Source organism: Solimonas flava DSM 18980, from assembly GCF_000426685.1.
Classification (GTDB): Bacteria; Pseudomonadota; Gammaproteobacteria; order Nevskiales; family Nevskiaceae; genus Solimonas; species Solimonas flava.
The window spans coordinates 1-47,555 of record NZ_AUFV01000020.1; the positions used below are offsets into that span (position 1 = coordinate 1).

Genomic DNA, 47,555 nt, shown 5'->3' on the forward strand with positions numbered 1-47,555 from the left:
CTCAAGGCCACGGTCGCCAAGAAGCTCGCCGAAGACAAGGCTTCCCTCGCCGAAGGCGAGAAAGCCGCCGCCAAACAGGCCGGCGGCGACGCGCTGGTCGCCACCGGCCTGAACTACATCGGCTACGGGCAGTACGACAAAGGCATCGCCCTGATGCAGCAGGGCATCGCCAAGGGCGGCCTGAAGAAGGCGGACGACGCCCGACTGCACCTGGGCTACGCGCAGGTGCTGGCCGGCAAGAATGCCGACGCGCAGGCCACGCTCAAGAGCGTCGGCGGCAGCGACGGCAGCGCTGAGCTCGCCCGGCTGTGGGCGATGCTGAAGACAGCTCGCTGACGGAACGACGGCAAGGGCCGGCAGGTCCGGCCGCGACAGGAAACACGCGACAGAAAACAAAGGGCCGCCGCAGGGCGGCCTTTTTTGTGGGACACGTGACACGAGCTGGAGCGTGATCAGCGTGCTCGCATCTACGACACAAATGCGCTGATCCGCCCGCGGCGTCTCGGTTGCGCGGCTCTTCATTGGCGTGCGTCGACACCCGATCGTACGGCGCATTGATGCGCATTGCGTCGAGTCTGCAGCCGTGCCGGACGGGCGCGGGAAAAACACCCAATTGCGGCTTCTATTCTTGACGGAGTTTGGGAGGCAAGACTAGGCTGAAAATGTTGTTATCAGTGCTCGGCTTCGTAAGCGTGGGTGATCTTGCGAGGCGCAACGACCGAGCCAAAGAAATTGGTTACCGCCATTCACTTGGGAGTGAATAGAATGAATAAGACGTCGACGCGAACGCGTTCGGAGCGGTTCTTCGCGCTGAGCGCCATCGCTGCCACCGTTGCGAGCAGCTTTTCGATGATCGCGCATGCGCAGAGCACGGCTACGCCTCCGCCGGCTCAGACGGATGAAATCGAGACCATCGTGGTCACCGGTTCGAACATCCGTCGTACCGACAAGGAAACCGCCTCGCCGGTCGAAGTCCTCTCGCGTGATGCGATCGAGGCAACCGGCAAGCAGAACATCGGCGAGATCCTGCAGACGCTGACCGCCAACAACCAGGGCTCGATTCCGGGCTCGTTCACGTCGGGCTTCGCCGGCGGTTCGGCGGCGGTCTCGCTGCGTGGCCTCGGCGTCAACTCGACGCTGGTTCTGATCGACGGTCGCCGCGTTGCTCCTTACGGCCTCGCTGACGACGGTCAGCGCAGCTTCGTCGACCTCAACACCATCCCGCTCGAAGCCGTCGAACGCGTCGAAGTGCTGAAGGACGGCGCTTCGGCCATTTACGGTTCGGACGCCATCGCCGGCGTCGTCAACATCATCCTGCGCAAGGATTACGAAGGCGCCTCGATCGGCGGCAATCTCGGCACGTCCTACAAGGACGACGGCGACGTCAAGCGTCTCTACGGCAGCTACGGCATTGGCAATGCGGCGACGGATGGCTACAACGCCTTCATCACCGCCGAGGCTTCGCGCCAGGACCGCATCGCGAACACGGATCGCGACGGCTATCTCGCGACGAACAATCTGCTCGACTACGGCTGGTACGACAATCGTCGTGGTGGTAGCCCTTACGGCTGGGCTGGCGCAACGGGTAGTCTTGTAAACCCGTACGGTGCCGCGCGGCTTGTCGGTGCAACGTCGACGCAGCGCCGCAACGTCACGGCGTGCCCGGAAACCAGTCCGGCTTCCGGCGACGGAGAAGGGTTGGAGCCCGTCTGTCTCTGGGATCCGATCGCCTATTCCAGCATTCAGCCGAAGGTCGATCGTGCCAATATCCTGAGCGGCGGCACGCTGCGTATCACGGACTCGATTCGTGCCACGGCTTCGCTCGGTTATTTCTACTCACAAACGGAAGGTATGACCACGCCTTCGAGCGTGACGCGCGGCGGCACGTACAACGCGAACTCGGGTTCGTACTTCAATCCGTCGGTGTCGATGCGTCTGCCGGCGGGCCATCCGGACAATCCGTTCGGCAACGAAGGGCCGGTACTGCTGAGCTATTCGACGAATGATTTCGGCGGTCGCCGCGAGGAAGTGACCAATGATGCCTATCGTGCCGTGCTCGGTCTTGACGGTGCGTTCTTCGACACCTCGTGGACGTGGAACACGGGCTTCACCTACAGCCGTGTCGAAACCAAGCGCGAGCTCAACGGCTATATCCTCGGCTCGGTGATGCAAGACGCGCTGAACCGTCCGCTGAATCCGTTCCGCATCAACAATCCGTCGCTGAACTCGCAATCGGACTACGACGCGATCTCGCCGACGCTGAACGTCACGGCAAAGAACACGCTGATGGCGTTCGACGGCAGCGTCAACGGCTCGCTGTTCTCGTTGCCGGGTGGCGACGTCATGATGGCAGTCGGCGGCGAATGGCGTAAGGAGAAGTACGACGCGCCGGCTGTCCCGGGTACCGAGACGGGTGACGTCAACGGACTCGGCTACTCGGCGTTTGCGGACGACCGCAAGATCTATGCCGCTTACACCGAAATCGTGGTCCCGGTCGTCAAGATGCTCGAGCTCGACGCGGCGGTCCGTTACGACCACTACGATGAGTACGGCAGCTCGACGAATCCGAAGTTCGGCTTCAAGTTCAAGCCGATCGATCAGGTCGCGCTGCGCGGTACATACGCGGAAGGCTTCCGCGCACCGGGCCCCGCTGAGGGTGGTGATGCAGCGACCTTTGGATACACCGGTATCGCGCTGATCACTGCCGGCAATCCGGATATCAAGCCGGAAACCTCGAAGAGCTATACGCTGGGTCTCGTCGTCGAGCCGATCAAGAACATGAGCGCCACGATCGACTACTACCTGATCAAGCGCGAGAATGAAATCGTCGGGGCTGACCAGGGGTCGGTGCAAGCAGGCGTTCCGCTGCAGGGCGAACCGGGTACCAGTGTGCCGGGTGCACTTCCCAATTCGCTCGTCGTTTACGGCCCCGAGGAATCTGCCGACCCGAACACTGGCCTCGCGAAAGTGACGGCTGTCTATGCGCCGTACATCAACGCCAACAAGACGAAGACTGACGGTCTGGAAGCCAATATCCAGCAGAGCCTGCGTCTGGCCGACATCGGCAAGATCAAGCTCAACGCCGGCTGGACGCATGTGTTCAACTTCGAGCGCGACTTTGGCGGCGGCGATGTGCGTGAGTATGCGGGCACGCACGGTCCGTACGCGCTGAGCTCGGCGAGCGGTACGCCGTCGGATCGGGGCACATTCTCGGTTTCGTTCGAGCGCGCCAACTGGACGGTTACGGCACAGGTAAACTACGTCAGCGGCATGGATCTGATCGATTTCAAGGGGCAGTCACTTAATCAGGAAACGGACGAAAACGGTAATCCGATTCCGGTTTGGTACAACGACTCGACGGGCAACGAGTATTCCCTGCCGAACGGTCCGTCGAAGTTGGCCTGCGATGCCTACACGCCCGACGGCAAGCAGTTCAGCGGTGACTGCCGTCTGCCTTCGTTTACGACCTGGGATCTGTTCGGCAAGATGGATGTGACCAACCACTGGACGATCACCGGCTCGATCCAGAACCTGTTCAACAAGGAAGCGCCGTTCGATCCGTACACCTACGGCGGCACGAACTACAACCCGGCCTTCCACCAGGCCGGTGCGGTCGGTCGCTTCTTCACGGCGGGTCTGAAGTACACGTTCTAAACCGCGGCACGCGGTTGACGTGAATGGCCTGGCCCCGAAAGGGGCCAGGCTTTTTTGTTGGATAATGTTTTCGGCCAGCGCCTTCGCCCCAAAGGATCGCGGTAAAACGCACAACGCATGAACGAACGAAAGACCATCGCGACGTACGATGGGCGCATCCTCCTGGCCTTTGCCATCGTCTACATCGTCTGGGGCTCCACATATCTGGCGATCCGCATCGGCGTGCACGAGGCGCCGCCGATTCTGTTCGCGGGCCTGCGTTTCCTGATCGCGGCGCCGCTGATGCTGGCGTACGCGGCCTGGCGCGGGATGCGCTGGCCGACCTCGCGGCGCGATTGGTGGGTGATCTCGGTGACGTCGCTGATGATGCTGGTCGGGGCGAACGGCATGGTCACCTGGGCCGAGCAGTGGGTGCAGTCGAATCAGGCGGCCTTGATCGTGGCGACCTCGGCGCTGTGGATGGCGGGCTTCGGCACGCTCGGCGCGAGCGGCGAGCCGCTCGGGCGTGCGACGCTGGCCGGACTGGTCGTCGGCTTTCTCGGTGTCGCGGTGCTGGTCGGTGACGGTTTGCGGCTCGAGGCGGCGCCGTGGCCGGCCTATCTGATGCTGATCCTGTCGCCGATCCTCTGGGCCGGCGGCTCGATCTTCGCGCGGCGTTATCCGCTCACTTGCGCGCCACTGATGACGGCGGCGCTGCAGATCCTGATCGCCGGCGTGGTGCAGACCGGCCTCGGTCTCGCGCTCGGCGAAGCCGAAGCGTGGCACTGGACGCCGAACGTCATCGGCGCCGTGCTGTATCTCGCGGTGTTCGGCTCCTGCGTCGCGTTCGGCGCGTACTACTGGCTCGTGCATCAGGTGACGCCGGCCCAACTCGGCACCTACGCGTACGTCAATCCGGCGGTCGCGGTGGTGCTCGGCTGGCTGTTGCTCGGTGAACGGCTGAGCACGATGCAGCTCGGCGGCACGCTGATCATCCTGTTGTCGGTCGTCGCCGTGACGCTGGCGTCGCGGCGACCGCGCAAGGCCTGATCGATGCGGCGCCGCACGCCTCGGAGGCTCGCGGCTGCGCTGATGCTGGCCATGCTGGCCCTGCCGGTGCAGGCGGAGCCGGTGCTGCGCATCGGCAACGGTCCGGAACCGGAATCGCTGGACCCGCAGCGCATGTCCAGCGTCAGCGCGCTGAACATCGCGCGCGATCTGTACGAAGGGCTGACGCGCATCGGCCCGGATGGCCGGGCGCTGCCGGCGGCAGCGCAGGGCTGGCAAGTCGGTGACGGAGGGCGGCGCTACACCTTCCAGCTGCGCCCGGGCCTGCGCTGGTCGAACGGCGAGCCGCTGACGGCGGAGGACTTCGCCGCCGGCCTGCGCCGTCTGGTTGATCCGCGCACCGGCGCGCCGTTCGCGCAGCTGCTGTCGTGCATCGTCAACGCGCAGGCGATCAGCGAGGGCCGCGCGCGTCCCGAACAGCTCGCCGTCTGGGCGCTGGGGCCCTCGCAGGTGCAGATCCTGTTGCGCGCGCCGACGCCTTACCTGCCGAGCCTGCTTGCGCATCCGGCGAGCTTTCCCACCTACCGGCCGGCGCTCGCGCGCTATGGACGCGAGTTCGCGCGGCCGGGCCGGCTGGTCGGCAATGGCGCGTTCCGCCTCGATCAGTGGGTCGTGCAGGGGCAGATCGAGCTGGTCCGCAATCCGCACTACTGGGACGACGACCGCACCGCGCTCGATCGCGTCCGTTATGTGCCGAGCGACGATGTTGCCGCCGAGCTCAAGCGCTATCGTGCCGGTGAGCTCGACGTGAGCTCCGAGATTCCGCTCGTGCAGGCGCCGCAGCTGCGCGCGCGGCTCGGTGACGAGCTGCATGTCGCGACCTATCTCGGCAGCTATTTCTACGGCTTCAACATGGAGCGTGCGCCGCTGGCGGCGCAGCCCGGGCTGCGCCGCGCGCTGGCGATGGTCATCGACCGCGAACTGATCGTCGCCAAGGTCATGAATGGCCTGGCGCGGCCCGCTTACGGCTGGGTGCCGCCCGGCGTTTCGGGTTACGCGCCGCAGTCAGTCGACTGGGCAGCCTGGCCGATGGCGCGCCGCCTCGCAGAGGCGCGCCGCCTCTATGCCGCCGCCGGCTATACGCCGGCGCATCCGTTGCGTGTCGAGCTGCGCTACAACACGCACGATGATCACAAGCGCATCGCGACGGTCGTCGCCGCCATGTGGAAGCAGACGCTCGGCGTCGAGGCGACGCTGATCCACGAGGAGAACAAGGTCTTTCTTGCCAAGCGGCGCCTGCGGCGCGAAACGCAGATCTTCCGTGCCGCCTGGATCGGCGACTACGACGATGCGAGCAGCTTCCTCGACGTACTGGCGGGCGACAACGGCCGCAACGATACCGGCTGGCGCGATCCGCAGTACGACGCGCTGCTGGCGGCCGCGGCCACGGAGGCTGATCCGGCGCGGCGTGCCGGCCTGCTCGCCGAGGCCGAGCGCCGGGCGCTCGACGCACTGCCGGTGATCCCGATCTACTGGTACGTGTCCAAGCATCTGGTGAAGCCGTATGTGCGCGGCTGGCGCGATAATCTGCTCGACTACCACTACGGCAAGGACCTGAGCCTCGCGCCCGGATGATCGCGTTCGCGCTACGACGCCTGCTGTCGGCGGTGCCGACGCTTTTCGTGCTGGTCACGCTGGCGTTCTTCCTGATGCGCGCCGCACCGGGCGGTCCGTTCGACGGCGAGCGCACGCTGCCGCCGCAGATCGAGGCAGCGCTGGCCGCCGAATACCACCTCGACGAGCCGCTATGGCGCCAGTACCTGCGCTATCTCGGCGGTCTGGCGCGCGGCGATCTCGGCCCTTCGTTCCAGTACGAGGGCTATCGCGTCGGCGAGCTGATCGCGGCTGCGCTGCCGGCTTCGCTGAGTCTCGGCGCCGGTGCGCTGCTGCTCGCGCTCGTCGCCGGCGGCGCGATCGGCATCGTCTGCGCGCGACGTCCGGACGGCGCTCTCGATCGCGTGCTCGGCACGCTCGCGCTGCTGGGCGTGTCGGTGCCGAACTATGTGGTCGCGCCGTTGCTGGTGTTGCTGTTCGCGATCGGGCTGGGCTGGCTGCCGGCCGGCGGCTGGCGACCGGGCACGCTCGCCGACATGCTATTGCCGACGGTTGCGCTGGCCTTGCCGCAGATCGCCTACGTCGCGCGCCTGCTGCGCGGCAGCCTGATCGAAGCGCTGGCCGCGCCGTATGTGCGCACTGCGCGCGCCAAGGGCCTGCCGGAACGCACGATCGTGTTCCGTCATGCACTGCGTCCGGCGCTGCTGCCGGTGATCTCGCATCTCGGTCCGGCGGCGGCAGGCCTCATCACCGGCTCGGTCGTCGTCGAGCAGGTCTTCAACATTCCCGGCCTCGGACGCTACTTCGTGCAGGCGGCGCTCAACCGCGACTACACGCTCGTGCTCGGCGTGGTGCTGCTCTACGGCACGCTGATCGTCGCGCTCAACTTCGTCGTCGATCTGCTCTACGGCGCGCTTGATCCGCGCCTGCGGCCGGCATGAACGGCGCGCGCATCCTGCTCGCGGATCGGCGGCTGCTCGCGGCCGCGCTGGCGCTGGCCGTGGTGCTGGTGCTGGTGCTGGTCGGCCCGTGGTTCAGTCCGTACGCCTGCGACGAGATCGACTTTGCCGGCGATTGGTCGGCGCCGCCGTCGGCCAGCGGCGCGCACTGGTTCGGCACCGACAGCCTCGGCCGCGACCTGTTCGTGCGCACGCTCTGCGGCGGCCGCCTGTCGCTGCTCGTCGGCCTGGTCTCGACGCTGGTCTCGCTGGCGGTCGGCGTCGCCTGGGGCGCGCTCGCCGGCTACCGCGGCGGCCGTCTCGATCAGACGATGATGCGCGTCGTCGACGTGCTCTATGCACTGCCGTTCATGTTCTTCGTGATCGTGCTGATGGTGTTGTTCAGTCGCCATCTGCTGCTGATCTTCATCGCCATCGGTGCCGTCAACTGGCTCGACATGGCGCGCGTCGCGCGTGGCCAGACGCTGGCGCTGCGCCAGCGCGAGTTCGTCGCCGCGGCGCGCCTGTCCGGGCTCGACGATTTGCAGATCGTGCGCCGGCACATCGTGCCGAACCTCGCCGGCCTGGTCGTCATCTATGCGGCGCTGACGCTGCCGCAGGTGATCCTGATCGAATCGTTCCTGAGCTTCCTCGGACTCGGCGTGCAGGAACCGGCGACCAGCTGGGGCGCGCTCGTCAACGACGGCGCGCGCGAGATGGAGAGCGCGCCGTGGTCGCTGCTGTTCCCGGCCGGATTTCTGACGACGACCTTGCTGCTGCTCAACGTCATCGCCGAGCGCCTGCGCGCGGCGCTCGAGCGGCCCGGACGCTGAGGCGCTGACGATGCTCGAAGTGCGCGAATTGTGTGTCGCCGACCGGCACGGGCGCCCGATCGTCGAGGCGCTGTCGTTCTCGCTGCCCCCGGCCGGCAGCCTCGCGATCGTCGGCGAATCCGGCTCCGGCAAGACGCAGGCCGCGCTGTCGCTGCTCGGTTTGCAGGACCCGGCCCTGCGCGTCGGCGGCAGCGTGCGCTTCGACGGCGCCGAACTGCTCGGCGCGCCGGCCTCGCGCCTGCGCGCGCTGCGCGGCGCGCGCATCGGCTTTGTTTTCCAGGACCCTTCGACCAGCCTGAATCCGTACCTCAGCGTCGGCCTGCAGATCGCCGAAACGATCGAAGCGCATCGCGGCCTGGCCCGCGCGGCGGCGCTCGCCGAAGCGCGACGCCTGCTCGAAGCCGTACGCATCGGCGATGCGGCGCGACGCCTCGCGCAATATCCGCACGAGCTGTCCGGCGGCATGCGCCAGCGCGTGATGATCGCGATCGCGCTGGCCGGCCGGCCGCAGCTGCTGATCGCCGACGAACCGACCACGGCGCTCGATGTCACCGTGCAGCAGCAGCTGATCGGCCTGCTCGCCGAATTGCGCCAGACGTTCTCGCTGGCGCTGCTGCTGATCACGCACGATCTCGGTCTGGTCGCCGAGCTTTGCGAGCGCACGCTGGTGCTCTATGCCGGGCAGATGATGGAGGAGGGCCAGACCTCAGTCTTGCTGTCTGCGGCCACGCATCCGTATACGCGCGCCCTGCTGCGCGCGCGGCCGCATCTCGATGACGATCCGGACCAGCCGCTGCGCACGATTCCCGGCGCATTGCCGGCGCGCGGCGAAGCCCGGCGCGGCTGCGTGTTCGCGCCGCGTTGCGCGCATGCGCAGGCACTGTGCCGGACCGCGCCGCCGCCGATCACGCGGATGCGCGACGGCCTGCGGCGCTGCCATTTCGGCGTCGAGGAAATCGGCGTTTTCGCCGCGCATCCGCAGTAATCCGGAAATCCCTTGCGCGCGCAAGGTTTTTGCCGATAATCGCGGCAACGGCAGCCACTTCAAGCGGAACACCGCGCGGCGCCGAAACGGTCGACTCGAATCGGCCGGCACTGCCCAAGTGCGAAAAATGGGGGAGAAGCCATGCGACAGCGTTACGCGTTTGCGTCCGCGGTGATGGCCGCGGGCATGGTGTTGCGGGCGGGCACGGCGGAGGCGATCAGCTTCAGCCTGCCCTGGGACGAGGCGACGCAGATCGAAGGCGTGCTGAACACGACGGTGACGGCCGGCGTGGCGGTGCGCATGCAGGAGCGCTCGGACAAGCTGGTCGGCAAGGCCAACAACGATCCGGGCGTCTGCGGACGTATCGACAGCGGCGGCCAGCCACGCATCCACTACCAGTCGTGTCAGGGCCTGTTCCGGCAGCAGACCTTTCCGGCCGAGCGGCTGGCGGCGGCACGCGGTCAGTACTCGATCAATTCCGACGACGGCAACCTCAACTACGATCGCTACGACGTCGTGCAGGCGCCGTTCAAGATCACCCAGGACCTGACGCTCACGCTCGGCGACTGGGGTCTGTTCGCGAAAGGGCTGTACTTCTACGACGCGGTCAACAACGACTTTCGCGAGTACCACCCGAATCGCATCACGGCCGACAACTATCTGGATGTCGGCTTCGTCTCCAAGCCGGGCAGCGAACTGCTGCCGATCCCCTTGCCGCTACCGGTCGCGACGCTGATCGTGCGCAACGATTCGCGCCCGTGTCCGGCGTATCGCAATCCGGACGGCGGGCCCTGCGGCATCGTCTACGGCCCCGGCGGCGTCGTGCGCAACCGGCGCGGCGACGGCGAGACGCTGCGCCAGATCGGCAGCGATCTGCAACTGCTCGACGCCTATGTCTACGGCAGCCTGCCGCTGCCGTTCGATCGGGAACTGACCGTCAAGCTCGGCCGCCAGACGCTGAACTGGGGCGAGTCGACGCTGCTGGTGTTCGACTCGATCAATTCCATCAATCCGGTCAACACCAACAACTTCTTTCGCGTCGGCTATCAGGTCGAGGAAGTTTTCACGCCGGTCGGCATGCTGTTCGCGTCGCTGGAGCCGTTCGAGAACGCGACGCTCGAAGCCTTCTATCAGTACGAATGGCAGCCGCTCGAAGCGCCGGCGCCGGGTTCGTATCTGTCGTTTCTCGACGTCGGCACGAACAACGCGATCCGCAATGCCAGCGTCAGCTTCGGTGGCGCCGCCGAGGATCCGCAGGGCCTGGGCCTGCTGCTCGACAATCCGCTGTCCGGCATCACCAATACCTCGACGACGATCGAGCGGCTCAGCGACCGGCGGCCCGACAACGGCGGCCAGTACGGCGTGGCGCTCAAGTATTTCGCCGAATGGCTCGGCAGCGGCACCGAACTGGGCTTCTATTTCGAGAACTACCACGCGCGCAATCCGTACGTGAGCTTCTACGCCGTCGAGGAGTCGTGCTCCAAGCACACCGCCAGCACCCTGGAATTTCTCGCCGCCTGTTCGGATGTGCCGTTGCTGCATGCGTTGCTTCAGCCGAACGATCCGGAAGGCGCGAGCAGCGATGCCGTTGGCTTCGACAGCGCCAAGCTGCAGGTCGAGTATCCGGAGAACATCAGGATGTTCGGCCTGTCGTTCAACACCACGCTCGGCGACTGGTCGCTGCAGGGCGAGCTCGCGTACCGGCCGAATGCGCCGATGCAGGTCGATCTGGAGGATCTGGCGTTCGCCGCGTTCGGTCCGACGCTGAGCAACTGCCATCTGCCGAACGCCGGCTGCGTCGGCACCGGCAACGGTCTCGGCCTGGTCACCGGCGCCTTGCCGCCGGCGCTGCAGCAGGCGGTCGGCGACCTCGTCAGCCTGCTCGGCCTCGACAGCGTCGACGCGCTCGGCGGCATCGGCATCTACGAGGACCCCAGTGCGTGCTCGCTGATCCTGAGCGCGGATACCTGCATCTATCGCGGCAGCGATTTTGTGCGCGCCGACGGCCGCTCCGGCGGCTTCAACGACACCTACGATCTGCTCGTCGGCCACATGCCGGGTTCGGGCCGCGCGTTCCCGTCGTTCATCATTCCGTACCGCGGCACGACCATCGGTACCAATCCGGGCTCGGACCCGGGCCGGCCGTACCAGCACCGCAACCCGGGCTACATCCGCGGCTGGGAGAAGTTCGACACCTACGAATTCAATCTCGGCGGCACTTACGTGATGGGTGCGACCGACCGCTTCAATGTGTTCGGAGCCGATCAGGTCATCACGCTGCTCGAAGCCGGTGCGACCTGGGTGCCGGGCCTGCCGAGCCTCGATCGCCTGCAACTTGAGGCGCCGGGCACCTACACGCATGCGAGCGCCGGCGCCGACGGCTCCGGCGCGGACGGCTCGCGCCAGGCCTGCTCGACGAACATCGCCTGCAGCGTCGGCCCCGACGGCCTGCGTTTCAATCCGCACCAGCAGAATCGCCGCTACTTCCCGGACAAGCTGTCCTGGGGTTACGTGCTGATCTCGCAGATCAAGTACGAGTCGGTGCTGCCGAACATCTCGCTGATGCCGATGATCGTCTGGAAGCACGACGTGCAGGGCACCGCGCCGGGCCTGGCCGCGAACTTCATCGAAGGCCGCAAGCAGGCCGACGTCAGCGTCGAGGCGCGCTACCAGGCGAGCCTGTCGCTCAATCTCGGCTACACCTGGTTCTTCGGCGGCGGCGAGGCCAACCTCTATCGCGACCGCGACGTCGCGCGCGTGTTCCTGAAGTATCAGTTCTGAGGCGGCGGGCTCAGGCGATCGGCGCGCCGTCCGGCGGCGCACCGCCGTCGGCGTCCGGGCTCAGCAGATGCACGCGCCCGTCCGGCGCCAGCGCGCCGAGCACGAGGAACTGGCTCTTGAAGCCGGCGATGCGCTTTTCGCCGAGATTGATCGCGCCGACCACGCGGCGGCCGATCAGCTGCGCGGCCGGGTAGTGCGTCACCTGCGCGCTGGTCTCGAGTACGCCGACCACCGGGCCGAAGTCGACGCGCAGCCGGTAGGCCGGCTTGCGTGCCTGCGGGAACGGCTCCGCCGCCAGCACCGTGCCGACGCGCAGGTCGACGGCGAGAAAGCCGTCGACGCCGCAGACGTCCTTGCGCGGCAGCTTGTCCGGGGCGTACGGCAGGGCCGCGCCGTCGATCACATGCTGGACCATCGTTGCGCGATCCTCGAAGAAGCGTCACGCGTGCAGGCGGGAGTGCCGCTGCGCGCGATCATGGGGTCTGCGGCGTCGGCACGGCGACGCGCCATTCGCGCAGCGCGTGCGTCGAGCCTTCCTGGACCTGCTTGAGGGCGTCGTAGACGCGCGCCGGCAGGCCGGTGTCGGTGAAGCGGATCGCGCGTTCGCCGTCGCCGATCTCGCTGACGCTGACCAGGCGCGCGGCGGTGCCGACGCCGAACGCGGCGCCGAGCTGGCCGGCCATCTGCGCGGCGGCGAGCTCGTCGAGGCTGATCTTCTGCTCCGAGACGCGCAGGCCTTCGGCGCGCAGCAGGCGCAGCACGCTGTCGCGCGTGATGCCGGCGAGAATGGTGCCGTCGAGCGGCGGCGTCAGCACTTCGTCGCCGATCTGCACGAAGACGTTCATCGTGCCGGCTTCGGCGAGTTCGCGTCGCGTGAGCGCGTCGAGCCAGATCACGTCGTCGTAGCCGTTCTCCTTGGCGCGCTGCAGGCCGGCGAGGCCGGCCGCGTAATTGCCGCCGGTCTTGGCCGCGCCGAGGCCGCCGGGGGCGGCGCGCGTCAGCTCATGTTCGGCCCACAGGCGCAGGCGCTTCGGTGCCGGGTCGGCGCTCGGCGTGACGGCGACCGCGAGGCGGTGGCGCGTCGCCGGCCGGAAGCCCAGCGCTTCCTCTTCCGCATACAGCGTCGGGCGCAGGTACAGCGCGCCGCGGCCGTGCGGCGGCACGTAGCGTGCGTGCACCTGCACCGCGAGCTGGCACAGCGTCATGAACAGATCTTCCGGCGGTTCCGGCATCACCACGCGGCGCGCGCTCAGTTGCAGGCGGCGCGCATGGTCGCGCGGACGGAAGAGATGAATCTGGCCGCGCGGATCGCGGTAGGCCTTGAGGCCTTCGAACACCGACAGGCCGTACTGCAGGCCGCCGCTGGCGACCGGCACCGGCAGCGCGTTGCGCACGCTGACGGTCGGCGCGTGCCAGTGGCCGTCCTCGCCATGCTGCGCATGCACGAGATAGGGGCCGAGCACGCGGCCGAAGCCGAGTGCTTCCGGTTCCGGCCAGTCGGCCGGCAGGGGTGCTTCGTAAAGCCCGGTCGGGGGCGTGTGCATCGTCATCGCTCCATCGTTCATTGCAAAAGCTTAACCAAGCGCCTCGATATTGGCGCTGCCCGGCGTCACCATCGGCAGCACCATTTCCTCGGCCGCGATCGGCGCGCGGATCAGCATCGGGCCCGGCTGCGCGAAGGCCTCGCGCAAGGCCTGTGCCGGATCGCGCACGAAGCCGAGATCCAGCGCCGGCACGCCGAAACCCTCGGCGATCGCGCAGCAGGACGGCGGCTGCCGGTACAGCGAGCCGCTGTAGCGCGCGTCGTAGAACAGATTCTGCTGCTGGCGCACGAGGCCCAGCGCGCTGTTGTCCATCACCACGATCTTCACGTTGGCCTGGGTCTCGGCCAGCGTCGCCAGCTCCTGCACGGTCATCAGCAGCGAGCCGTCGCCGGAGAAACAGACCGCGCCGGCGCGCGGAAGTGCCAGCGCCGCGCCGATCGCCGACGGCAGGCCGAAACCCATCGTGCCGAGGCCGCCGGACGTCAGCCAGCGATCGCCGCGCGCGAACGGATAGGCCTGCGCGACCCACATCTGGTGCTGGCCGACGTCGGTGGTGATCGCCGTCTCCGGGTCGATCAGCGCCGCGATCGTGGCGATCAGTCCATACGGGCGGCGCGGATCGTCGCGCCCGGGCTGGGCCAGCGGGAACTCGCGGCGCAGCGTGCCGACGCGCGCCAGCCAGTCGGCGCGCAGCTGCGGGCGCACGGCGTCGAGCAGCGCGCGCAGCGCGGCGCCGGCATCGGCCTCGATCGCCAGTTCCGGGCGGCGCAGCTTGCCCAGTTCGCGGCGATCGGCGTCGATATGAATGACCTGCGCGTTCGGGGCGAAGCGGTCGAGACGGCCGGTGGCGCGGTCGTCGAAGCGCGCGCCGATCGCGATCAGCAGATCGCATTCGTCGAGCACGAGATTGGTGTAGCGCGCGCCGTGCATGCCGAGCATGCCGAGCGCCAGCGGATGGTCCGGCGGCAGCGTGCCGAGCGCCATCAGCGTGGTCGTCGTCGGCAGGCCGGCGCGTTCGGCGAAGGCCTGCGCGAGCCCTTGCGCGCGCGCCTGCGTGACGCCGCCGCCGAGGTAGAGGACGGGGCGCTGCGCGCGCTCGATCAGCCGCGCCGCCTGGGCGATCGCGGCGGCGTCCGGGGCCGGTGCGCGCTGCGGCGGCGCGGCGTCCGGAACGCGCTCGATGCGCAGGCGCTCGGTCTGCACATCCTTGGGCACGTCGAGCAGCACCGGGCCGGGGCGGCCGCTCTCGGCGATGCGGAACGCTTCCGGCAGCAGATCGAGCAGGTCTTCCGCCGAGCGCGCCTGGAACTGCGCCTTGGTGATCGATTCGACGATGTGGCCGGTGCGCACTTCCTGGAACGCATCGGTGCCGATCAGCGCGCGTGGCACCTGGCCGGCGATGCAGACCAGCGGCACCGAGTCGGCCTTGGCGTCGGCGATCGCCGTCACCGTATTGGTCACGCCGGGGCCGGAGGTCGCCAGGCAGACGCCGGCGCGGCCGGTGACGCGGGCGATACCCTGCGCCATGAACGCGGCGCCCTGCTCGTGGCGCGCGAGGATATGCGTCAGCCGCGAATCGGCGAGCGCGCGGTACAGCGGCAGCAGCGCGCCGCCGGGAATGCCGGCGACGAGCGCCGCGCTCGGGCCGACCGCGTCGATGCGTCGCTCGAGGAAGCGGGTGATCAGTTCTGCGCCATTGATGTCCATAGTCGGTTCCGGGAAAGGTGGAACCCCTGGGGCGATGGACCGGCGGATGAGACCCTCAAAACAGAAAACCCCCGCCGGTCGTATGCGCCGGCGGGGGTTTTGTTTCGTGCAGCAGCCCCTACGGCGCGTCGTTAACGACGACCGCTACGAGTACGAGGGCAATCTGCTTGAACGGGTTCATTAGATGTGACTGAGCTTGAAGCGCGCGCAGTCTAGCCGCGTGCCTGAAGCTTGCGCAAGCGGCGGACGCTCATGCCGTGCCTTTCTGGATGAACTCGATCTTGTAGCCGTCCGGGTCCTCGACGAAGGCGATGACGGTCTTGCCATGCTTCATCGGGCCGGCTTCGCGCGTGACCTTGCCGCCGCGCTGCCGGACCCGTTCGCAGGCCTGGGCGGCGTCGTCGACTTCGAGCGCGATGTGGCCGAAGGCGCTGCCGAGTTCGTAGCGATCGACGCCCCAGTTGTAGGTCAGCTCGATGACGGCGCCGTCGGCTTCGTCCTGGTAGCCGACGAAGGCGAGCGTGAACTGGCCGTCCGGATAGTCTGCGCGGCGCAGCACCTTCATGCCGAGCACGTCGCGGTAGAACTGGATCGAGCGATCGAGATCGCCGACCCGGAGCATGGTGTGAAGGATGCGCACGGGGGACTCCTGCAGAAAAAGCGGCGGCGCGCAAGGTGCCAGCGCGCCGCTGCCGATGCAAGCCGCCGCGCGGCGCTCAGAACGAAAAGAGCGCGAAGCCGCGCCGCGCGCGCGTCTTGGGCGAGGCCGCGCCCGGCTCGACGTCGATCGCGTCGATGCCGAGCGTGCGCTCCAGCGCGTCGAGCCGCGCGAACTGCGCGCACAGCGGCCGCGCCTTGGCTTCGAGCGCGTCGGCCTTCGGCTGGATGCGGCGCTCGACGATGCGCTCGGTGGCGTCGGCGCGCGCCTCGATCCGGCTCGGATTGACCAGCGCGGTGAATACCATCGAGGCAATGTTGCCCGTCATGTCGGCGGCGAGGTCTTCGGCCAGCGCGTCGATTTCGGCGTCGAGGCCTTCGTCATCGGCGTCGCCACCGAGGCTGCCGCGCAGCAGTTCGCGGCCGTTATAGCGCGCATGAATGTGCTCGCTGAGCGTGGTCATGCGTTTTTCGTACTGGCGCAGGTCGTGGCGGTCGCCGCCGAGCGCCGCGAACGATACGGTCACTGCCTCCAGACCCAGCATCGCGCCGTCGATCGCGATCTCGCTGACCGCCGGCACCATGCGCTGCAGGCCGCGGCGATAGTCGTCGGCGGTACGGTGCTGGGTGGCGTCGAGCTGCAGTTCGCGGCCGTCGCGAAACACGCGGTCGCCTTCGAGGCGGTAGCGCGCGTCGTCGCCGCGCAGTTCGACGGCGTCGCCGTCGAGGCGGATATCGGCGCGCAACTCGCAGCGGCAGCCGTCGTCGGCGGCACGGGCGGCGCCCGGCCATGCGAGGACGGCGGCGAGCAGGGCGAGCGGGGCAAGGGCGAGCGGCTGAGACATGGTCGGAACTCCCGTTTCTGGCGTTTGTGCCGGGGAGTGGAGCAAGCCCTTTGCCAGTTGCTCAGCCTTTATCGATCAATGACTTGTGAATATTTCCGGAGATGGGCGTGGCGAATCTGGCGAATCTCGTGCGTAAATCCGCCAGATCTTGGCGTCATCGAACTTCCATCGGCCCCGAGCCGGGCAGGCGCGAGACCAGGTCGGCGCCGCACAGCTTCGACGGGGTGTAGGCGCCGCCGGCAGGGCGGTGCTGCGTGAGGAAATCGACCACCGCGAGCGCGCCGGTGATCGTCAGCGCGTAGCCGTTGGCGACCTTGATGCGCGCCGTCCGCGTCTGGCCGGCGGCATTGCGCGCCTCGCCCCAGACGCAGGTCGCCAGCGTTTCGCGCTGCTGCGCGGTCGGCCCCTTCACGGTCTTGCCGATGCGGTTCTTCAGGAAGCGCTGCACCGGCGGCAGGCCGAGGAACCAGCGGAAGTAGTTGGCGCGCCGGGCGTTGGCGATCATCGCCGGCGAGCCCGGGATGAAGACCTCGATATTCGGGATGCCGGTGCTGAAATAGGCGGTGCAGACGTCGCCCCAGGGGATCGTCATCGCCAGCTTTTCGCCATCGCCGAAGTCGATGCGGCGCACGTGATAGGCGAGCGGTACGGCGCGGATGATGCCGTTCTCGCGCACCTTGCCGCCCTGCGCGAGGCCCTCGACCGAGGTCTTGGCGGTGCCCGGCGAGAAGCCGGAGCGCGAGTCGAAGCCGAGCGCCAGATGCGTGGCGTCGGGCAGCGCGGCCTTGAGGCTGGCGGCGACGCAGTCGGTCGGGATCACGTCGAAGCCGACGCCCGGGCAGACGACGACACCGGCCGCCGCGGCACGTTCGTGCTGGCGATGCGCATGCTCGAACACGGAAATCTCGCCGGTGATGTCGAGGTAGTGCGCCTTGGCCTGCAGGCAGGCCTCGAGCATCGGCGCGCTGGTCGCCGAGAACGGGCCGGCGCAGTGCAGGACCAGCTCGACGCCATCGAGGCCGCGGGCGAGCGCGGCCGCGTCATCGAGGCCGAACACGCGGTGTTCGAGCTGCAGCTCGGCGCCGAGCGCCGCGAGCTTGTCGGCGCTGCGGCCGGCCAGGATCGGCCGGATGCCGCGCCGGACCGCTTCGCGTGCGATCAGCTCGCCGGTGTAGCCGTTGGCACCGTAGATCATCCACTTCATTGCTGCTGCTCCTGGCGGATTCGTGGGTTCAGCCCATTTTAGCGACGAGCGCCAGCGGCAGATGCCGCATCGCGAAGCCTAACGGCATCCACGGCCAGCGGGGGACGCAGGCGCTCTGCGGCTCGCGGTCAATGGCGTCGGCGAGCAGCCGGCAGCCGGTCTCGGTGTCGATCATGAACGGCGTCTTTTTCACCTTCTCGTTGATCTCCGAGCGGATGTAGCCCGGGTAGATCGTGCTGACCCGGATCGGCTTGCCGATCAGGTCGGCGCGGATGCCCTCGGCGAGGGCGGCGACGCCGGCCTTGGTCGCGGCGTAGGTCGTCAGATTGCGCGGCATGCCGCGCATGGCGCTCATCGATGAGATCACGACCAGATGGCCGGCGTTCTGTGCGCGGAAGATCTCGAGCGCCGCCTCGCACTGCGCGAGCGCGGCGACGAAGTTGGTTTCGGCGGTCTTGCGGTTGGCGTGGAAGTAGCCGGTGCCGAGCGGCTGGCCCTTGCCGAGGCCGGCGTTGACGATGATGCGGTCGAGCCGGCCGAACTCGTCGCGAAAGCTGCGGAACACTTCGAACACCTGGCCGTAGTCGAGCACGTCGAGCGCGCGCACGGCGATGCGCAGCTTCGGGTGGCGCGCGGTCAGCTCCGCCTTCAGCTCGTCGAGCCGTTCGGTGCGGCGCGCGCACAGCGCGAGGTCGTGTCCGCGCGCCGCGAATTCGCGAGCCATGCCGCGGCCGAGGCCGGAGCTGGCGCCGGTGATGAGGATGGTCTGCCGCGTCGGATGTCTGCTCATGTGGATTTTCCGGAAGATCGTTGACGCGAGCCGCCGGCGACGGCGGCTGGGGTCAACGGACGACGGGGGCTCGGGGCGGTGGGGTCATCGGCCGGGAGTCAGCGGTACGAAATCAGGCGGCTGTCGTGCTCGAAGTGGGCGTGCTCGTTGAAGCTGGACAGATACAGGCCGCGCTCGCCGTAGATCAGCTTGGTGACGGCGGCGTTGGCGAGTGTCCAGTTCAGCTGCGCGGCGTGCAGGTCGGTCAGCGCCAGCCGCTCGCGCACGACCGCCGTGATCGGGCCGCCCGAGGTGAAGACCAGCGCCGTCTTCGAACGGCCCAGCGTCTCGCGCAGGCGCTGCACGCCGGTCTCGACGCGATCGCAGAAGCCGCGCCAGGTCTCCGCATAGTCGGCGTCATGCTCGCCGCAGATCCAGCGCTTCATGCTCTCGGCGAAGATGTCCTGGAACGCGCGGCGCGGGTTCGGCGTCGCGGCCAGCTCGGCCATCATCAGGGCCTTGTCGCGAAAGCGCGGACGATAGGCCTCGATCATCATTTCGTGGTCGTACTCGTTCCACGCCGGGTCTTCCTGCCACTGCGCCGTGAGCTGCATCGCCGCCAGGCAGCCTTGCGCGGTCTGGCGGTGACGGCGCAGTTCGCCGCAGACGACGAGGTCCGGTGTCACGCCGCGCACCGCGAGCGCGCGGCCGAGCACGCCGGCCTGTTCGGTGCCGAGCGTCGAGAGCTGGTCGTAATCGCCGGCGCCGAACGAGGCCTGGCCGTGGCGGATGAGATAGATCGTGCCCATGCGGAGCTCAGCGGCGTGACTGGCGCATCAGCCGCCGGCTGCGCCAGATCAGGTAGTTGGCGAGCAGCCAGAACTGCTTGAAGGCCGGATTGCGCGTCTGCTTGTGGTGATAGCGGTAGTAGATCTGCTGGATGATCACCGCCAGCCGGAACAGACCGTAGACCTCGTAGAACGTCCAGTTCTGCGGCTTGAGACCGGTCCTGGCGCAGTAGTAGTCGACGATCTCGCGGCGCGTCATCATGCCCGGCAGGTGCGAGGGCTGACGGCGCATGCTCTTGATGAAGCGGTCGTCGTCGGCCTGCGACCAGTACGCGAGCGTGGTGCCGAGTTCCATCAGCGGATCGCCCAGCGTCGCCATCTCCCAGTCGAGCACGCCGATCACGCGCGTCGGGTCGTTCGGGTCGAAGACCAGATTGTCGAGACGCCAGTCGTTGTGGATCACACAGGTGGCGACGTCGTCCGGCGTGTTGGCTTTGAGCCAGCGCATGACGTCGGCGCCGCGCATCACGTTCCAGGTACGCGCCTTCTCCCAGCGGTCGCACCAGCCGTCGATCTGACGCCGGCAGTAGCCGCTGCCCTTGCCGAGTTTGTCGAGGCCGGCGGCTTTCCAGTCGACGCGGTGCAGCTCGATCAGCTTGTCGAACACGTTCTCGCACAGGCGGCGCGTCTGCTCGGGCGTCAGCGTCACGCCCGCCGGCAGGTTCTTGCGCGGAATCATGCCGACGATGCGATCCATCACGTAGAACTCGCAGCCGATCACCGTTTCGTCGCGGCACAGGCCGACCATATTGGCGACCGCCGGATAGACCGGCTTGAGCGCCTTCTGCACCGCGTACTCGCGATTCATGTCGTGCGCCGACTTGGCTTTGGTGCCCGACGGCGGACGGCGCAGGATCAGGTCGCGGTTCTCGTACTCGAGGCGGTAGGTCCAGTTCGATGCGCCGCCGGCGTACTGCGTGACCTTGGGCGTGCCGTGCAGCTCGACGCCCTGCGCCTGCAGCCAGGCGGTGACGGCGGCGGCGTCGAGTTCCTCGCCTTGGCGGACTTGGCCGCCACGGTCGATGCGGGCGGATTCGGAAGCAGCAGTCATGGTCTGTCGATGAACACGTCGATCAAGGGGTTGACGGTATCCGGACATTCACATCCGGCCAAGCGCGCGGCGCGCGTCGGGCCGGCCAGCGCCGTTGCGCGGGCGCGGGCCAGCGGAGATACGCGGTTCTCGCGATTCTCGCGGACGGCGACGACGCGGCGGTTCGGCGCGTGGTGTCGCGCCTGCGCCGCCCGTCTCGTGCCGTCCGTCGGCCGTCCCGCACAGGACAGCAGCGAGCCCGGCGCCGCACCCTGCCGGCACCCGCGCGCTTGCCCCGTCCGGGGGCCTGTTTCAGCGGGCAGCGTCGCCACGCGCCGCGGCCTTGCCCATCATTTTCTTCGTCGCGCGCTGCATCAGGCTGGCGTAGACCGTGTACGGCAGCAGGCGCTTGAGCCGCCAGATGCGCGCCTCGCGCTTGTGCGTGAGGATGTGGAAATCGCCGCGCGCGACACCGGCGTAGACGAGCTCGGCGATATCGTCGGCGCTGTGCCGCGCCTGCGTCACCAGCTTGCTCATCATGCGGTTCGAGTCGCCGTCGGCGGCACGCGCCGACTCGGCCAGGTTGGTGCGGAAGAACGCCGGGCAGACCACCGAGACCTGGATGCGATCGCGCGCGAGCTCGACTTTCAGCGTCTCCGACAGCGCAACGACTGCCGCTTTGGTGGCGTTGTACGCCGACATCAGCGGCGGATGGATCAGGCCGGCCATCGACGCGGTGTTGACGATGTGGCCGCCGCCCTGCGCGGCGAGCAGCGGCGCGAAGACCTTGCAGCCGCGCACGACGCCGAGCAGGTTGATGTCGATGATCCACTGCCAGTCGGCGATCGGCAGCTCGCCGATCGCGCCGCTGGCAGCGACGCCGGCGTTGTTGAAGACCAGATCGACGCCGCCCCAGTTCTGTTGCAGCCACTGCGCGGCGGCGGCCAGGTCCGCTTCCTCGCGCACGTCGCAGCGCAGGTAGTGCGCGCGCCCGCCGCGTGCCTGCAGCGCCTGCACGGTTTCGGCGCCGCGGGCGTCGTTCAGGTCGGCGATGCAGACCGAGGCGCCGGCGCGCGCGTAGCGTTCGGCCAGCGCGCGGCCGAGCCCGGACGCGCCGCCGGTGATGAAGACGCGCGACGCGCTCATGCGCGGATGCCGCGCTCGGCCATCAGCTTGGCGTATTTGCCGAGTTCGACGCGGGCGATCATGCCGCGGTGCACGGCGTCCGGACCGTCGGCCAGGCGCATCACGCGGGCATTGGCGAACATCGCCGCGAGCGGGAAGTCGTTCGACAGGCCGGCGCCGCCGTGCATCTGGATCGCTTCGTCGACGACCTGCTGCAGGACGTTGGGCGCCACCACCTTGATCGCGGAAATCTCGGTCAGCGCGGCGAGCGCGCCGACCTTGTCGATCTTCCAGGCCGCGTACAGCGTCAGCAGACGTGCCTGGTCGATCGCGATGCGCAGCTCGGCGATGCGCTCGCGATTGGCGCCGAGGTTGATGAGCGGCTTGCCGAAGGCGACGCGCGTCAGACCGCGCTCGATCATCAGCTCCAGCGCGCGCTCGGCGGCGCCGATACAGCGCATGCAGTGGTGGATACGGCCCGGCCCGAGGCGGCCCTGCGCGATCTCGAAGCCCTTGCCGATGCCCTTGATGAGATTTTCCTTCGGCACGCGCACGTTCTCGAAGTGCACTTCGCCGTGGCCGTAGGGCTCATCGTACTCGCCGAACACGGTCAGCATGCGCTGGATCTTGACGCCGGGGGCGTCGAGCGGCACCAGCACCATGCTGTGCTGCTGGTGGCGGTTCGCCTTCGGATCGGACAGGCCCATGAAGATGGCGACCTTGCAGTCCGGATGGCCGATGCCGGTCGACCACCACTTCTTGCCGTTGATGACGACCTCGTCGCCGTCGAGCACGGCGGTCGCCTGCATGTTGGTGGCGTCGCTCGACGCCACGTCCGGCTCGGTCATGCAGAACGCCGAGCGGATCTCGGCGGCCAGCAGCGGCTTCAGCCAGCGTTCCTTCTGCTCCGGGCTGCCGTACTTCCACAGCACTTCCATGTTGCCGGTGTCCGGCGCGTTGCAGTTGAACACCTCGGGCGCGATGAAGCTGCGGCCCATTTCCTCGGCCAGCGGCGCGTACTCGACGTGCGACAGGCCGGCGCCGAGTTCGGCGTCGGGCAGAAACAGATTCCAGAGGCCGGCGGCGCGCGCCTGGGCCTTCAGCGCGGCGACCTGCGGCGACACCGTCCATTTCTGCCAGTCGCCGCTGCTGCGCGCGGTTTGCTGTTCGTGCAGCAGGGCCGTCTCGACGGGCGCGACCTGCTCGCGCATGAACTGGCGGACGCGTTCGATGAGGTCCTGTGCGCGGGGACTGTGCGCGAATTCCATGGCCGTTTCTCCTCCGGGAGATGGTTTGATGCGCACACCTTACGACGCGCCGGATCATTCGATCCACTAATATTCCTGAATCATTTTTCATTCATATGGCGAATGAATGAGCCGCATCGACCTCAACCTGTTCCGCGTTTTCGACGCCGTCTACCGGGCCGGCAGCCTGACGCAGGCGGCCGCGCAGCTGCATCTCACGCAGCCGGCGATCAGCAATGCGCTGGCGCGCCTGCGCGCGCAGTTCGGCGACCCGCTGTTCGTGCGCGACGGGCGCCGCATCGCGCCGACCCCGCGCGCCCGTGCGGCGGCGCCGGAGATCGCGGCTGCTTTGCAGACGCTGCGGCAGACGCTGTCGGCCCCACAGGTGTTCGAGGCGGCGTCAGCGTCGCGCCGCTTCGTGATCGGCATGCGCGATCTGCTCGAGTTCGCGCTGCTGCCGCGGCTGACGCAGGAACTGTTGCGCGACGCGCCGAAGCTGCAGTTGCAGAGTGCGCGCATCGAGCGGCGCAAGATCGAGCGCGAGCTCGCGGCCGGCGCACTGGATCTGTCGATCGACGTGCCGATGCCGGTCGGCGAGGGCATCGTCCAGGAGGCGCTGTTCGAGGAGCATCTGTGCGTGGCGATGCGGCGCGATCACCCGCTGGCGAAGCGTACGTTGGGCATCCGGCAGTGGCTCGGTGCGCGGCACGTGGTGGTGTCGTCGCGGCGCATCGGCCAGGTACTGGAGGATGGCGTGCTGCAGCGCGAGGGTCTGCGCCGCGATATCGCGCTGCGCTGCCAGCATTACTACGCGGCCTGCCATGTCGTGGCCAGCAGCGATCTGCTGCTCGTCCTGCCGCGCTACTACGGCGAATGGTTCACGGCGCACCTGCCATTGAAGCTGGTGCCGCTGCCGCTGGCCATGCCGAGCCTGCAGGTCATGCTCTACTGGCCGCGCAACGCCGAGCACGACCCCGGCCATGCCTGGCTGCGCGAGCGCATTCGCGCGCTCACGGCCCGCGGGGCGCCGCGTCCCTGAGAGGGCGGTGCCGCGCGATCAGTCGAAGCTGATGGTGGTCGTGCTGCCGGCGGCGACCGTGGCGTTCACGGTGTCGAGAAAGCCGAGACTGTCGGAGGTGTTCGGGGCGTCGTTGGCCGCCTTGCAGGTCCACGCCACGGTGTAGCTGCCGGCCGGCAGATTGCGGATCTCGAACAGGTACTCGCTGTTCGAGGAATCGTAGTCGAGCGGCGACGAGGCGAGGGGCTGGTCGCTGTGCGCATTGCTGCCATCGTCGTAGTAATCGGTGGGCGTGACGCCGGAGCCGCTGTAGACGTAGACGGCGACACCGCTGCCGGCCGAACTGCCGCAGCTGCCGCCGGTCACGGAGCTTTCGGGGATCGAGCCGCTGATCGTGCCGCCGTTGCCGCTCTTGACGGCGCGGATGACGGGCGTGAATTCATACCCGGTGCCGGCGCTGTTCTTCACCAGAGAGAACGGCAGTTCGAGCGTCGTGATGATCCGGGCCGAATCGCCGCTCGACGTGCCGCTGTCGGACAGCGACAGGCTGATGCTCGCGTAGCTGGCCTGGCTCGACAGCGAGATCGGCAGCTGCGCGCCGCTGCTCAGCTGGACGTACGCGTCGGTGGTGTCGAATACCGGCCGGATGCCGACGAAATCGCCCGACAGATTGTTTTCGTTGATCAGTTCGAGCTGGCCTTCGTAGCGGTCGTCGTCGTTGAAGCTTTCCGAACGGCTGTACGGCGTCACGTCGAACGGGTTGTCGATGCCGGTGCCGTATTCGTCGACGCTGCCGTCGTCGGATTCCAGGTCCACGTCGGTGATGTTGAGTACCACTTTGCTGACGCCGCTGGGCGCGGCGACGGCCAGGTCGACGCTGAGCTGGGATTCGCAGCCGGCGAGCAGGATGGTGCCGAGAAGCACGGAAACGGGCGGAAGCTGACGATGAGCGGGCATGGCGTGCGCGGCATGAAATCGATGACGACACGGTAGACGCTGCGCCCATATCCAGGGGTTTCGGCCGGTACTGGATTTGTTTCGAAGTGTATCGGCCTGGAACAGCCCGTGGCCGGCGCTGTCAGACTGCGAGGGAGCCTGCCGGAAGTTGCGCGCGTGAACAAAGCCAAAGTGTTGCTGGTCGACGACGACGTCCGCCTGCGCCAGATGATGGCGGAGTATCTGCTGCGCCACGGGATCGAGTCCGAGGGCGTCTCGACCGCCGCGGCTGCCGTGCGGGCGCTGGCGCGCACGCGTTTCGATCTGCTCGTGCTCGATCTGATGCTGCCGGACGACGACGGTATCGCGCTGTGCCGGCGGCTGCGCTCGGCCGCGACGCCGATTCCGATCATCATCCTGTCGGCCAAGGGCGACGATGTCGATCGCATCGTCGGTCTTGAGGTCGGCGCCGACGATTACCTGGCGAAGCCCTGCAACCTGCGCGAGCTGGTCGCGCGCATCTTCACGGTGCTGCGCCGCATCGGCCAGTCGCCACGCGCCGACGCCGTGTCCACGCCCAAGCAGGTCGGCATCGGTGAATTCGAGCTCGACTTGTGGTCGCGCACGCTGACCCGACACGGCGACGCGGTGCACATCACCACGCGCGAGTACCAGCTGCTCGAGGCCCTGGTCCTGCACGCGCGCCGCGTGCTCAACCGCGACGAGCTGATGACCTTGACCAACGGACGCCCGAGCGACTCGCTGTCGCGCTCGATCGACATCCTGATCTCGCGTCTGCGTCAGGTGCTCGAACCGGATCCGTCGTCGCCGCGCTACATCCAGACGGTGTGGGGCCGCGGCTACATGTTCGTGCCCGACCAGCCGGCATGAGCCTGCGCTGGTGGCTGGGCCTGCTGGTGGCCGCGGCGGTGATCGCGGTGCCCACGATCAACGTGGTTCTGCTGCATTTCTTCCCGCCGCCGGTACCGGAGTTCCGGCTCGCGGATTGTCCGCCGGGGCTGGTCGAATCCGGGCGTGCGTCGCCCTGGGCCTGCGCGCACGCCCGCGACGGCGGCCAAGGCGCGGCGGGGCCGGGCGCCGCGCCGGACGCACCTGATGCAGAACCGGCGCCTCCGGCGCCGGGCGAACGGCCGCCGCCGCGCTTCGCGGGCGAAGGCGGCGACCCTGCGCTGCGCATGCCGCCGCGGGAACCGCGCGCAAGCGTCGGTTTCGGTGCGCCGCTGGTGATGGCGACGCGCGACAGCTTCGGGCCGAGGGGCGGGGCGTTCGAAGCGGTCGGCCGGCATTTCCTGTGGATCAATCTGGTCAGCCTCGGCATCGTCGTGGTGCTGGCGATGCTGGCGTTCTCGCTGATTGTGCGCTGGCCGCTGCGCGGCCTGCTGCTGGCCATCGAGGACGTCGAGCACGGCGGCATCCCGGCGGCCGGCGGCATGATGGCCATGCCCCGCGAGCTGCGCCAGATCGGCACCGCGCTGCATCGCCTGGCTCGGCAGCTGCAAGGCGGCAACCAGGAGCGCGAAACCATGCTGGCCGGCATGTCGCACGATCTGCGCTCGCCGCTCGCCCGTATCCAGGCGGCGATCGAACTGCGCGCCCGTCCGGACGAGGACTGGACGCCGGTGCTGCGCGACGTCCACGAGATCGACCACATCATCGGCCAGTGCATCGACTACGTCCGCGACGGGCAGGACGAGCCGAGCGTGCCGCTGTCGCTCGATGAGCTGGTGCGCGCGGTGATCCGACCGGAATCCGATCAGGACGTCGAGCTGGCGCTGGCGGCGCCGGAACGGCTGCCGCTGCGCCGGCAGTCGATGATGCGGGCGGTACGGAACCTAATCGACAATGCGCGGGTCCATGGTTCTGCGCCGATCCGCGTCCGTACCTTCCGCGAGGAGGGGGATGCGGTTCTGAGCGTCGAGGACGAGGGGGCAGGCATCGATCCGCAGCAATGGGAGCGCCTGCTCAAGCCGTTCGCCCAAGGCGCCCGGGCCCGCAGTCCGGGTGGTGCCGGGCTGGGGTTGGCGATTGTCCAGCGGGTGGCCGCGCAGCATGGCGGCCGTCTGGTAATGCGGGTGGTGAGTCCGGGGACGCCGTTCGCGGTCCAGTTGCGTCTCCCGGCGGATTCGGTAGGGTAGTGCGCCTTTTTCTAGGGAGTCGGCGCTGGTGATACAGTCCGACACAAAGCCATTCACAACGCTGAGCGAGCGGCGCTCATGATATGTTAGCCGCCGTCCGCTCGGCCCCCAGTCTCTTTGCGAGGAGCATCATGCGTTTCAGTCGTGTCAGCCCGACGTTCCCGTCCGTCACCCGTAAGTCTTTGTCCAAGCCGGCCCTGCTCAAGCCGGCCCTCGCCGCGACGGTGGCCGTGCTGCTCGCCGCCTGCGGCGGCGGCGGCGGTGGCAACAAGAAGAATCTCGAGGAAGCCTATACCGTTGTCGGTCAGGCGGACTTCAAGACCGGCACCGCGGCCAGCCCGAGTGCCTCGACGCTGCGCAGCCCGCAGAGCAATGTCGCGACCAACGGCACCAAGTTCGCCGTCGCCGACGCCTCGAACAACCGCATCCTGATCTGGAACTCGATCCCGTCGAGCAACGGCGCCGCGGCTTCGGTGGTGCTCGGTCAGGCCGACTTCTCGACGCGCACGGCCGCGACCACGCAGGCCGGTCTGAACTCGCCGCAGTCGGTGTTCATCAGCAACGAGGACAAGCTCGTGGTCGCCGACCAGGGCAACCACCGCGTGCTGATCTGGAACTCGATCCCGACCGCCAGCAACACGCCGGCGGACGTCGTCGTCGGTCAGGACAGCTTCACCGCCAAGCAGGTTGACCTCGATGGCGTCGACGGCAAGCCGTCGGCGCGCGGCCTGGACGGCCCGTACGATGCGATCGTGACGGCGGACGGCAAGCTGATCGTCGCCGATACCAACAACAATCGCGTGCTGATCTGGAATACGCTTCCGACCAGCAACGGTCAGGCTGCGAACATCGTGCTGGGCCAGGTCGATTTCACCTCGGACGACGACGACGACGAAGCCGACGCGATGAACGTGCCGCGCGGTCTGTGGAGCGACGGCGCCAAGCTGATGGTGGCCGACAGCGGCAACAACCGTGTCCTCTACTGGCCGAATCTGCCGCAGACGAGCACGGTGAAGGCCAGCTACGTCGTCGGCCAGACCGATTTCTCGCGCAACACCGCGGGTACTTCGGCTTCGTCACTGCGCAACCCGGTTTCGGTATCGTCGGACGGCGCCGGCTTCTATGTCGCCGATGCCGGCAACAACCGTGTGCTGCGCTACGATTCGCTGCCGAGTTCGAAAGGCATGAACGCGGACTTCGTTTACGGTCAGGACAACGACAGCTTCGCGGCGTCGACGGCCAATGACGAGAACCAGGACGGCAAGCGCGACGACAATCCGTCGGCCAAGACCCTCAGCGGTCCGACCGGCGCCTTCGTCTACGACAACAATCTGTACGTCACCGACAGCAGCAACAACCGCGTCCTGTTCTTCAACCCGTTTGCCACCCCATGATGGCAAGTCGTTTCAGCCGCGGCGCCTGTCTGGGCGCCGCGGTTTTTTTGCTGGCAGCTTGCAAGAACTCGAATCCGGTCGGTGAGGGTACGGGGCCGACGGCGCTCTGGATTCAGTCCGGCACGTCGACCTCCGGGGCCCAGATCATCGAGTGCGGCACCACGGCGCTGAGCGCGATCGCGCGCTTCGAGGGTGACCACGATTCGCAGTCGGACGTCAGCTCGCGCGTCGTCTGGACCAGCAGCAATCCGGGCGTGATCGACGTCAGCAACGGCGATCTCGAGACCTACCCCGGCTCGGGCTCGTACTTCTCGACCGGCACGGTGGTGGCCCGCACCACGGGCGTCGCGACGATTCGTGCGTCCTATGGCGACGGAGCGCTGATGGCCAGCTTCGGTGTCGATGCCAAGCCGATCAGCGGCATGCGCATCTGGCCGGAGCTGACGCGCATGGCGCCGAACTCGCAGGCCAAGTTCTACCTCTACGTGCATCCCGAGAACGATGCGCTCGAGCAGGATCTGACGGGCAGCGCGGTCTGGTCGATTCCGAGTTCGTCGCCGGCGGCCTACATTGCCTCGGGCTCGACGGTGCAGGGCTCGACCAATCCGCTCGACACGCCGTTCACGCTCGAGGCGCGGCTGTATACCTGCGACCAGAAGATCACGCGCACGATCAGCCTCGGCAAGGTCAGCGGACTCAACCTGAGCTACGAGCAGCCCGCCGGCAACGCGGTGCCGATCGGCATCGACGACCGCGTGCGGGTCGACGCGGTTTTCGAAGACACCTCGGCGATTCCGCAGAATCTCTCGAGCCAGCTCGTCATCAAGAACGCCGACGGCTACGACCCGGATATCGCGTCGACTTCGACCACGACGTCCAATACGACCGTCACCTCGGGAACCACGGCGCAGCTGGGGGCCAACGACTACCTGCTGGTCGGCGGGCTGCAGGACAAAAAGCCGGTGAAGCTGCAGCTGACCTACGACAAGTCGGGACTGAATCTGGTGGCGCTGACCCGCGAATACACATTCGCGAACATCGACGTGACCAGCCTGCGGGTCGATCCGGCGAGCGTCGATCTGACGTTTCCGGACCTCGGCCAGCTGTCGGCCTACGCGACTTTCGAGGATGGCATCGAGCGGCCGTTTACCCGCTTCGTCACCTGGAGTTCCGAGAATTCCGATTTGCTATCGGCGGTCGGTAGCGGCGGCATCAACGGCGGCCTGCTGACCCCGCTGAATGTGGGTGGCGAGGCCAAGGTATTCGCCAATTACACGAGCGATGTCGCGGGCAAGCTTGAGGAGCGGGTGATCGTCAACGTGCATCACAACTGACGGAAATTCCGGCTCGCGCGGCAGCCTCCAGCAGTGCTAATTTCGCGGCAGGGCAGGGGGTTCCACTGCGTGGCGGGAACGGTGTACATTCCTACTCGCAGTTGCTTCAAGCAAAAGTAACATCGCGGTACACGGGGTCGTGACGTTGGCAGTAAGGACCTCCGGCTACGTTTCTTGATCGCTTCTTGCACTGGAGTGGGTGTAAGCCCGTTTTTCAATTGACGTCAGAGGGAATGTTGCATGTCTAATGTCTCGACCGGCACCGTCAAATGGTTCAACGATGCCAAGGGTTTTGGTTTCATCACGCCGGAAGGCGGTGGTGAGGATCTCTTCGCACACTTCCGCGAGATCCAGGGCAGCGGCTTCAAGACCCTGAAGGAAGGCCAGAAGGTGCAGTACGAAGTGCGCCGTGGCCCGAAGGGCCTGCAGGCCGCCGCGATCCGCCCGCTCTGAGCGAGATCACCTTCGGCAGTTTGCCGATAAAACCGCGGCTCGCACCGCGGTTTTTTTTCGCCTGCGCAATGGCCGCGCGCTTCTCGGGCGCTCGGTTTCCATATCGATGATCGTGGTCCGGATCGGAAGCAGGCGTGCTGCGATTGCGGGGGTGCGATGAGAGCAGCGAGCGCCGTTCGCGTGGTGGCATGGCTCGATCTGGCCGTCACCGCCCCGCTGGCGGTGCCGGGACTGGAAGCCTGGTGGTTGCGCTTGCTGTTGAGCGGCGGCGGCTGGTGGACGCTGCCGCCGTCGTGGTCCCTGTCGGCCTCGGGGCTCATGCTCGCGCAATTGTCCGGAGTGTTCGGCATCTGCTGGAACGGGGCTCGGGCCTGCTGGCCGGGCGATCGCCGACTGGTGACGATCGACGGGGTAGCGCGGATCGCGGTCGCCGGACTTCTGCTGCGTTTCCATGCGCTGGGCGGACCGCCCAGCCTGCTCGTCTTTGTCGTGACCGAACTGTGTGGCGCGGTCATCGCGGCATTGGCGGTGCTGCCGTTATCCCGACGAAACCTCACTTGAAGCCGTGCGCGATGCCGAGCGCGTCGGGATCGAGGCGGTTGCCTTCAGCTTGCGCGCTTGCGCTTCGGCCGCAGCATCGTGCCTGTGCAGCGCTTCTTGCCGCAGCGGCATGCCCAGATCTTGCGCAGGCGCGGCGTGTGCGGCTCATCGAGCGTGATGCCGTAGTCGTACGTCAGCTCTTCGCCGGCGCGGACCGGTTTGATGGTCTCGATGAAGATCCGGTCGTGCGCGCGCCGCCCCTTCGGGTCCTCGACGATCACGGCTTCGCAGTTCGGCTCGCAGCTGGTGTTGATCCAGCGCGCGATGTTGCCGCCGACATTGGCATCGACTACGTACTCGTCGTTCAGCGTGAACAGAAAGGTGTGGCCGGAGTCGTAATCGCCGCCGTAGCAGTCGTCGACCTCCGAGTGACTGCGAAGCTGGCCGCGATAGCGGACCAGACGGGTGCCGGCGGGTAGGTCGCAGGCGGCGAAGACGCCGTTGCCGTGGATGGGAGAGCGACGAAGAACGAGCTTGCGGGACATGTGGGGCGGTGCATTTTCGGGGGCGCCATTCTCCCGCAAATTCCGTGCAGCGGTATCGCGGCTGGATGCCTGCCGCGGTACTGCTTGTCGAGCCGCGGGGCCTGTTGCGCGTACGGCGGTGCGGATCGACCGCCGGCCGGGGCTCGATCACCACTGGGCCGAATGCATCCGGCGATTCGGCTTGCCGTTCGCGGCAGACGTCGGGCGTTGTGCTCGCAGCCGGGATTGCGCGCTGGCCGGCCGGACATCGATGTCCAGCCTTCGGCGATGGCGGTGCGCGCGGCGGCTTCGTAAGCTCGGCAGCGACTTCAAAGGATTCGCGTCATGCCGCAGCTGAATGCCAATGGCCTGTCCCTGCACTACGAACTGTCGGGACCCGAGGACGGACCTGCAGCGCTGCTGATCATGGGCCTGGGCGGACAGTTGATTACCTGGCCCGAGCCGTTCTGTGCGGCGTTGGCCGCTGCGGGCTATCGGGTCATCCGCTTCGACAATCGTGATGCAGGCCTCTCGACGCGATTTACGTCGTTGGGCAAGCCGAACCTTCTGAAGGCCGGCGTCGCCAGTACGTTGCGCTGGCCGCTGCGCGCCCCGTATTCACTCGACGACATGGCGGCCGACGCGCTGGCCTTGCTGGATGGGCTCGGCATCGCGTCGGCGCACGTCGTCGGCATTTCGATGGGCGGCATGATTGCGCAGCTGATGGCCTTGCGGCAGCGCGAGCGTGTGCGCAGCCTCAGCCTGCTGATGACGCATTCGGGCCATCCGTGGCTGCCCGGGCCGCGCTGGCCGATTCGCTGGCGCATGGTGCGGCGCCCTGGTCTGCGCGAGCGCGAAGACATCATCCGCTACTCGATGCAGACCTTGCAGCTGATCGGCAGCCCCGCTTTCAGGCCCGATCCCGCGGCGCTTTACGCGCAGATCGCCCGCCAGTATGACCGCAGCTACCATCCCGCCGGCGTCGCGCGCCAGACCGCGGCGATTCTCGCCGCGCCGGATCGCAGCGCGGCGCTGCGCGCATTGCGAGTGCCAACGCTGATCCTGCATGGGCAGCAAGATCCGCTGATTCCGGTGGCGGCCGCGCACCAGCTTCTGCGTCTGATGCCGCAGGCGCGGCTCGAACTGTTCGAGGGCATGGGCCACGATCTGCCGGCGCCCTTGCTGGAGTCCCTGGCCGCCCACATCGTCGCGCACTGGGATTCGAGCACGTCGGCGGGCTGACGCAAGCGGTTCAGCGGCGATCAAGCCGGTGGCGGCAAAGCTTCCGCGCCTTACTGGAATCAATGCGGGAGGATGCGTGAACACTGCCAAGCTTCGTAAAGCCGGGCTTCGTCTCGGCCTGATGGCGCTACTCGGGGCCCCGGTGCTGGCCCAGGCCTACGATTACAACTATCTCGAAGGCGGCTACCTCAATCGCGATCAGCCGGGCGACGATAGCGGCTTGCGCGTGCAGGGCAGCTTCGACATCGCGTCGCCGATCGCGATCTTCGCCGAGTACGCCGATGTCGATCACTACGACCAACTCAGCATCGGTGCGCTTTACCACACGCCACTCGACCGTACGCTCGACCTCGTGCTGGGGGCATCCTTCGAAACCCATGACGACGGCCACGACGACGACAGCGGTTTCGGCCTGCGCGGCGGCTTGCGCTGGACGCTGCCGCAGACCCGGCTCGAACTGAATCCCGAGTTGCGCTACGTCGACTACGGTCACGACGACGGTCTGTCGCTGCGGCTCGGTGCGGTGTATCCGCTGACGCCGGCGCTCGCGCTGCAGGGCGGCGTGCAGGCCGGCGACGACGATCGCTTCGACATCGGCGTGCGCTACAGCTTCGGGCCGCAGCGCGCCTATCGCTGACGGACGCAGGCCGCTTCGCTCATGGGGGCGAGGCGGCCGCGCCGGGTTCGGACGGCCGGGTGTTCAGAAAATGCCGGCAGCCAGCCCCGCTGCCATGGCCTCGCCGAGTTCGCGGCATTGCGCGAGCGCGGCGTCGTCCGGCTCGCCGATGACGATCAACGGCTCGGCAACCGCCTTCCAGCGATAGCCGGTGGCGATCCGTTCGACGGCGCGCGCCGTGCCGCTGCCGTCGTTGCCCGCGCTGACGAACAACGCATAGGGAAGCCCGAGTGTGCGGCCCTCGGCTGGATAGAAAGTCCGGTCGAAGAAATCCTTCAGCAGCCCCGCCATGTAGCCGAGCTTTTCGGGTGTGCCGATCAGCAGGCCGTCGGCCCACAGCAGGTCATCCACGGCCGCCTGTTCGGCGCGCACGTGGCGCAGTTCGATCGCGGCTCCGGATTGCTTCGCGCCTGCCGCAACCGCCGTGCCGAGTCTGGCGGTGCGGCCGGATTCGCCGACCTGGATCAGGAGCAGGTGCTTCATGGCGCGATGGTGCCACGCGGCGCGCCAACAAAAAACGGGCGGAAGATCCGCCCGTTCTAGAAGAGTTTCATCGTTTACTTCGCCGCCTTCGCCCCGCCACCGACCGTGATCTCGGATTCGAGCATCTTGTAGGTCTTGTCGCCGATGCCGTCTACCTTCTTCAGGTCCTCCTTCGACTTGTACGGCCGATGCTCGATGATCGCCTTGGCTTTCGCCGGGCCGATGCCGGGCAGCTTTTCGAGTTCCTTCTGGCTCGCAGTATTGATGTCGACGATTGCGAAGGCCGGCATGCTCACTGCCACGGCGATGCCCAATGCGAGTGCTCGGATGAATCTGTTCATCGCAAATCCCCCAACCAGCATGCACATGCATGCGCGGCCAATATTTTCTCTATCCGAATCGGGGGCAAGCGCGCTTTGCGAAGTCGATCACTGTCGCGGCAAGTTTATTGCGGCGGATTGAGACGCGGATCAATGTATTCACCCGGAGGGAGCGCGGATATCGACCCCTCGGGGGGCATACGACAGGTCTTTGAATAAGGAATCAGTCCTTGGGACCACAGACGAGGGAATACGGTGCTGCCGCGAGGCAACTGGACCGAGTCGGGTTGAATGCAGGTTCTGCCAAGCGATATCGCCATTCCTGATGCGGCGAGACAGAACACGGCGAGCACGCTCCGGAGCAGGCGGGAACGCCCTTTCGTCAGCTCAACAGCATTTCTCCGGGAAGGTATAGAGATGCCGATGAGCAAGACGGCGATCAGCTGGCTGACGGGATCGTTGAAGACGTTGGCAACGAGGCCGTGTACGAGCGCGGCCGTTGCCCCCGCAAAGATGGCCGTATCGATCGCCGCGTCCCTCTTTTCGGTGGGCTGGCCGGCAGCATTTCGAAGCCTGATGCTTTGCGCTGTCGCCCAGAACCACCACGCGCCTAGCGCAAAAAGCATCATCGCCGCGGGGATTCCCCACTCCGCGGCGAACTGCAGCGCAAAGTCGTGGGTGCCGGCGCCTAGAACCGTCGGATGGCGATCGACGGCCGAATATTGCATGGGGCCGATGCCGATCCAGGGTGAGGACTGGACGTCGGCCCACGCTGCCGCATTGAGCTGGGCTCGCCCGTTCAGTGCAGTCATCGCCAGGCGACGCGAGGTCGCCAGTCCAAAACTCGTTTCCACGACGCGCCATAGCAGGAAGCCAAGCAGGCCGATCAAAACTTGCCATCTGGCGTAAGAGCGGCCGGTCTGGCCTAGAAACAGGCATGCGAGCATCGCCATTCCGATTCCCACCACAGCGCCACGGCTACCAGTGCCGATGACTTGCGCGCTCATCGCAACTGCGGCGGCCGCGCAGCAGAAGCGGGTGATCGTTCGATGTCGGTCGAGCAGCAGGGGGGCGCACCAGAGCAGCGGCAAGGCCCATGTGGCCGCTTTGGCGAAGAAGCGTGGCGTGGTGAACGGCAACCATGCCGAGACGAGTCCGCGTGCGTCGGATGTTGCAAATGCTGCAATAAAATCGATCAACAAACGGGTGCCGAGCACCAGCGCGCCGGCGCTCGTGACCAATATGATCAGGGGACGCAGGTTGCTATGCGTGGCCGTCCATTCGCGTGCGGCCAGACCTGCGCACACCAGGGCACTCATCAGCCCAAGTTCGACGAATCCGTATGTGGGGAACTCGGCGAAGCTGGCGGAAACCACTCCGATGGTCAGCAGTGCGAGAAAGGCGGCACGCGAGCCGCGCGGCAATGGCGCTCCGAATTTGGCAAAGAGCGGGATCAGCAGTGCGAACAGCGCGAACTGTGCGATCCGGACCTCGTCGTAGCGTGTCTGCAGGAACTCGATGGGTTCCCAGCCAGATATCGCCCACGCTGCGCCCGCTGCGAGCAGGAAAATAGTCAGAGTTTGCATGGCAACAAAAAAAGAGCCGCCCCATTGGGGCGGCTCTTTGCCGACAGTGGCCAGCACGCCTGATTCAGGATCAGGTGCCGCGGCAGTTGGCCGGGAGGTACTTCTTTTCAATCGTTGAAGTCGTGCACGACCAGGAAAGAGGCTTCGAATTGTCCGAACCTTCCGTGGGCTTGAGCACAAACGTCTTAGTGTCGACACCGGCGCCGATGCCTTGCGCCGTAACGGTGATGAGCCCGTCGGCGCCTACTTCAAGCTTATTCACATATTGCGTAGCGTTATTATTGCAGCCAGCAGCGTCGATCGTGTCCGGCAGAGAGCCCTGCGCTTGATAGTATTCCGCGACAGAGGTCTTGCAGGCGTCGGCGGCAGTGACGAGTTCAGTTACCTTCGAGCGCTTGATGTAGTCCTGATACGCCGGAATCGCGATGGCGGCCAGGATGCCGATGATCGCGACGACGATCATCAGTTCGATCAGCGTAAAGCCCTGCTGCTTCTTCATGTGGATCTCCATAAGTGGTGGTTCAAACCCCGCTGGGACGGCCCCGCGTAGGAATCTTCGGGCAAGGGATATGCCAGGGTTCGTACATCAATAAAACCTACTACTTGCATGTTCGCGCCCGGAGCGGAGCTGACGTGACCGGTCGCTTTGTGGTCAGTTTGTGACGTAGAACGTCACTTTTGGGCAGTCGGTAAGGGTGAGGGCCGGGTGGCGTTGATCCGCCCGAGCCGGTTCTTCGCCAGCGAGCGGACTGCTTTAAGATTCCGACATGAGCCGGCATTCCCAGGCAGTCGAGATGTCCCCCGATACGCGGGCGGCGATCGTGGCTGTGCTTTCCAGGCAGCCCGACATTCGCTTCGCGATGCTGTTCGGTTCGGCCGCCGCCGGTCGCCTGCGCCCGGGCAGCGATGTCGATCTCGCGGTGCTGGCGGAGCGACGGCTGTCCGCCGCACGGAAAATGGCGATCATCGGCGACGTCGCGGAGGCGACGGGGCGTCCGGTCGATCTGATCGATCTGCAGGCGGCCGGTGAGCCGCTGCTGGGCCAGATACTCCGGCATGGCGTGCGCCTGTTCGGCGACGATGCCGATTACGCGGCCCTGCTGCGGCGGCACATGTTCGATTCGGAAGATTTCCTGCCGTATGTCGAGCGCATGCTGGCGGAAAGGCGGCGGGCGTGGATCGGCTGATTCTCGAACGCAAGCTTGACTCGCTGCGCCGTTGCCTGGGCCGAGTGCGCGACCGGTGCCCGGAGGACGTCGCGGCGCTGACGGCGGACGTCGACGCACAGGATGTGCTGGTGCTGAACTTGAGCCGGGCCGTACAGATCTGCGTGGACCTTGCTGCTCATCTGCTGTCGTCGCTGGACTTGCCGCCGCCGGATACGATGGGCCAGGCCTTCGAGCGCCTGCGGCAGGCTGGCCTGCTCGACGAGGATCTGGCGCTTCGGCTGCGCAAGGCCGTTGGTTTTCGCAATGTCGCGGTCCATGCCTACGACACGATCGACTGGGCGATCGTGTTCAGCATCGCGACGCGGCATCTGGGTGACTTCGAGCGCTTCGCGCGGGTTGTTGTAACGTCTGGATTGGATCGCGCGGGCTGATTCGGCGCCTCGGCATCCCGGTCTGGCGGCGGGGCGTGGGGACCCGCGTAGGGCAGCGGCCGGCACGGCTGGTAAACTGCCGCCTCTTTCGATCCAGCCTTGCCGTTCCCATGTCCGAGCCGTACAGCCCTTCCTCCGTCGAGCAGGACGCCCAGGCGTTCTGGGCCGACCAGCGTTCCTTCGAAGTCCGGGAGGAGCCGGGGCGGGAGAAGTTCTACTGCCTGTCGATGTTCCCGTACCCCTCGGGCAAGCTGCACATGGGGCACGTGCGCAATTACACGATCGGCGACGTGATCTCGCGCTATCAGCGCATGCTCGGCAAGAACGTGCTGCAGCCGATCGGCTTCGACGCCTTCGGCCTGCCGGCCGAGAACGCGGCGATCGCCAACAACACGCAGCCGGCGAAGTGGACGTACGCGAACATGGATTACATGCGCGTCCAGCTCAAGCGCCTCGGCTTCGCCTACGACTGGTCGCGCGAGCTGGCGACCTGCCGGCCGGCGTACTACCGCTGGGAGCAGCTGCTGTTCACGCGGCTGATGAAGAAGGGTCTGGTCTACCGCAAGAACTCGATCGTCAACTGGGACCCGGTCGACCAGACGGTGCTGGCCAACGAGCAGGTCGTCGACGGCCGCGGCTGGCGTTCGGGCGCGCTGGTCGAGCGCAAGGAAATTCCGCAGTGGTTCCTGAAGATCACCGCGTACGCGCAGGAACTGCTCGACGATCTCGACCACCTGCCGGGCTGGCCGGAAGCGGTCAAGACCATGCAGCGCAACTGGATCGGCCGCTCGGAAGGTCTGGAGCTGCAATTCCCGATCGAGAATGACGCGCCGCTGACGGTCTACACGACGCGTCCGGACACGCTGATGGGCGTGAGCTACGTGGCGGTCGCGGCCGAGCACCCGCTGGCGCAGAAGGCCGCGGCCCGCAATCCCGAACTGGCGGCGTTTCTCAAGGAAGCCGGCCGCAGCGGCGTCGCCGAGGCCGACATGGAGACGATGGAAAAGCGCGGCATGCCGCTCGGCATTGACGCCATCCATCCGATCACAGGTGAGAAGGTGCCGGTCTGGGCGGCGAACTTCGTGCTGATGGGCTACGGCACCGGCGCGGTGATGGCGGTGCCGGCGCACGACGAGCGCGATCACGAGTTCGCGACGAAGTACGGCCTGCCGATCAAGCAGGTCATCCGCAGCGCGCGCGAGGCCGAGCTGATGCGGCGGCTGGCGACGATCGGCGATCTGTCCGACGAGGACGATTCGGTCGAGCGGCCGGCCAACCAGCCCTTGATGAAGGAGCTGGAAGCGATCCGCGCCGGCTGCATGACCGAGCACGGCGTGCTGATCAACTCGGGCGAGTACGACGGCCTCGATTTTCAGCAGGCTTTCGACGCCATCGCCGCGCGCTTCGAAGCGGCCGGCACCGGCCGCCGCCGCGTCAACTTCCGCCTCCGCGACTGGGGCGTCTCGCGCCAGCGCTACTGGGGCTGCCCGATCCCGGTCATCTACTGCGCGAAGTGCGACGCGGTGCCGGTGCCGGAAGACCAGCTGCCGGTCGTGTTGCCGGAGGACGTCGCCTTCACCGGCGTGCAGTCGCCGATCAAGGCCGATCCCGAGTGGCGCCAGTGCGTCTGCCCGCAATGCGGCGGTCCGGCCGAGCGCGAGACCGACACCTTCGACACCTTCATGGAGTCGAGCTGGTACTTCGCGCGCTATGCCTGCCCGGACAACGACAAGGACATGCTCGATGCGCGCGCCGATTACTGGCTGCCGGTCGATCAGTACATCGGCGGCATCGAGCACGCGATCCTGCATCTGCTCTATGCGCGCTTCTTCCACAAGCTGATGCGCGACGAGGGCCTGGTGTCGTCGTCCGAGCCGTTCACCAACCTGCTGACGCAGGGCATGGTGGTCAAGGAGACGTACTACCGCGAGGAGGCGTCCGGCAAGAAGCTGTGGATCAATCCGGCCGACGTCGAGCTCGAACTCGATGCCAAGGGTCAGCCGCTGGCCGCGAAGCTGAAGAGCGATGGCCTGCCGGTGACGATCGGCGGCGTCGAGAAGATGTCGAAGTCGAAGAACAATGGCGTCGATCCGCAGGCGCTGATCGATCAGTACGGCGCCGACACGGTGCGCCTGTTCGCGATGTTCGCGGCGCCGCCGGAGCAGTCGCTCGAATGGCGCGATGACGGCGTCGAAGGCGCGTCGCGCTTCCTCAAGCGCCTGTGGCGCGCGGTGCAGGCGCACGTCGAGGCCGGTGCGGCGCCGGCGCTCGACAAGAACGCACTGAGCGATGCGCAGAAGGCGCTGCGCCGCAAGCTGCACGAGACGATCGCCAAGGTTGGCGACGACTACGGTCGCCGGCGCACGTTCAATACCGCGATCGCCGCGGTGATGGAGCTGATGAACGAGGCGACGCGTGTCGAGGACGCCTCGCCGCAGGGGCGCGCGCTGCAGCAGGAAATCTGGGAGGCGGTGACGCTGATGCTGCAGCCGATCGTGCCGCATCTGGCGCACACGCTGTGGCAGGCGCTGCGGGGCAGGGCGGACGTGCTCGTGCAGCCGTGGCCGGCCGTCGACGAATCGGCCCTGGTGCGCGACCAGATCGCGCTCGTCGTGCAGGTCAACGGCAAGCTGCGCGGCAACATCAGCGTGCCGGCTAATGCCGAGAAGGAGGCGATCATCGCCGCCGCGGTTACCGACGCCAACGTCGCCAAGTTCATTGCCGGCCAGCCGATCAAGAAGCAGATCGTGGTCCCCGGCAAGCTAGTCAACATCGTGGTCTAGCGAGGCCGCCCATGGCGCGAATTCGTCTTCCGAAAGAACCCCAGGGCAGCGCTCCCCGGCCGTCTGCTCGCCGGGCGCGAAGGCCGTTCACGGCACTCGCGCTTTGCCTTGTTCACTTGGGCAAGCTCGTCGCATGAAGGCGCGCGCGCTCCTGCTGTTGTTGCCGCTGCTGCTGCTCGGCGGCTGCGGCTTCCATCTGGCCGGCGCGCGACCGCTGCCGGCCGACCTGAAGAAGGTCTATGTCGACACGGTGACGCCGTACAAGGTGTCGGAGCCGCCGGTCGAGGCGCAGCTGCGCGCGATCCTGCAGCGCCGCGGCGCGGGAATCGCCAACACGCCGGGCGAAGAGATCACCACGATCCGTCTGTCGGACCTCAAGGAAACCCGCGAGGTCCTGTCGATCGGCACCGACGGCAAGGCCATCGAGTTCCGCCTCGTGACGCGCGTGCACTACGAAGTGTTCCGCGGCACGACGACCCTGGTGACGCCGGGCGATCTGGTCGCGACGCGCGACTACAGCTTCAATCCCGAGCAGGTGCTCGCCAAAGAGGCCGAGGAACAGCGCCTGCGCGAGTTCATCCAGACGCAGCTCGCCGAGCTGCTGATGATGCGCATCGACGCCGCGCTCACCTATCGTTCGGCCACTGCCGGGCCAGCAGCGCCAGAGGGTGCAGAACCGGCACGTTGAGGCCGCGCCGGCGCAGGCCGGCGGCGAGATGCAGCGTGCAGCCGATGTTGCTGCTGACCAGATAGTCCGGTCGCAGCGCCGCAAGCGCATCAAGCTTGTGCTCGAGCAGGCGGTCGGCCATCGCCGGCTCCGACAGGAAGTAAGTGCCGGCCGCGCCGCAGCAGTTGTGCTGCAGATCAAGCGGCTCGATCGTCGCGCCGGGGATCTTGCGCAGCAGTGCGGTAATGGCCTCGCCGCCGCCGGTGACGTTGCGCTGCGTGCACGGCAGGTGCACGGCGATGCGCGCATGCAGCGGCCGCAGCGGCGGGGCCTCCGGCCACAGCTCCAGCAACAGACGATGCGGGTCCTGCACGCGTTGTGCAAAGGTGGCGCCATCGGCGCCCGCGCCGGGTGCGCAGACGCGCTCGTATTCCTTGAGCGTCGCGCCGCAGCCGCTGGCGGCATAGACGATCGTGGCGTCGCCCGCGAATGCGGCGAGATTCTGCCGGCCGAGTTCGCAGGCACGGTCCGCCTCGCCGGCGTGCTGATGCAGGGCGCCGCAGCAGGTTTGCGAGTCCGGCTCCTCGACGCGGACACCGCAGCGTTCGAGCAGGGCGCGCAGGCATTCCAGCGTCTCCGCGTCCGCGATCTCGCCGACGCAGCCGCGGAACAGCTGCACGCTGCGTCCACTCGCGGGCAGCGCGAACGTGCCCGGTGCCGCGAGGCGCTGGGCGGTCGGGGCCAGCGACAGCCAGCGACCGATGCGGGGCGCGCGCAGCAGGCCGAGCGCCGTCAGCAGAGACTGCAATCCGCTCGCCTGATAGGCACGCAACAGCAGGCGCGCGAGGCGCCGACGCTGGCGCGAGACGAGCCACGGCCCGAGCCAGCGCGTCAGCCGGCGGCTGCCATGCGCCTGCGCCTGCAGGGCGCGACCGGCATCGATCAGCTCGCCGTACGGGACCTTGGCCGGACAGACGCGCTCACAGCTGCGACAGCCGAGGCAGCCGTCGAGATGCGCTTCGAGTGCCGGTGTCCAGTTCACCAGGCCGCTCGCCAGCCCCTGCATCAGCGCGATGCGGCCGCGCGGCGAGTCGGCCTCGTTGCGCGTTTCCTGGTAGGTCGGGCAATGCGGCAGGCACAGGCCGCACTTCACGCAGAGGTCGGCCTTTGCCATTGGAAACAGCTTCGCGGGTTGCGCTTCCGTCATCGTCGCCAATAATAGGTCCTCTTCCTTCTTCCCCCAATCCGGAGTTGCACACAGATGCGCCAAGCCAAAGGAATTGCTTTCGTCGCCGCTTTCGGTCTGATGCCGATGATCGCCCATGCCGAGCCCTGGTCGGGCGAATTCGCACTGGGCTATCTGGCGACGACGGGCAATTCCGATACGAGTTCGGTCAACGCCAAGGGCGCGCTGGTCTACGCCGCCGAGCGCTGGAAGAACACGCTGACGGCGTCGGCGATCAATACCTATGCCGATCGCGAAAGCTCGGCCGAGAATTACGCGGCGACCGAGCAGGCCGACTTCAACTTCACCCCGCGCGACTATGCGTTCGTCGCCCTCGAGTGGAACAAGGACCTGTTCGCCGCGATTCGCGAGCGCACGTCGGAAACCACCGGCTACGGCCGGCACGTGCTGGTCGGGCCGGCGCATTTGCTGGACCTCGAACTCGGTGCCGGTGCGCGGCAGCTGCAGACCAACGACCACCCGCGCGAGCGCGAGAGCGACTTCATCGGCCGCGCCGCGCTGAAGTACCAGTGGAACATCACGCAGACCGCGACGCTGCATCAGTCGCTGAAGGTCGAGGCCGGCGAATCGAATACCTACACCGAGTCGGTCACGCGGCTGAAGCTGTCGATCATCGGCAACCTCTTCGCGAATTTGTCGTATACGCTGAAGAACAACAGCAATACCGCGCCCGACACCGAGCAGACCGATACCGAGACCGCGGTGACGCTGAGCTACCAGTTCGGCAAGGACCAGGGATAGCGCCGTGAGCTATTACGAGCACCACGTTTTCTTCTGCTGCAACCGGCGGCCGCCGGGCGAGCGCACCTGCTGTGCCGACAAGGGTGCCGACCGCGTGCGCGACTACGCCAAGCAGCGCGTCAAGGCCCTCGGTCTGGCCGGCCCCGGCAAGGTGCGCATCAACCAGTCCGGCTGCCTTGATCGCTGCGAGGAAGGCCCCTGCATCGTCATTTACCCGGAAGGCGTCTGGTACACCTACGTCGACGAGGAAGACGTCGACGAGATCATCGAGCGGCACCTGCAGCAGGGCCAGGTGGTCGAGCGGCTGCGGCTGAAATGATCCGCGACGTGCTGAGGATGGGCGATGCGCGGCTGCTGCGCGTCGCGGAGCCGGTCGAGGATTTCGGCTCGCCGGAACTGCAGGCGCTGGTCGAGGATATGTTCGACACCATGCGGCATCTGGACGGCGCAGGCCTCGCCGCGCCGCAGATCGGCGTCGGCCTGCGTGTCGTCGTCTTCGGTTTCGCGGCCAACGCGCGCTATCCGGATGCACCGGCGGTGCCGGAAACCATCCTCGTCAACCCCGTACTCGAGCCGCTGTCGGACGAAATGGAGGAGGGCTGGGAAGGCTGCCTGTCGGTGCCGGGCCTGCGCGGCGTCGTCGCCCGGCATCGCCATCTGCGCTACCGCGGTTTCGATCTCGACGGCCGGCCGATCGAGCGGGTCGCCGAAGGTTTTCACGCGCGCGTCGTCCAGCATGAATGCGATCATCTCGACGGCATTCTCTACCCGATGCGGGTTCGCGATTTCAGCCGCTTCGGTTTCGCCGACGTGCTGTTCCCGGGGCAGCCCCTCGCCGACGACTGAGGCCGCAGCCGGGGCGCTGCGCCGGCGCGCCCCCCGGTTCGTCGCGAGCGCCCGTGCGTTTCACGCCGATGCGGATGTCGGATGCCATCGTGCGGGAAGACCCTGGCGTAGCGGCATCGCAATGGCCCGAGGCGCGGAGGCGCGAGGTCTCGGCCTTCCGCACAGCCGTGCTGGCTAAAGCACCGGCGAGTTGATGTTCAGCGGATTCTGCTGCTCGTCCTTCTGTTCGTCCTTCTTCTGCTCTTCTGCGGCTTCGAGCGGCGTCAGCGGCTCGGCGTTCTTGTCGCGCGTGATCCACACCAGCATGTCGTAGTACGAGCGGATGTTGCCGACGTAGATCGCGGCCTGATGGCCGCGCGCGTAACCGTGCTTGGTCTGCGCATACCAGCGCGGCTGCGAGAGCAGCGGCAAGGCGTTGCGTACGTCGAGCCAGCGATTCGGATCGCCGCCGAGCTTCTTGGTGAGGATGCGCGCATCGAACAGATGTCCGACGCCCATGTTGTAGGCGGCCAGCGCCATCCAGGTCCGGTCGGGTTCGGGGATGTCGGTCGGCAACTGGTCGGCGATCTGCTTGAAGTAGCGCGCGCCGCCGAAGATGCTTTGCGCCGGATCCTCACGGTCGTCGAGCTTGAGGAAGTTCGCGGTGTCGGTCGTCAGCTGCATGATGCCGCGCACGCCGGTCGGGCTGGTGGCGTCCGAATCCCAGTGCGATTCCTGGTAGCCGATCGCGGCGAGCAGGCGCCAGTCGAGATCGTTCTTCGCGGCGGCCGTCTGGAACGCCTGCCGGTAGCGCGACAGGCGCGTGTCGACGTGCGTCGCCAGCGCCAGCGCGCCTTGCGTATCGACCTGCTCGACGTGGCCGAAGTAGCGATCCTTCACACGCGCGAACTCCTTGGCGCCGAGCGCCTCGAAGAAGCGTTCGACTTCCTCGCTCAGGCTGGTATCGCGGCCGGCGCGGAACGCCCAGGCGACGTCTTGCGCATCGGCGACCGTGAAAGCGACGCGCAGGTTCGGGTAGTAGCGCTGGTTGATGGCCAGCAGGTCGGAATTGGCGATCGTGTAATCGAGGCTGCCCTCGGCGACCTGATACAGCAGCTCTTCGGCGACGTCGTCCTCGGTTTCATCCCACTGCAGATTCGGGTAACGGGCCTGCCGCAGCTCGCGCAGTGTCTCGATCGGCGCGCTGCCCTTGACCACGCGCAGCACGCCCTGCAGGTCGCCGAGGTTCTTCGGGCGCGGCTGGCCGAGGCGGTAGACCAGCGTCGGCACGACCTTCAGCAGCGGGCGCGAGAAGCGCACGAGCTTGCGGCGGCTGTCGGTGATCGTGATGCTCGCGGCCGCCATCGGTACCGCGCCCTCGCGCACCAGCTCGACGGCGGCCGGCGGGTTCGGTGCGACGACCAGTTCCAGGCGCACGCCGAGCCGGTCGGCCAGCTGCTTCAGCAGATCGTACTCGAAGCCGATCGGCTCGCCGCCCGGGCCGATGTAGTAGACGGTCGGACTGTTGACGGTGGCGACGCGCAGCACGCCGAGGGTGCGGATCTCGTCGAGCGTCGAGCGCCGCGGCGAGCAGGTCCCGAGCACCGCCAGCAGTATCAGCAGGACCGCGAGCAGCAGCCACCGGCCCCAGCCGGCGGCGGGGGGCGGTTTTTCTTGTGTGGGGGTGGTAGGCGTCGCGCCCGGGTTCATTTACAATAACGGTCTTGGCATGGCGGCCGATTAGACGTCACGCTAGCACAAACAGTTTCGCTCCCGCTCCGCAGCCGTTCCCGGATGCCTGCAGGCGAAACCCGTGCAGCGCGATCCGCCACATGCCAGTCGAGTTCGGAGAGGTGGCAGAGTGGTTGAATGTACCTGACTCGAAATCAGGCGTACGTGTAAGCGTACCGTGGGTTCGAATCCCACCCTCTCCGCCAACAGGTGTCCGTCAGACGAAAATCTGACGGACTTCGGCAAAAAAGCCCGCCATGTGCGGGCTTTTTTGCGTTCAAAGAATGGGAAGATGCCCGACAGTTATAAAAATCCTGGTGGTATCGTCGCCTCAGAATGAGAGAGACAATTCCGGAAGGTCGCTTCTGTTCTGATGCATAAATCATTGGCCGCTTAGCCCCACTTTTGGCGACCGCTAAAAGTGCGGGGGACCACCAAGCCATGCAAGAGAATCGTCTTTCGCATCTCCTGTCCCTCCTTCCTTTGGTGACGGCAGGGAGCTACTTCTTCGGTCTTGTCTACTATCAGGCATACATGGGGCAACTCGGGATTGAGGAAAGCCTGATCCAGTTGAGTTTTCATCGCACCCTCTTTCAGGGCTGCGTAGCGTTAATTGGTGTGGGACTCCCGGGGCTCCTCTATGCCCTGATCGCAGCCGAATTGATCTATTTCGGATCAGAGCTAGTGCTGCTTCTGGCTTCCCGAGAGCGAGTGGCGAAATTGCTCGCAAGAATCCGCGCCAAATTGAAGATTGAGTCGAAGAAAGTCGTAGATCCCGCGAATGCCACTTCAGATTTCTCGAAATTATCCTTCAGGATGTTTCTCATTACTGGCGCGATCTTCTCCATTGTGGTGCTATTGCTACTGATCGGGCTGACGGCAGATAAGAGCGGGCGCGCGGCCGCCGAAAAGTTCATTCAAAGGGCTGAGGACGGGAAAGTCGCATTCAAAGAGGTTTGGGTGAAAGGCGATGAAAAACCGGTGATCGGCATTCCAATGGGATGCGGCGAAGCGTTCTGTGCTTTCCGAATGGCACATGCCTCGATTCTGATCGCGCAAGGTGACATTGCACGGATTTCACCGATCGCCTCGACTTCAGCAGGTCGAAATGAATGACTCGGTGGAAGACCCGCTGCGGCCGCTAGCTGATTTACTGCTTCCCGATAAGCGGAATCAGTACTTCAGGGGCACGCTGGAGGAGCTTCACGCTAGGCTTTCGGTGCTGGAACTGAATGGCAATGTGCCCACGTCTGCGCGGCAGCTATTCGAAACGGCGAAGAACGTATCGCTGTATGCGTGGTTCGTTTACCGATTCCATCAGGTATCCGAGATGACGGCGTATGCCGCGTTGGAGTTGGCATTAAGAATCCGAGCCGGTGAAAGCGATTCATTCCTCGATCGAAAGAAGAAGCGCCCGCCAAGTCTGCGGGACTTATTGGAGAAGGCCATGGATGAGAGATGGATATCTCCGACGAACTTTTCTGCGATGCGAAGCTTGGCCGCTATTCGGGCTGCAGACAACATTGTGCGCGAGACTATTCGCGGACTGCAGCCTGGCGACGAGGCGGTGGTGAGATATCCCAGTGAAGCTGAAATTGCAGCCGAGCTGGGAAAGATGGATGTCTCTACGCTCCTTCGGTCGATCCCGGATATGCGCAACGATCTCGGGCACGGATCGACGACCTTGTCGAATAGCAGCGTCGGAACACTGCAGATCGTTGCGGAGATCATGAATCAGATATTCGCTGATCCAAATTAGTATTTTCAGCCTCTGCCTTCCTGATCCCACAACGTCCACAGGCGTCAGGGCAACGAAATATGTCGTGTTGTCATTGCCCAACTGGCCGTTGCCGCCAATGCCCCAGCAGACCATCGAGCCGTCGGCTTTGAGCGCGCAACTGTGATCGAAGCCGGCCGCGAGGGCGGCGGCATTGGTGAGGCGGGAAACCGCTGCGGGCGTCGTGCCGTCCGCCGTGCTTCCGTCGCGAAGTTGACCGCCTACCCCCAGGACGTTGCTTCCCCAGCAGGCGGCCGTGGCGTCGGCCTTGAGTACGCAGCTGTGGACATCGCCCGCTGCAATGGGCCGCTGCATCGGCGAGGTCCGAGACCGCTACCGGTGTGGGCTGTCCGTTGGTAATCCCCCCGCCGAATAGCTGACGTCAGAAGTGGAATTTTCTCGTAGTCTTTCCCGAGGAGGTTCCATGAAGAAGTCTCGATTCACCGACAGCCAGATCATTGCGGTCCTGAAGCAGGCGGAAGCCGGCACGCCCGTGCCGGAGTTGTGCCGCGAACACGGCATCAGCTCAGCTACGTTCTACAAGTGGCGCAGCAAGTTCGGCGGCATGGATGCGTCGCTGATGTCCCAGCTCAAGGAGCTTCAGGACGAAAATCGGCGCTTGAAGAAGATGTACGCCGACGCGCAACTCAGCGCCGATCTGCTGAAGGAGGCGATGTCAAAAAAATGGTGAGGCCATCTCAGCGCCGGGAGATGGCCCGATGGGCAGTCGAAGGCCGGCGCACGAACATCCGGCA

44 protein-coding genes, 1 tRNA gene and 3 pseudogenes are annotated in these 47,555 nt (G+C 66.6%); 28 read left to right on the forward strand and 20 right to left on the reverse strand.

Going from position 1 to position 47,555, the window contains the following annotated elements; genetic code table 11:
* The 8 genes and pseudogenes from K343_RS22725 to K343_RS25090 all read left to right on the forward strand — a co-directional run.
* Nucleotides 1-336: pseudogene (locus tag K343_RS22725) on the forward strand (tetratricopeptide repeat protein); the annotation flags it as partial.
* Nucleotides 337-765: 429 nt separating this feature from the next.
* Nucleotides 766-3,654: a TonB-dependent receptor gene (locus tag K343_RS0117355; protein ID WP_020648893.1), complete on the forward strand. Its 2,889-nt coding sequence runs from the start codon at nucleotides 766-768 to the stop codon at nucleotides 3,652-3,654.
* Nucleotides 3,655-3,771: 117 nt separating this feature from the next.
* Entirely contained in the window at nucleotides 3,772-4,683 is a 912-nt protein-coding gene (locus K343_RS0117360) for an EamA family transporter (RefSeq protein WP_043113084.1), read from the forward strand.
* 42 nt (nucleotides 4,684-4,725) lie between these two features.
* Nucleotides 4,726-6,276 carry a peptide ABC transporter substrate-binding protein gene (locus K343_RS0117365; RefSeq protein WP_043113086.1) on the forward strand — a complete coding sequence of 517 codons (1,551 nt, stop codon included), beginning with the start codon at nucleotides 4,726-4,728 and terminating at the stop codon, nucleotides 6,274-6,276.
* Nucleotides 6,273-7,196: an oligopeptide ABC transporter permease OppB gene (gene oppB / locus K343_RS0117370; protein WP_028009148.1), complete on the forward strand. Its 924-nt coding sequence runs from the start codon at nucleotides 6,273-6,275 to the stop codon at nucleotides 7,194-7,196. The genes K343_RS0117365 and oppB overlap by 4 nt, the downstream gene beginning before the upstream one ends.
* On the forward strand, nucleotides 7,193-8,026 hold the full coding sequence (locus tag K343_RS0117375) for an ABC transporter permease (protein ID WP_028009149.1): 834 nt from the start codon (nucleotides 7,193-7,195) through the stop codon (nucleotides 8,024-8,026). Before oppB ends, K343_RS0117375 begins: the two co-directional genes overlap by 4 nt.
* Before the next feature lie 10 nt (nucleotides 8,027-8,036).
* Nucleotides 8,037-9,011: an ABC transporter ATP-binding protein gene (locus K343_RS22730; RefSeq protein WP_211226336.1), complete on the forward strand. Its 975-nt coding sequence runs from the start codon at nucleotides 8,037-8,039 to the stop codon at nucleotides 9,009-9,011.
* A 141-nt stretch (nucleotides 9,012-9,152) separates the two neighbouring features.
* Nucleotides 9,153-11,792 (forward strand): DUF1302 domain-containing protein, encoded by a 2,640-nt coding sequence (locus K343_RS25090; protein ID WP_028009150.1) that lies wholly within the window; start codon nucleotides 9,153-9,155, stop codon nucleotides 11,790-11,792.
* A gap of 10 nt (nucleotides 11,793-11,802) precedes the next feature.
* On the opposite strand, the gene K343_RS0117390 is transcribed toward K343_RS25090, so the two are convergent.
* The 11 genes from K343_RS0117390 to K343_RS0117440 form a co-directional block, all read right to left on the reverse strand.
* A complete protein-coding gene (locus K343_RS0117390) occupies nucleotides 11,803-12,207 on the reverse strand; it encodes a tRNA-binding protein (protein ID WP_028009151.1) in 405 nt (134 codons plus the stop codon).
* 58 nt (nucleotides 12,208-12,265) lie between these two features.
* Nucleotides 12,266-13,336 carry a branched-chain-amino-acid transaminase gene (ilvE, locus tag K343_RS0117395; protein WP_245585231.1) on the reverse strand — a complete coding sequence of 357 codons (1,071 nt, stop codon included), beginning with the start codon at nucleotides 13,334-13,336 and terminating at the stop codon, nucleotides 12,266-12,268.
* A 30-nt stretch (nucleotides 13,337-13,366) separates the two neighbouring features.
* Entirely contained in the window at nucleotides 13,367-15,043 is a 1,677-nt protein-coding gene (ilvB, locus tag K343_RS0117400) for a biosynthetic-type acetolactate synthase large subunit (protein WP_028009153.1), read from the reverse strand.
* A 250-nt stretch (nucleotides 15,044-15,293) separates the two neighbouring features.
* Nucleotides 15,294-15,683: a lactoylglutathione lyase gene (gene gloA, locus K343_RS0117405; protein WP_028009154.1), complete on the reverse strand. Its 390-nt coding sequence runs from the start codon at nucleotides 15,681-15,683 to the stop codon at nucleotides 15,294-15,296.
* 76 nt (nucleotides 15,684-15,759) lie between these two features.
* Complete coding sequence (locus tag K343_RS0117410) at nucleotides 15,760-16,545, reverse strand: DUF2884 family protein (RefSeq protein ID WP_028009155.1); 786 nt, start codon at nucleotides 16,543-16,545, stop codon at nucleotides 15,760-15,762.
* 154 nt (nucleotides 16,546-16,699) lie between these two features.
* The gene (locus K343_RS0117415) at nucleotides 16,700-17,749 is read right to left on the reverse strand and encodes a saccharopine dehydrogenase family protein (protein ID WP_028009156.1); all 1,050 of its coding nucleotides are present in this window, start codon (nucleotides 17,747-17,749) and stop codon (nucleotides 16,700-16,702) included.
* A gap of 28 nt (nucleotides 17,750-17,777) precedes the next feature.
* Nucleotides 17,778-18,539 carry an SDR family oxidoreductase gene (locus K343_RS0117420; protein WP_028009157.1) on the reverse strand — a complete coding sequence of 254 codons (762 nt, stop codon included), beginning with the start codon at nucleotides 18,537-18,539 and terminating at the stop codon, nucleotides 17,778-17,780.
* A 98-nt stretch (nucleotides 18,540-18,637) separates the two neighbouring features.
* The gene (locus K343_RS0117425; protein ID WP_028009158.1) at nucleotides 18,638-19,327 is read right to left on the reverse strand and encodes a histidine phosphatase family protein; all 690 of its coding nucleotides are present in this window, start codon (nucleotides 19,325-19,327) and stop codon (nucleotides 18,638-18,640) included.
* Between the two features lie 7 nt (nucleotides 19,328-19,334).
* Nucleotides 19,335-20,417, reverse strand: coding sequence for a phosphotransferase family protein (locus tag K343_RS0117430; RefSeq protein ID WP_051278680.1), 1,083 nt, complete (start codon nucleotides 20,415-20,417; stop codon nucleotides 19,335-19,337).
* A gap of 291 nt (nucleotides 20,418-20,708) precedes the next feature.
* Nucleotides 20,709-21,542, reverse strand: a complete 834-nt coding sequence (locus K343_RS0117435) for an SDR family oxidoreductase (protein ID WP_028009160.1) — start codon at nucleotides 21,540-21,542, stop codon at nucleotides 20,709-20,711.
* Entirely contained in the window at nucleotides 21,539-22,789 is a 1,251-nt protein-coding gene (locus K343_RS0117440; protein WP_028009161.1) for an acyl-CoA dehydrogenase family protein, read from the reverse strand. Before K343_RS0117440 ends, K343_RS0117435 begins: the two co-directional genes overlap by 4 nt.
* A 106-nt stretch (nucleotides 22,790-22,895) precedes the next feature.
* Here K343_RS0117440 and K343_RS0117445 point away from each other — a divergent pair, with 106 nt between their 5' ends.
* Nucleotides 22,896-23,807, forward strand: coding sequence for a LysR family transcriptional regulator (locus tag K343_RS0117445; protein WP_028009162.1), 912 nt, complete (start codon nucleotides 22,896-22,898; stop codon nucleotides 23,805-23,807).
* A gap of 18 nt (nucleotides 23,808-23,825) precedes the next feature.
* Here the strand turns inward: K343_RS0117445 and K343_RS0117450 are convergent, their stop codons facing one another.
* Nucleotides 23,826-24,710, reverse strand: coding sequence for a hypothetical protein (locus K343_RS0117450; RefSeq protein ID WP_028009163.1), 885 nt, complete (start codon nucleotides 24,708-24,710; stop codon nucleotides 23,826-23,828).
* Between the two features lie 189 nt (nucleotides 24,711-24,899).
* On the opposite strand from K343_RS0117450, the gene K343_RS0117455 reads away from it, so the two are divergent.
* The 6 genes from K343_RS0117455 (at nucleotide 24,900) to K343_RS0117480 (ending at nucleotide 30,620) form a co-directional block, all read left to right on the forward strand.
* Complete coding sequence (locus K343_RS0117455) at nucleotides 24,900-25,613, forward strand: response regulator (RefSeq protein ID WP_084615969.1); 714 nt, start codon at nucleotides 24,900-24,902, stop codon at nucleotides 25,611-25,613.
* Complete coding sequence (locus K343_RS23670) at nucleotides 25,610-26,878, forward strand: ATP-binding protein (RefSeq protein WP_051278682.1); 1,269 nt, start codon at nucleotides 25,610-25,612, stop codon at nucleotides 26,876-26,878. The genes K343_RS0117455 and K343_RS23670 overlap by 4 nt, the downstream gene beginning before the upstream one ends.
* 131 nt (nucleotides 26,879-27,009) lie before the next feature.
* Nucleotides 27,010-28,272, forward strand: coding sequence for an NHL repeat-containing protein (locus tag K343_RS22740; RefSeq protein WP_154662638.1), 1,263 nt, complete (start codon nucleotides 27,010-27,012; stop codon nucleotides 28,270-28,272).
* The gene (locus K343_RS0117470; RefSeq protein ID WP_154662639.1) at nucleotides 28,269-29,606 is read left to right on the forward strand and encodes a hypothetical protein; all 1,338 of its coding nucleotides are present in this window, start codon (nucleotides 28,269-28,271) and stop codon (nucleotides 29,604-29,606) included. Before K343_RS22740 ends, K343_RS0117470 begins: the two co-directional genes overlap by 4 nt.
* A gap of 240 nt (nucleotides 29,607-29,846) precedes the next feature.
* Nucleotides 29,847-30,059, forward strand: a complete 213-nt coding sequence (locus K343_RS0117475) for a cold-shock protein (protein WP_020648917.1) — start codon at nucleotides 29,847-29,849, stop codon at nucleotides 30,057-30,059.
* Between the two features lie 156 nt (nucleotides 30,060-30,215).
* Nucleotides 30,216-30,620 carry a hypothetical protein gene (locus K343_RS0117480; protein ID WP_028009166.1) on the forward strand — a complete coding sequence of 135 codons (405 nt, stop codon included), beginning with the start codon at nucleotides 30,216-30,218 and terminating at the stop codon, nucleotides 30,618-30,620.
* Between the two features lie 44 nt (nucleotides 30,621-30,664).
* Here the strand turns inward: K343_RS0117480 and K343_RS0117485 are convergent, their stop codons facing one another.
* A complete protein-coding gene (locus tag K343_RS0117485; protein ID WP_020648919.1) occupies nucleotides 30,665-31,144 on the reverse strand; it encodes an SET domain-containing protein in 480 nt (159 codons plus the stop codon).
* A gap of 324 nt (nucleotides 31,145-31,468) precedes the next feature.
* Between K343_RS0117485 and K343_RS0117490 the strand changes: the two genes are divergently transcribed.
* Both K343_RS0117490 and K343_RS23675 read left to right on the forward strand, forming a co-directional pair.
* Nucleotides 31,469-32,365 carry an alpha/beta fold hydrolase gene (locus K343_RS0117490; RefSeq protein WP_043113089.1) on the forward strand — a complete coding sequence of 299 codons (897 nt, stop codon included), beginning with the start codon at nucleotides 31,469-31,471 and terminating at the stop codon, nucleotides 32,363-32,365.
* Between the two features lie 76 nt (nucleotides 32,366-32,441).
* Nucleotides 32,442-33,002, forward strand: a complete 561-nt coding sequence (locus K343_RS23675) for a hypothetical protein (RefSeq protein ID WP_154662641.1) — start codon at nucleotides 32,442-32,444, stop codon at nucleotides 33,000-33,002.
* Nucleotides 33,003-33,065: 63 nt separating this feature from the next.
* On the opposite strand, the gene K343_RS0117500 is transcribed toward K343_RS23675, so the two are convergent.
* From K343_RS0117500 to K343_RS25230, 4 genes are all read right to left on the reverse strand, one after another.
* The gene (locus K343_RS0117500) at nucleotides 33,066-33,524 is read right to left on the reverse strand and encodes a flavodoxin family protein (protein WP_028009168.1); all 459 of its coding nucleotides are present in this window, start codon (nucleotides 33,522-33,524) and stop codon (nucleotides 33,066-33,068) included.
* Between the two features lie 74 nt (nucleotides 33,525-33,598).
* Nucleotides 33,599-33,814: a ComEA family DNA-binding protein gene (locus K343_RS0117505; protein ID WP_211213553.1), complete on the reverse strand. Its 216-nt coding sequence runs from the start codon at nucleotides 33,812-33,814 to the stop codon at nucleotides 33,599-33,601.
* Between the two features lie 155 nt (nucleotides 33,815-33,969).
* Nucleotides 33,970-35,487 carry an O-antigen ligase family protein gene (locus K343_RS0117510; RefSeq protein WP_154662642.1) on the reverse strand — a complete coding sequence of 506 codons (1,518 nt, stop codon included), beginning with the start codon at nucleotides 35,485-35,487 and terminating at the stop codon, nucleotides 33,970-33,972.
* A gap of 13 nt (nucleotides 35,488-35,500) precedes the next feature.
* Nucleotides 35,501-35,929: a pilin gene (locus K343_RS25230; RefSeq protein WP_028009171.1), complete on the reverse strand. Its 429-nt coding sequence runs from the start codon at nucleotides 35,927-35,929 to the stop codon at nucleotides 35,501-35,503.
* A gap of 268 nt (nucleotides 35,930-36,197) precedes the next feature.
* Here K343_RS25230 and mntA point away from each other — a divergent pair, with 268 nt between their 5' ends.
* The 4 genes from mntA (at nucleotide 36,198) to K343_RS0117535 (ending at nucleotide 40,501) form a co-directional block, all read left to right on the forward strand.
* Nucleotides 36,198-36,617, forward strand: a complete 420-nt coding sequence (mntA, locus tag K343_RS0117520; protein ID WP_281169409.1) for a type VII toxin-antitoxin system MntA family adenylyltransferase antitoxin — start codon at nucleotides 36,198-36,200, stop codon at nucleotides 36,615-36,617.
* Nucleotides 36,605-37,030: a type VII toxin-antitoxin system HepT family RNase toxin gene (gene hepT, locus K343_RS0117525; RefSeq protein WP_028009173.1), complete on the forward strand. Its 426-nt coding sequence runs from the start codon at nucleotides 36,605-36,607 to the stop codon at nucleotides 37,028-37,030. Before mntA ends, hepT begins: the two co-directional genes overlap by 13 nt.
* A gap of 110 nt (nucleotides 37,031-37,140) precedes the next feature.
* Entirely contained in the window at nucleotides 37,141-39,813 is a 2,673-nt protein-coding gene (leuS, locus tag K343_RS0117530) for a leucine--tRNA ligase (protein ID WP_028009174.1), read from the forward strand.
* Between the two features lie 133 nt (nucleotides 39,814-39,946).
* Nucleotides 39,947-40,501, forward strand: a complete 555-nt coding sequence (locus tag K343_RS0117535) for an LPS-assembly lipoprotein LptE (protein WP_028009175.1) — start codon at nucleotides 39,947-39,949, stop codon at nucleotides 40,499-40,501.
* Here the strand turns inward: K343_RS0117535 and K343_RS22750 are convergent.
* On the reverse strand, nucleotides 40,440-41,654 hold the full coding sequence (locus K343_RS22750; protein ID WP_043113091.1) for a (Fe-S)-binding protein: 1,215 nt from the start codon (nucleotides 41,652-41,654) through the stop codon (nucleotides 40,440-40,442). The genes K343_RS0117535 and K343_RS22750 overlap by 62 nt on opposite strands.
* An 87-nt stretch (nucleotides 41,655-41,741) precedes the next feature.
* On the opposite strand from K343_RS22750, the gene K343_RS0117545 reads away from it, so the two are divergent.
* Genes K343_RS0117545 through def form a run of 3 tightly spaced genes read left to right on the forward strand, consistent with a single transcriptional unit; the run spans nucleotide 41,742 to nucleotide 43,313 of the window.
* A complete protein-coding gene (locus K343_RS0117545) occupies nucleotides 41,742-42,467 on the forward strand; it encodes a DUF481 domain-containing protein (RefSeq protein WP_245585232.1) in 726 nt (241 codons plus the stop codon).
* Between the two features lie 4 nt (nucleotides 42,468-42,471).
* Nucleotides 42,472-42,786: a (2Fe-2S) ferredoxin domain-containing protein gene (locus tag K343_RS0117550; RefSeq protein ID WP_020648931.1), complete on the forward strand. Its 315-nt coding sequence runs from the start codon at nucleotides 42,472-42,474 to the stop codon at nucleotides 42,784-42,786.
* Nucleotides 42,783-43,313 (forward strand): peptide deformylase, encoded by a 531-nt coding sequence (gene def, locus K343_RS0117555; RefSeq protein WP_028009177.1) that lies wholly within the window; start codon nucleotides 42,783-42,785, stop codon nucleotides 43,311-43,313. Before K343_RS0117550 ends, def begins: the two co-directional genes overlap by 4 nt.
* Nucleotides 43,314-43,487: 174 nt before the next feature.
* On the opposite strand, the gene mltF is transcribed toward def, so the two are convergent.
* Nucleotides 43,488-45,002, reverse strand: a complete 1,515-nt coding sequence (gene mltF, locus K343_RS0117560; RefSeq protein ID WP_028009178.1) for a membrane-bound lytic murein transglycosylase MltF — start codon at nucleotides 45,000-45,002, stop codon at nucleotides 43,488-43,490.
* Nucleotides 45,003-45,139: 137 nt separating this feature from the next.
* Here mltF and K343_RS0117565 point away from each other — a divergent pair.
* From K343_RS0117565 to K343_RS25105, 3 genes are all read left to right on the forward strand, one after another.
* Nucleotides 45,140-45,229: transfer RNA gene (locus tag K343_RS0117565), tRNA-Ser, on the forward strand.
* A 235-nt stretch (nucleotides 45,230-45,464) separates the two neighbouring features.
* Complete coding sequence (locus K343_RS24200; RefSeq protein WP_084615971.1) at nucleotides 45,465-46,139, forward strand: hypothetical protein; 675 nt, start codon at nucleotides 45,465-45,467, stop codon at nucleotides 46,137-46,139.
* Nucleotides 46,132-46,782, forward strand: a complete 651-nt coding sequence (locus K343_RS25105; protein ID WP_028009179.1) for a hypothetical protein — start codon at nucleotides 46,132-46,134, stop codon at nucleotides 46,780-46,782. The genes K343_RS24200 and K343_RS25105 overlap by 8 nt, the downstream gene beginning before the upstream one ends.
* Before the next feature lie 93 nt (nucleotides 46,783-46,875).
* Here the strand turns inward: K343_RS25105 and K343_RS25345 are convergent.
* A pseudogene (locus tag K343_RS25345) lies at nucleotides 46,876-47,115 on the reverse strand (S-layer homology domain-containing protein); the annotation flags it as partial.
* A gap of 109 nt (nucleotides 47,116-47,224) precedes the next feature.
* On the opposite strand from K343_RS25345, the pseudogene K343_RS0117575 reads away from it, so the two are divergent.
* Nucleotides 47,225-47,555 (forward strand): annotated as a pseudogene (locus tag K343_RS0117575) (transposase); the annotation flags it as partial.

Bases quoted from the DNA above. Each gene is read 5' to 3' on its own strand.
- K343_RS0117355 (WP_020648893.1), top strand. From the start codon at position 766: ATGAATAAGACGTCGACGCGAACGCGTTCGGAGCGGTTCTTCGCGCTG.
- K343_RS0117360 (WP_043113084.1), top strand. From the start codon at position 3,772: ATGAACGAACGAAAGACCATCGCGACGTACGATGGGCGCATCCTCCTG.
- K343_RS0117365 (WP_043113086.1), top strand. From the start codon at position 4,726: ATGCTGGCCATGCTGGCCCTGCCGGTGCAGGCGGAGCCGGTGCTGCGC.
- oppB (WP_028009148.1), top strand. From the start codon at position 6,273: ATGATCGCGTTCGCGCTACGACGCCTGCTGTCGGCGGTGCCGACGCTT.
- K343_RS0117375 (WP_028009149.1), top strand. From the start codon at position 7,193: ATGAACGGCGCGCGCATCCTGCTCGCGGATCGGCGGCTGCTCGCGGCC.
- K343_RS22730 (WP_211226336.1), top strand. From the start codon at position 8,037: ATGCTCGAAGTGCGCGAATTGTGTGTCGCCGACCGGCACGGGCGCCCG.
- K343_RS25090 (WP_028009150.1), top strand. From the start codon at position 9,153: ATGCGACAGCGTTACGCGTTTGCGTCCGCGGTGATGGCCGCGGGCATG.
- K343_RS0117390 (WP_028009151.1), bottom strand. From the start codon at position 12,207: ATGGTCCAGCATGTGATCGACGGCGCGGCCCTGCCGTACGCCCCGGAC.
- ilvE (WP_245585231.1), bottom strand. From the start codon at position 13,336: ATGCACACGCCCCCGACCGGGCTTTACGAAGCACCCCTGCCGGCCGAC.
- ilvB (WP_028009153.1), bottom strand. From the start codon at position 15,043: ATGGACATCAATGGCGCAGAACTGATCACCCGCTTCCTCGAGCGACGC.
- K343_RS0117410 (WP_028009155.1), bottom strand. From the start codon at position 16,545: ATGTCTCAGCCGCTCGCCCTTGCCCCGCTCGCCCTGCTCGCCGCCGTC.
- K343_RS0117415 (WP_028009156.1), bottom strand. From the start codon at position 17,749: ATGAAGTGGATGATCTACGGTGCCAACGGCTACACCGGCGAGCTGATC.
- K343_RS0117420 (WP_028009157.1), bottom strand. From the start codon at position 18,539: ATGAGCAGACATCCGACGCGGCAGACCATCCTCATCACCGGCGCCAGC.
- K343_RS0117425 (WP_028009158.1), bottom strand. From the start codon at position 19,327: ATGGGCACGATCTATCTCATCCGCCACGGCCAGGCCTCGTTCGGCGCC.
- K343_RS0117430 (WP_051278680.1), bottom strand. From the start codon at position 20,417: ATGACTGCTGCTTCCGAATCCGCCCGCATCGACCGTGGCGGCCAAGTC.
- K343_RS0117435 (WP_028009160.1), bottom strand. From the start codon at position 21,542: ATGAGCGCGTCGCGCGTCTTCATCACCGGCGGCGCGTCCGGGCTCGGC.
- K343_RS0117440 (WP_028009161.1), bottom strand. From the start codon at position 22,789: ATGGAATTCGCGCACAGTCCCCGCGCACAGGACCTCATCGAACGCGTC.
- K343_RS0117445 (WP_028009162.1), top strand. From the start codon at position 22,896: ATGAGCCGCATCGACCTCAACCTGTTCCGCGTTTTCGACGCCGTCTAC.
- K343_RS23670 (WP_051278682.1), top strand. From the start codon at position 25,610: ATGAGCCTGCGCTGGTGGCTGGGCCTGCTGGTGGCCGCGGCGGTGATC.
- K343_RS22740 (WP_154662638.1), top strand. From the start codon at position 27,010: ATGCGTTTCAGTCGTGTCAGCCCGACGTTCCCGTCCGTCACCCGTAAG.
- K343_RS0117470 (WP_154662639.1), top strand. From the start codon at position 28,269: ATGATGGCAAGTCGTTTCAGCCGCGGCGCCTGTCTGGGCGCCGCGGTT.
- K343_RS0117475 (WP_020648917.1), top strand. From the start codon at position 29,847: ATGTCTAATGTCTCGACCGGCACCGTCAAATGGTTCAACGATGCCAAG.
- K343_RS0117480 (WP_028009166.1), top strand. From the start codon at position 30,216: ATGAGAGCAGCGAGCGCCGTTCGCGTGGTGGCATGGCTCGATCTGGCC.
- K343_RS0117485 (WP_020648919.1), bottom strand. From the start codon at position 31,144: ATGTCCCGCAAGCTCGTTCTTCGTCGCTCTCCCATCCACGGCAACGGC.
- K343_RS0117490 (WP_043113089.1), top strand. From the start codon at position 31,469: ATGCCGCAGCTGAATGCCAATGGCCTGTCCCTGCACTACGAACTGTCG.
- K343_RS0117500 (WP_028009168.1), bottom strand. From the start codon at position 33,524: ATGAAGCACCTGCTCCTGATCCAGGTCGGCGAATCCGGCCGCACCGCC.
- K343_RS0117505 (WP_211213553.1), bottom strand. From the start codon at position 33,814: ATGCCGGCCTTCGCAATCGTCGACATCAATACTGCGAGCCAGAAGGAA.
- K343_RS25230 (WP_028009171.1), bottom strand. From the start codon at position 35,929: ATGAAGAAGCAGCAGGGCTTTACGCTGATCGAACTGATGATCGTCGTC.
- mntA (WP_281169409.1), top strand. From the start codon at position 36,198: ATGAGCCGGCATTCCCAGGCAGTCGAGATGTCCCCCGATACGCGGGCG.
- leuS (WP_028009174.1), top strand. From the start codon at position 37,141: ATGTCCGAGCCGTACAGCCCTTCCTCCGTCGAGCAGGACGCCCAGGCG.
- K343_RS0117535 (WP_028009175.1), top strand. From the start codon at position 39,947: ATGAAGGCGCGCGCGCTCCTGCTGTTGTTGCCGCTGCTGCTGCTCGGC.
- K343_RS22750 (WP_043113091.1), bottom strand. From the start codon at position 41,654: ATGGCAAAGGCCGACCTCTGCGTGAAGTGCGGCCTGTGCCTGCCGCAT.
- K343_RS0117545 (WP_245585232.1), top strand. From the start codon at position 41,742: ATGCGCCAAGCCAAAGGAATTGCTTTCGTCGCCGCTTTCGGTCTGATG.
- def (WP_028009177.1), top strand. From the start codon at position 42,783: ATGATCCGCGACGTGCTGAGGATGGGCGATGCGCGGCTGCTGCGCGTC.
- mltF (WP_028009178.1), bottom strand. From the start codon at position 45,002: ATGAACCCGGGCGCGACGCCTACCACCCCCACACAAGAAAAACCGCCC.
- K343_RS24200 (WP_084615971.1), top strand. From the start codon at position 45,465: ATGCAAGAGAATCGTCTTTCGCATCTCCTGTCCCTCCTTCCTTTGGTG.
- K343_RS25105 (WP_028009179.1), top strand. From the start codon at position 46,132: ATGAATGACTCGGTGGAAGACCCGCTGCGGCCGCTAGCTGATTTACTG.